Source organism: Cupriavidus sp. FW305-F7 (genome assembly GCF_058782875.1).
This window is the reverse complement of sequence record NZ_JBYSYC010000010.1, coordinates 129,429-184,236: the sequence shown is the minus strand read 5'-3', so window position 1 is coordinate 184,236 and position 54,808 is coordinate 129,429. Positions and strand designations below refer to the sequence as shown.

General features: G+C 67.3%; 53 protein-coding genes and 1 pseudogene (2 of these 54 only partly in view). 35 read left to right on the top strand and 19 right to left on the bottom strand.

Annotated features, from left to right (window positions below; genetic code table 11):
- Both AC3WL8_RS12280 and AC3WL8_RS12275 read left to right on the top strand, forming a co-directional pair.
- Positions 1-864: the 3' portion of a D-2-hydroxyacid dehydrogenase gene (locus AC3WL8_RS12280; protein ID WP_013952252.1), read on the top strand. The gene continues 93 nt to the left of window position 1, outside the view; only the last 864 of its 957 coding nucleotides appear in the window; the start codon falls outside the window, past its left edge; it ends in the stop codon at positions 862-864.
- A gap of 31 nt (positions 865-895) precedes the next feature.
- Positions 896-2,050 carry a glycerate kinase gene (locus AC3WL8_RS12275; protein WP_492378314.1) on the top strand — a complete coding sequence of 385 codons (1,155 nt, stop codon included), beginning with the start codon at positions 896-898 and terminating at the stop codon, positions 2,048-2,050.
- 47 nt (positions 2,051-2,097) lie between these two features.
- Here AC3WL8_RS12275 and AC3WL8_RS12270 read toward each other — a convergent pair whose 3' ends face one another.
- The 4 genes from AC3WL8_RS12270 to AC3WL8_RS12255 are packed head-to-tail and all read right to left on the bottom strand — an operon-like array spanning position 2,098 to position 5,680.
- Positions 2,098-3,066: a Bug family tripartite tricarboxylate transporter substrate binding protein gene (locus AC3WL8_RS12270; protein WP_013952255.1), complete on the bottom strand. Its 969-nt coding sequence runs from the start codon at positions 3,064-3,066 to the stop codon at positions 2,098-2,100.
- 38 nt (positions 3,067-3,104) lie between these two features.
- Positions 3,105-3,491: a VOC family protein gene (locus tag AC3WL8_RS12265; RefSeq protein WP_153953858.1), complete on the bottom strand. Its 387-nt coding sequence runs from the start codon at positions 3,489-3,491 to the stop codon at positions 3,105-3,107.
- 19 nt (positions 3,492-3,510) lie between these two features.
- Positions 3,511-4,464, bottom strand: a complete 954-nt coding sequence (locus AC3WL8_RS12260) for a hydroxymethylglutaryl-CoA lyase (protein ID WP_013952257.1) — start codon at positions 4,462-4,464, stop codon at positions 3,511-3,513.
- Between the two features lie 13 nt (positions 4,465-4,477).
- On the bottom strand, positions 4,478-5,680 hold the full coding sequence (locus tag AC3WL8_RS12255) for a CaiB/BaiF CoA transferase family protein (RefSeq protein WP_013952258.1): 1,203 nt from the start codon (positions 5,678-5,680) through the stop codon (positions 4,478-4,480).
- Between the two features lie 279 nt (positions 5,681-5,959).
- Here AC3WL8_RS12255 and AC3WL8_RS12250 point away from each other — a divergent pair, with 279 nt between their 5' ends.
- Positions 5,960-6,877 carry a LysR family transcriptional regulator gene (locus AC3WL8_RS12250; protein ID WP_013952259.1) on the top strand — a complete coding sequence of 306 codons (918 nt, stop codon included), beginning with the start codon at positions 5,960-5,962 and terminating at the stop codon, positions 6,875-6,877.
- A 98-nt stretch (positions 6,878-6,975) separates the two neighbouring features.
- Here AC3WL8_RS12250 and AC3WL8_RS12245 read toward each other — a convergent pair whose 3' ends face one another.
- Entirely contained in the window at positions 6,976-7,887 is a 912-nt protein-coding gene (locus AC3WL8_RS12245; protein ID WP_013952260.1) for a LysR family transcriptional regulator, read from the bottom strand.
- Between the two features lie 57 nt (positions 7,888-7,944).
- Between AC3WL8_RS12245 and AC3WL8_RS12240 the strand changes: the two genes are divergently transcribed.
- Positions 7,945-9,000, top strand: a complete 1,056-nt coding sequence (locus tag AC3WL8_RS12240; RefSeq protein ID WP_249221171.1) for a Bug family tripartite tricarboxylate transporter substrate binding protein — start codon at positions 7,945-7,947, stop codon at positions 8,998-9,000.
- Positions 9,001-9,007: 7 nt separating this feature from the next.
- Positions 9,008-10,183 carry a M20 aminoacylase family protein gene (locus AC3WL8_RS12235; RefSeq protein WP_013952262.1) on the top strand — a complete coding sequence of 392 codons (1,176 nt, stop codon included), beginning with the start codon at positions 9,008-9,010 and terminating at the stop codon, positions 10,181-10,183.
- 79 nt (positions 10,184-10,262) lie between these two features.
- On the opposite strand, the gene glnA is transcribed toward AC3WL8_RS12235, so the two are convergent.
- A complete protein-coding gene (gene glnA, locus AC3WL8_RS12230; protein WP_492378320.1) occupies positions 10,263-11,738 on the bottom strand; it encodes a type I glutamate--ammonia ligase in 1,476 nt (491 codons plus the stop codon).
- Positions 11,739-11,888: 150 nt separating this feature from the next.
- Positions 11,889-12,368, bottom strand: coding sequence for a PaaI family thioesterase (locus tag AC3WL8_RS12225; protein ID WP_041228554.1), 480 nt, complete (start codon positions 12,366-12,368; stop codon positions 11,889-11,891).
- A gap of 68 nt (positions 12,369-12,436) precedes the next feature.
- Here AC3WL8_RS12225 and AC3WL8_RS12220 point away from each other — a divergent pair, with 68 nt between their 5' ends.
- Together AC3WL8_RS12220 and AC3WL8_RS12215 are read left to right on the top strand one after the other, a co-directional pair.
- Complete coding sequence (locus AC3WL8_RS12220) at positions 12,437-12,895, top strand: MarR family winged helix-turn-helix transcriptional regulator (protein ID WP_013952264.1); 459 nt, start codon at positions 12,437-12,439, stop codon at positions 12,893-12,895.
- A 79-nt stretch (positions 12,896-12,974) separates the two neighbouring features.
- Complete coding sequence (locus tag AC3WL8_RS12215; protein ID WP_041228555.1) at positions 12,975-13,265, top strand: excalibur calcium-binding domain-containing protein; 291 nt, start codon at positions 12,975-12,977, stop codon at positions 13,263-13,265.
- 95 nt (positions 13,266-13,360) lie between these two features.
- On the opposite strand, the gene AC3WL8_RS12210 is transcribed toward AC3WL8_RS12215, so the two are convergent.
- Complete coding sequence (locus AC3WL8_RS12210) at positions 13,361-14,329, bottom strand: bifunctional helix-turn-helix transcriptional regulator/GNAT family N-acetyltransferase (protein ID WP_013952265.1); 969 nt, start codon at positions 14,327-14,329, stop codon at positions 13,361-13,363.
- A 227-nt stretch (positions 14,330-14,556) separates the two neighbouring features.
- Between AC3WL8_RS12210 and AC3WL8_RS12205 the strand changes: the two genes are divergently transcribed.
- Positions 14,557-15,159, top strand: a complete 603-nt coding sequence (locus tag AC3WL8_RS12205) for a cysteine hydrolase family protein (RefSeq protein WP_041228556.1) — start codon at positions 14,557-14,559, stop codon at positions 15,157-15,159.
- A 45-nt stretch (positions 15,160-15,204) separates the two neighbouring features.
- Here the strand turns inward: AC3WL8_RS12205 and AC3WL8_RS12200 are convergent, their stop codons facing one another.
- The 4 genes from AC3WL8_RS12200 to cysD form a co-directional block, all read right to left on the bottom strand.
- On the bottom strand, positions 15,205-15,645 hold the full coding sequence (locus AC3WL8_RS12200; RefSeq protein WP_013952267.1) for a nuclear transport factor 2 family protein: 441 nt from the start codon (positions 15,643-15,645) through the stop codon (positions 15,205-15,207).
- A gap of 78 nt (positions 15,646-15,723) precedes the next feature.
- Positions 15,724-16,863, bottom strand: a complete 1,140-nt coding sequence (locus AC3WL8_RS12195) for a helix-turn-helix transcriptional regulator (protein WP_041228557.1) — start codon at positions 16,861-16,863, stop codon at positions 15,724-15,726.
- Positions 16,864-17,116: 253 nt separating this feature from the next.
- Positions 17,117-19,051 carry a sulfate adenylyltransferase subunit CysN gene (cysN, locus tag AC3WL8_RS12190; protein ID WP_013952269.1) on the bottom strand — a complete coding sequence of 645 codons (1,935 nt, stop codon included), beginning with the start codon at positions 19,049-19,051 and terminating at the stop codon, positions 17,117-17,119.
- On the bottom strand, positions 19,051-19,947 hold the full coding sequence (cysD, locus tag AC3WL8_RS12185; protein WP_010814009.1) for a sulfate adenylyltransferase subunit CysD: 897 nt from the start codon (positions 19,945-19,947) through the stop codon (positions 19,051-19,053). The genes cysN and cysD overlap by 1 nt, the downstream gene beginning before the upstream one ends.
- A 212-nt stretch (positions 19,948-20,159) precedes the next feature.
- Here cysD and AC3WL8_RS12180 point away from each other — a divergent pair, with 212 nt between their 5' ends.
- From AC3WL8_RS12180 to AC3WL8_RS12165, 4 genes are read left to right on the top strand one after another with little or no spacing between them, the layout of a single operon-like run.
- Positions 20,160-21,278, top strand: a complete 1,119-nt coding sequence (locus AC3WL8_RS12180) for a DUF1214 domain-containing protein (protein WP_492378313.1) — start codon at positions 20,160-20,162, stop codon at positions 21,276-21,278.
- Positions 21,275-22,468 (top strand): sulfotransferase family protein, encoded by a 1,194-nt coding sequence (locus AC3WL8_RS12175; RefSeq protein ID WP_492378312.1) that lies wholly within the window; start codon positions 21,275-21,277, stop codon positions 22,466-22,468. Before AC3WL8_RS12180 ends, AC3WL8_RS12175 begins: the two co-directional genes overlap by 4 nt.
- 33 nt (positions 22,469-22,501) lie before the next feature.
- The gene (locus AC3WL8_RS12170; protein ID WP_153953847.1) at positions 22,502-23,293 is read left to right on the top strand and encodes an SDR family oxidoreductase; all 792 of its coding nucleotides are present in this window, start codon (positions 22,502-22,504) and stop codon (positions 23,291-23,293) included.
- 18 nt (positions 23,294-23,311) lie between these two features.
- Entirely contained in the window at positions 23,312-24,277 is a 966-nt protein-coding gene (locus AC3WL8_RS12165; RefSeq protein WP_013952273.1) for a hypothetical protein, read from the top strand.
- Positions 24,278-24,281: 4 nt separating this feature from the next.
- On the opposite strand, the gene AC3WL8_RS12160 is transcribed toward AC3WL8_RS12165, so the two are convergent.
- The 3 genes and pseudogenes from AC3WL8_RS12160 to AC3WL8_RS12150 all read right to left on the bottom strand — a co-directional run bounded on the left by AC3WL8_RS12160 (position 24,282) and on the right by AC3WL8_RS12150 (position 27,173).
- Positions 24,282-25,382 carry a 3,4-dihydroxy-2-butanone-4-phosphate synthase gene (locus tag AC3WL8_RS12160; RefSeq protein ID WP_153953845.1) on the bottom strand — a complete coding sequence of 367 codons (1,101 nt, stop codon included), beginning with the start codon at positions 25,380-25,382 and terminating at the stop codon, positions 24,282-24,284.
- 15 nt (positions 25,383-25,397) lie between these two features.
- Positions 25,398-26,330: pseudogene (gene lipP1 / locus AC3WL8_RS12155) on the bottom strand (LipP1 family hormone-sensitive lipase); the annotation flags it as partial.
- A gap of 33 nt (positions 26,331-26,363) precedes the next feature.
- A complete protein-coding gene (locus tag AC3WL8_RS12150) occupies positions 26,364-27,173 on the bottom strand; it encodes an SDR family NAD(P)-dependent oxidoreductase (protein WP_041228802.1) in 810 nt (269 codons plus the stop codon).
- A 399-nt stretch (positions 27,174-27,572) separates the two neighbouring features.
- On the opposite strand from AC3WL8_RS12150, the gene AC3WL8_RS12145 reads away from it, so the two are divergent.
- Positions 27,573-28,757: a helix-turn-helix transcriptional regulator gene (locus tag AC3WL8_RS12145; protein WP_153953843.1), complete on the top strand. Its 1,185-nt coding sequence runs from the start codon at positions 27,573-27,575 to the stop codon at positions 28,755-28,757.
- A 15-nt stretch (positions 28,758-28,772) separates the two neighbouring features.
- Here the strand turns inward: AC3WL8_RS12145 and AC3WL8_RS12140 are convergent, their stop codons facing one another.
- On the bottom strand, positions 28,773-29,117 hold the full coding sequence (locus tag AC3WL8_RS12140; protein WP_211979688.1) for a VOC family protein: 345 nt from the start codon (positions 29,115-29,117) through the stop codon (positions 28,773-28,775).
- Positions 29,118-29,328: 211 nt separating this feature from the next.
- On the opposite strand from AC3WL8_RS12140, the gene AC3WL8_RS12135 reads away from it, so the two are divergent.
- From AC3WL8_RS12135 to AC3WL8_RS12095, 9 genes are all read left to right on the top strand, one after another.
- Positions 29,329-30,480 carry an LLM class flavin-dependent oxidoreductase gene (locus AC3WL8_RS12135; protein ID WP_013952279.1) on the top strand — a complete coding sequence of 384 codons (1,152 nt, stop codon included), beginning with the start codon at positions 29,329-29,331 and terminating at the stop codon, positions 30,478-30,480.
- A 275-nt stretch (positions 30,481-30,755) separates the two neighbouring features.
- The gene (locus AC3WL8_RS12130; protein WP_211979689.1) at positions 30,756-31,949 is read left to right on the top strand and encodes an acyl-CoA dehydrogenase family protein; all 1,194 of its coding nucleotides are present in this window, start codon (positions 30,756-30,758) and stop codon (positions 31,947-31,949) included.
- A gap of 26 nt (positions 31,950-31,975) precedes the next feature.
- Positions 31,976-33,730, top strand: coding sequence for an FAD-dependent oxidoreductase (locus tag AC3WL8_RS12125; protein ID WP_013952281.1), 1,755 nt, complete (start codon positions 31,976-31,978; stop codon positions 33,728-33,730).
- Positions 33,727-34,251: a flavin reductase family protein gene (locus tag AC3WL8_RS12120; RefSeq protein ID WP_013952282.1), complete on the top strand. Its 525-nt coding sequence runs from the start codon at positions 33,727-33,729 to the stop codon at positions 34,249-34,251. Before AC3WL8_RS12125 ends, AC3WL8_RS12120 begins: the two co-directional genes overlap by 4 nt.
- A gap of 19 nt (positions 34,252-34,270) precedes the next feature.
- Positions 34,271-35,977, top strand: coding sequence for an FAD-binding protein (locus AC3WL8_RS12115; RefSeq protein WP_211979690.1), 1,707 nt, complete (start codon positions 34,271-34,273; stop codon positions 35,975-35,977).
- Positions 35,961-36,725, top strand: coding sequence for an SDR family oxidoreductase (locus AC3WL8_RS12110; RefSeq protein WP_211979691.1), 765 nt, complete (start codon positions 35,961-35,963; stop codon positions 36,723-36,725). The genes AC3WL8_RS12115 and AC3WL8_RS12110 overlap by 17 nt, the downstream gene beginning before the upstream one ends.
- 27 nt (positions 36,726-36,752) lie before the next feature.
- Entirely contained in the window at positions 36,753-37,820 is a 1,068-nt protein-coding gene (locus AC3WL8_RS12105; protein ID WP_211979692.1) for a ferredoxin--NADP reductase, read from the top strand.
- A 1-nt stretch (position 37,821) separates the two neighbouring features.
- Positions 37,822-39,456 (top strand): FadD3 family acyl-CoA ligase, encoded by a 1,635-nt coding sequence (locus tag AC3WL8_RS12100; RefSeq protein WP_211979693.1) that lies wholly within the window; start codon positions 37,822-37,824, stop codon positions 39,454-39,456.
- A complete protein-coding gene (locus AC3WL8_RS12095) occupies positions 39,456-39,920 on the top strand; it encodes a nuclear transport factor 2 family protein (protein WP_013952287.1) in 465 nt (154 codons plus the stop codon). Before AC3WL8_RS12100 ends, AC3WL8_RS12095 begins: the two co-directional genes overlap by 1 nt.
- A gap of 97 nt (positions 39,921-40,017) precedes the next feature.
- Here the strand turns inward: AC3WL8_RS12095 and AC3WL8_RS12090 are convergent, their stop codons facing one another.
- On the bottom strand, positions 40,018-40,884 hold the full coding sequence (locus AC3WL8_RS12090) for an SDR family NAD(P)-dependent oxidoreductase (protein WP_211979694.1): 867 nt from the start codon (positions 40,882-40,884) through the stop codon (positions 40,018-40,020).
- 208 nt (positions 40,885-41,092) lie between these two features.
- On the opposite strand from AC3WL8_RS12090, the gene AC3WL8_RS12085 reads away from it, so the two are divergent.
- The 3 genes from AC3WL8_RS12085 to AC3WL8_RS12075 are packed head-to-tail and all read left to right on the top strand — an operon-like array spanning position 41,093 to position 43,147.
- On the top strand, positions 41,093-41,512 hold the full coding sequence (locus tag AC3WL8_RS12085; RefSeq protein ID WP_013952288.1) for a nuclear transport factor 2 family protein: 420 nt from the start codon (positions 41,093-41,095) through the stop codon (positions 41,510-41,512).
- Positions 41,509-42,363: an SDR family NAD(P)-dependent oxidoreductase gene (locus AC3WL8_RS12080; protein WP_371827368.1), complete on the top strand. Its 855-nt coding sequence runs from the start codon at positions 41,509-41,511 to the stop codon at positions 42,361-42,363. Before AC3WL8_RS12085 ends, AC3WL8_RS12080 begins: the two co-directional genes overlap by 4 nt.
- A 25-nt stretch (positions 42,364-42,388) precedes the next feature.
- A complete protein-coding gene (locus AC3WL8_RS12075) occupies positions 42,389-43,147 on the top strand; it encodes an SDR family oxidoreductase (RefSeq protein WP_153953835.1) in 759 nt (252 codons plus the stop codon).
- Between the two features lie 45 nt (positions 43,148-43,192).
- Here the strand turns inward: AC3WL8_RS12075 and AC3WL8_RS12070 are convergent, their stop codons facing one another.
- On the bottom strand, positions 43,193-44,092 hold the full coding sequence (locus AC3WL8_RS12070; protein ID WP_013952292.1) for an NAD-dependent epimerase/dehydratase family protein: 900 nt from the start codon (positions 44,090-44,092) through the stop codon (positions 43,193-43,195).
- Between the two features lie 43 nt (positions 44,093-44,135).
- Entirely contained in the window at positions 44,136-44,966 is an 831-nt protein-coding gene (locus AC3WL8_RS12065; RefSeq protein WP_492378311.1) for an SDR family NAD(P)-dependent oxidoreductase, read from the bottom strand.
- Between the two features lie 232 nt (positions 44,967-45,198).
- On the opposite strand from AC3WL8_RS12065, the gene AC3WL8_RS12060 reads away from it, so the two are divergent.
- From AC3WL8_RS12060 to AC3WL8_RS12015, 10 genes are all read left to right on the top strand, one after another.
- Positions 45,199-46,386, top strand: a complete 1,188-nt coding sequence (locus AC3WL8_RS12060) for a helix-turn-helix transcriptional regulator (protein ID WP_013952294.1) — start codon at positions 45,199-45,201, stop codon at positions 46,384-46,386.
- 256 nt (positions 46,387-46,642) lie between these two features.
- Positions 46,643-47,359 carry an EthD domain-containing protein gene (locus AC3WL8_RS12055; protein ID WP_013952295.1) on the top strand — a complete coding sequence of 239 codons (717 nt, stop codon included), beginning with the start codon at positions 46,643-46,645 and terminating at the stop codon, positions 47,357-47,359.
- A 105-nt stretch (positions 47,360-47,464) separates the two neighbouring features.
- Positions 47,465-48,361: a VOC family protein gene (locus tag AC3WL8_RS12050; RefSeq protein WP_013952296.1), complete on the top strand. Its 897-nt coding sequence runs from the start codon at positions 47,465-47,467 to the stop codon at positions 48,359-48,361.
- A gap of 7 nt (positions 48,362-48,368) precedes the next feature.
- On the top strand, positions 48,369-49,259 hold the full coding sequence (locus tag AC3WL8_RS12045) for a CoA transferase subunit A (RefSeq protein ID WP_013952297.1): 891 nt from the start codon (positions 48,369-48,371) through the stop codon (positions 49,257-49,259).
- Positions 49,260-49,282: 23 nt separating this feature from the next.
- Complete coding sequence (locus tag AC3WL8_RS12040) at positions 49,283-50,083, top strand: CoA-transferase subunit beta (RefSeq protein ID WP_013952298.1); 801 nt, start codon at positions 49,283-49,285, stop codon at positions 50,081-50,083.
- A 7-nt stretch (positions 50,084-50,090) separates the two neighbouring features.
- A complete protein-coding gene (locus AC3WL8_RS12035) occupies positions 50,091-50,981 on the top strand; it encodes an enoyl-CoA hydratase (RefSeq protein ID WP_013952299.1) in 891 nt (296 codons plus the stop codon).
- A complete protein-coding gene (locus AC3WL8_RS12030) occupies positions 50,978-52,060 on the top strand; it encodes an NAD(P)H-dependent flavin oxidoreductase (protein ID WP_013952300.1) in 1,083 nt (360 codons plus the stop codon). Before AC3WL8_RS12035 ends, AC3WL8_RS12030 begins: the two co-directional genes overlap by 4 nt.
- A gap of 19 nt (positions 52,061-52,079) precedes the next feature.
- Entirely contained in the window at positions 52,080-52,871 is a 792-nt protein-coding gene (locus AC3WL8_RS12025) for an enoyl-CoA hydratase family protein (RefSeq protein WP_013952301.1), read from the top strand.
- On the top strand, positions 52,861-54,027 hold the full coding sequence (locus tag AC3WL8_RS12020) for an acyl-CoA dehydrogenase family protein (protein WP_013952302.1): 1,167 nt from the start codon (positions 52,861-52,863) through the stop codon (positions 54,025-54,027). Before AC3WL8_RS12025 ends, AC3WL8_RS12020 begins: the two co-directional genes overlap by 11 nt.
- 21 nt (positions 54,028-54,048) lie before the next feature.
- Positions 54,049-54,808, top strand: partial view of an acyl-CoA dehydrogenase family protein gene (locus tag AC3WL8_RS12015; protein ID WP_153953829.1) — the 5' portion only. Its footprint extends 308 nt past the window's final position; 760 of the gene's 1,068 nt are visible here — the first part of the coding sequence; the start codon lies at positions 54,049-54,051; its stop codon lies off the right edge, out of view.

Genomic DNA, 54,808 nt, shown 5'->3' with positions numbered 1-54,808 from the left:
ACGGCTGACGAGGACGTCGCCGCGCGCATTGCCGCCGCGGACGTGGTCATCATCAACAAGGTGAAGCTGGATGCCCGGCAGCTTGAGCAGGCACCGAACCTGAAGCTCATCGCCATCGCGGCAACCGGCACCGATGTCGTCGACCTGCAAGCCTGTGCCGCCCGCGGCATCGTCGTCTCCAACATCCGCAACTATGCCGTCCATACGGTGCCGGAACATACCTTTGCCCTGATCTTCGCGCTGCGGCGAAGCCTGGCCGCCTACCACGATGCGGTCCGGCGCGGCCGCTGGCAGGAATCCGGATCCTTCTGCTTCTTTGACTACACGATCAAGGACTTGCACGGGTCGGTGCTTGGCATCATCGGCGACGGCGTGCTCGGCCAATCGGTGGCCAGGATGGCGAGTGCGCTGGGCATGCGACCGCTGTTTGCGGCCCACAAGGGACGCGAGGGCATGGGCCCGCTCTACACGCCTTTCGACGAGGTGCTGCGTCGTAGCGACATCATCACCTTGCATTGCCCGCTGGTGGCGCAGACACGCAACCTGATCGACGCCGCTGAGTTCTCGAAGATGGAACGGCGTCCGTTGCTGATCAACACCGCCCGAGGCGGGCTGGTCAATGAAGCGGCGCTGGTGGAAGCGCTGCAATCCGGAATGGTGGCCGGGGCCGGCTTTGACGTTGCGACGCAGGAGCCGCCCGGCGCGGAACACCCGTTCCATCAGTTGAAGGATGCGCCGAACTTCATCCTGACCCCGCACGTTGCATGGGCCAGCGACGAGGCCGTGCAAGGCCTGGCCGACCAGCTTATCGACAATATCTGTGCCTTCGCGCAAGGAGCGCCCAGGAACGTGGTGGGCGGATGAGGTGCCCCGCCAACGATGGATGGAGCCCAAAATGAAATCAGCAGGACTCAAGGTGCTGGTTGCGCCTGACTCGTTCAAAGGCAGCCTCTGCGCGACTGAGGTGGCGGATTGCATCCGCGCCGGCATCCGGCGCGCGGTGCCTGGTGCGGATGTCACCGTGGCACCGATTGCCGATGGCGGCGAAGGGACCGCCGAAGTCCTGGCGGCCTCGCTTGTGGGCGTGTGGCAGGAGGTGGTTGCCACCGATGCCAATGGCGTGCCAAAGCCGGTGCGGTACTTCCGCGGCCGGACGCAGGAGTTTGGCGAGCTCGCGATCGTCGAGGTGGCTGAGATTGTCGGCCTTCCGCACGCCCTGGTGGCGCCGGGGCAACGCACGACCAGGGGAATCGGTCATGTCATCCGCGCGATCGCTGAGCAGGGTGTCGATACCATCGTGATCGGACTGGGCGGATCTTCCACCAATGACGCAGGGGCCGGCCTGCTGGCGGAAACCGGTTTTTGCTTTACCGATGCGCAGGGCAACGCATTGTGGCCAACCCTGGATACGCTGGACGCGATCTGCGCCGCAACGTATCTGCAGCCTGCGCAGCTTGGCCGAGTCCGGCTGCTGGGCCTGTCCGACGTCAACAATCCGCTCTGCGGGCCAAACGGTGCGACCTTTGTCTTCGGCCCGCAGAAGGGCGTGCAAGACCTGGCCGCTGCGGATGCCCGGCTGGAGCGGTTTGCAAAGCGATGTGCGGCCGTCGTCGGGCAGGATGTTGCCGATGCGCAAGGCAGCGGCGCTGCCGGCGGCATCGGCTTTTCGTTGCGCCTGCTCGGCGCCGAGATCGTTCCCGGCGCGGACTTTGTGCTGGGAGCTGCCGGCCTCGATGCCGGATTCGGCGCCTTCGACTGGGTCATTACCGGCGAGGGACGGTCCGATGCGCAGACCATGATGGGAAAAGGTCCTGCCATGATCGCGCGCATGGCGCGCCAGGCGGGTGTGCCGGTGACGCTGCTCTCGGGGGCCGTCGAGCCCGATGCCGGGCTGGCCGACGCCTTCGACGGGTGCATCTCGATCCAGCAGGGGCCGGTATCGATCCGCTTTGCGATGGAGCATGCGGCGGCATTGCTTGAGGATGCTGCGTGCCAGCTTGCCCGCCTTTACCTCGCGGCCAGCCGCCAGGAAAACCGCCCGGGCGTATAGCAAAAAAGTCTCCCCACCTGGGGAGACCTTCCACGCATCGACGATACTTAGTCCGCGCGAATATTCGATGCCTTGACCACACGCGACCAGGATGCCAGTTCCTGATCGATGAACTTGCCCAGCTCCTGCGGCCCCATGTAGGCAGCGAAGGCGCCTTGTTCCTCGATCTTCTTCCTGTACGTGTCGCTGGCCACGATCTTCTTCACCTCCTGGGACAAGCGCTCGACGATGGCCGGCGGGGTATTCGCCGGCGCAAACAGTGCAAACCAGGACTCCACCTCATACCCTGGCAGGCCAGCCTCCGCGGTGGTCGGCACATTGGGCATGGAGGGATGGCGCTTCGGTCCGGCATAGGCAAGCGCCTTGATCTTGCCCGCTTGCACATGCCCGATCACGCTGGGCGGGGTCGTGATGAACATGTCGACCTGCCCGCTGATCAGGTCGGTGATCACGGGCCCGGCGCCCTTGTACGGTACGTGCGTCATCGGCACCCTGGTCTGCCGCGCCAGCATCTCGCCGGCGATATGCTGGATCGAACCATTGCCGGACGAGGCATAGAACAGGCCTTTGCCATTGCTTTTGCCGTAGGCGACCAGTTCGGCTATCGATGTCACGGGCAGCTTGCCGCTGACGGCGATGACGTGCGGCGCGCGCATGACCAGCGCCACCGGGACGAAGTTGGACGGCTTCCAGCGGATCTGCGGGAACAGCGCCGGATTGCCGACGTGGTAGCCGGAATACTGGAGCAGCAGCGTATAGCCGTCCGGCGCGGCCCGCGCCACGGCTTCGGTGCCGATATTGCCGCTGGCACCGGGCTTGTTGTCCACCACCACGGGTTGGCCAAGTGCGGCCTGCAGTTGTTCGCCAACCAGGCGGGCCACGATATCGGTGGATCCGGCCGGTGCGCTGGGCACCACCAGGGTGACCGGCTTGCTGGGGTAGGCGTTGGCGCTATGGGCCGGGGCGGCCGCAGCCAGGGCTGCCAGGGCGGCCGCGGCGATCGTCATGCGTTTCATGGGGGTCTCCTCCATCGATTTGTCGGGTTGGCCGATCTTCAGTCGACCAGTTCTGATATCTCGATCAGGTTCAGGTCCGGATCGCGCACGTAGACCGAGCGGATCTTCTGCGTGGCGCCGGTGCGCGCCACAGGTCCTTCGACAATGGGCCACTGGCATCGCTGAAGATGGGCGATGACGCCGTCGAGCGGGACCGAAGCGATAAAGCAGAGATCGAGTGCGCCGGGAACGGGCAGGTGTGCCTTGGGCTCGAACTCGGCGCCGCGCTGGTGGAGATTGATCTTCTGGTTGCCGAAGCGGAAAGCCAGGCGACCGTTGCCGAAGGTTTCAGGCTGCATCTGCATGACTTCGGTATAGAAGTGCCGCGTGGCTTCGAGGTCAACACAGGTGAGCACCAGATGGTCAAGATGATCGATCAGGGACATGATGGTTTCCAGGCAGGTGTCAGGGTTGGAAAGCCCGCTGTTCGGGGATCGCGTCGGCGGCAGGCATCGGATGCAGGTCGAGGCGGCGGCCGGCCTTCAGCAGCTGGCTTGGGACGTCATGGCCGATCAGGCCTGGCAAGCGCGCGGCGGCATCGAGGATGGCCGCCAGGTCGACGCCGGTGTCATAGCCGTCCAGTTCAAGCATATGGACGAGTTCTTCGGTGCAGACATTGCCGGTCGCGCCCGGCGCATACGGGCAGCCACCGAGGCCGCCCAGCGAAGCGTCGAAGCGGTCGATGCCCTGGTCCAGCGCGGCGAGCGTGTTGGCCAGCGCCAGGCCCCGGGTATTGTGGAAATGCAGGGTCAGCGCCAGGCTGGGGAACTGCCGCCGCGCGGCTTCGCACAGCCTGGCGACCTGGGACGGAAACGCCATGCCGGTGGTGTCGCACAGCGTCACGCCGTGAGCCCCCAGGTCAGCGAAGCGCTGCATCCAGCCCAGCACGTTTTCCAGCGGCACGTCGCCTTCCATCGGGCAACCCATTGCGGTCGACAGCGAGATGTTGATCGCGGTCGGCGTCTCCCTCACCACGCGGATGACGTCGGCAAGCTGGGCAAACGATTGCTCGCGCGACATGCGCAGGTTGGTGCGGTTGTGGCTTTCGCTGACCGACATCACCAGGTTGACCTCGTCCACCTGGCAGGAAAGCGCGCGCTCGGCGCCGCGCACATTCGGCACCAGCACCGTGTAGACCACACCCTCGCGCCGCGCGATGCGATGCATCACCGCTTCTGCGTCGCGCAGCGCGGGAATCGCCCTAGGCGAGGTGAAGGAAGTCACCTCGATCCTGGCATAGCCGCATGCGCTCAGGGCGTCGATCAGGGCGACCTTGTCATCGGTCTCGACAAAGCGGGCCTCGTTCTGGAAGCCGTCTCGCGTGGCGACTTCATGTATGTAAACCTTTCTGGCAGTCATGCCGGTCTCCTTGTCAGATAATCCCTGCCGCGCGCCATGCCTCGCGCTGCGCCGCGCCGATGCCAAGGCCTTCCAGCACCGCGTCGGTATGCTGGCCAAGCGCGGGGGCGGGGTTGGGCAGTGCGCCGGGGGTGGCGCTCAGCTTCGGTACGATGCCGGGCAACTGGACGGGTGTGCCGTCCGGCAATTGCGCGTCCAGGATCATGTCGCGCGCGCGGTAGTGCGGATCGCTGGCGATATCGGCGATGTCGTAGATCTTGCCCGCGGGGATGCGGGCGCCATTGAGGGCGTCGAGGGCCGCTTCGAGGCTGCGCTGTGCCGCCCATTCGCCAATGGCGGCGTCGAGCATCGCAACCTGGCTGACCCGGCCGTCGTTATGGGCCAGGGCCGGGTCGTCGCGCAGGTCGGGGCGCTCGATCATATCCATCAGCCGCCTGAAGATGCCATCGCCATTGCCGGCGATCAGCACGTACTTGCCGTCGGCACAGCGGTACGCATTGGTGGGCGCGATGCCGGGAAGACTGCTGCCGGCCGCTTGCCGCACGGTGCCGAACACCGAGTATTCCGGCAACAGGCTCTCCATCATGCTGAACACCGACTCGTACAAGGCCACATCCACGACCTGGCCCTGGCCGCCGTTCTGCTCCCGGTGCCGCAACGCCAGCAGGATGCCGATCACACCGTGCAGGGCGGACAGGGAGTCGCCGATCGATACCCCCACGCGCACCGGGGTGCGGCCCGGCTCGCCGCTCAGGTGGCGCAAGCCGCCCATCGCTTCGCCAATGACGCCGAAGCCCGGCCGGTCGCGATAGGGCCCGGTCTGGCCATAGCCGGACACGCGCAGCATCACCAGCCCGGGGTTGGCCGCCCGCAGGCTGTCCCAACCCAGGCCCCAGTTTTCCAGCGTGCCCGGGCGGAAGTTCTCGATCAGCACGTCGCTTTGCGCGGCCAGCTTGCGCACGACTTCCTGGCCTTGCGCCGTGCGCAGGTCCAGCGTGACGGACTGCTTGTCGCGGGACTGTGCCTCCCACCAGACCGAGGTGCCTTCATGCAACAGCCGCCACTTGCGCAGCGGATCGCCCGTGCCGGGCGGCTCGACCTTGATGACTTCCGCGCCGAACGCCGCCAGCATGCGCGCGGCAAACGGCCCGGCGATCAGTTGCCCCAGTTCCAGGACGCGTACGCCGGCAAGGGGCTTTGACTTGCTTGTTTCCATCTCCATAGCTCCTGCTGTGTGCTGGAGATAGTGGGTCAAAAGCCGTTGCCTGGTAATCGATGGATTCTCAACCGTCCTTTCCTTGCAGGAAAAGGTGGCCCGTGTTGCCGCTAGGGAGCCCCGCGACCGGCACAACCCGCCGCTTTGCCAGCTATCCCAGGCGGATCAAGGCTTGCATTGAGATGCCGGGGGGCGGGCGTGCCATTTGACAAGGCGCGATCGGCTTACTAGCCTTTCCTGACTTTCAACCCGGTCAGCGCGCTTCGCCAGTGCAATACGATGATCAATCCTGCGCATTTCGATCTCCAGTCCCTGCGTGTCTTCCAGCTGGTGGCCCAGTGCGGCGGGCTGACGCAGGCGGCGAACAAGTCACACATGACGCTCTCGGCCCTGAGCAAACGGATCGCGGACCTTGAGCGCACGGTGGGATGCGCACTGTTCCTGCGCGTTCGGCGTGGGCTTGAGCTGACGCCCGCTGGCCATGAGCTGGTCCAGCATGCGCGCATGGTGCTCGACAAGGTCAACCAGATGGCGGGCGAGATGAGCGACTTCGCCACCGGCGTGCGCGGACACGTCAAGGTCTGGGCCAATACGTCAGCCGTGATCCAGTTTCTTCCGCACGACCTGGCAAGCTTCCTCGTCTCGCAGCCGCTGATCAGGATCAGCCTGGAGGAGCGCCTGAGCCAGGACGTGGTGGTGGCGCTACTGTCCGGTGAAACCGATATCGGCGTGTTCGCCGACAACGTGCCGGCTTATGACATCAGGAAGTCCGTCTATCGGCGCGACCGCCTGGTCGTCCTGGTGCCTGCCGGACATCCGCTGGCCGGGCGCTCGGAAGTGAGTTTCGACGAAACCCTGGAGTACGACTTTGTCGGCCTCAACCAGGGCAGCTCGCTGCTGCAGCGTCTGACCGCCGCTGCATCGGCACTGGACAAGGTCGTGCGGCTGAGGATCCAGGTCAGCAGCTTCGATGCGATCTGCCGGATGATCGAGGCGGGGTTGGGCATCGGCGTCCTGCCAGATGGCGCGGTCCGGCCCGAACTGCTGGGTGCCGGGCTGCATGCCGTCTACCTGTCCGACGCCTGGGCATCACGCATTCTCTGGCTGGGCGTGAGGGACGAAGCGGGTCTCCTGCCGGAGGCAAGGACGCTCCTGGAGCATCTGCGCGCAGCGGGGTCGGCCAGCGCGAGTTGTTGATGACATGGATGTGCCGTGATGCCGGTCACCGACGGCCCACAGGACGCATTTCACCGTCAGCACGGCCTGCCAGGAGATGACGGTGCGCCTAGCGGCGGCTAGTCACGCAAATGCTCGTCCATGAATTTCCGGAATATTTCCATGCTCGGTGCCTCGGTTCGCCCCGCCAGGGTGAAAAAGGCATAGCGGGGGCCGTCATCGACCGCTGGGGTAGTGTCCAGTTCGCATAGTTTTCCTGCGGCAATCTCCGCACGCACTGCCGCGACGATGCTGAACAGTATCGCGTCGGAATCCAGCACAGCTTCGACCAGGCTCCGGACATTCTCGCACCTGAGGCTCAGGCAATGCTCCGGATCGGCGCGCGGTCCGAAGCGCTTCACGAGGTTGCGCGCGACTTCCGTGCTGAGCGGGGCGGAAGCCAGCGGATAACGCATGACATCGTCAAACGTCACAGCGTCTCCGCCGGCGGCCTGTTGCACAAGCGGATGTCCTGTGCGGCAGATAAAGCGACCCTGCAACGCGTTCAGCAACTCGTGGCGAAGGTCCGTTGCTGGCGCCACGCTGCTCACCTCCACGACGACTGCATCAAGCGATCGCTGACGCAGTTGGATCATCAGCGCATCGGAAGTACCAAGCGACACGCTGACCTGTATGCCGGGATGGTGCCTGGCCATGAATCGCAGAAACGGCGTCGCCAGCACTGCGCCCGGCCCGGCGCCCAGGCCGACGCGGATGGCACCCAGGTGGTGGTGGTGGAACAGTTCGACGCTGCGATGCAGTTCCGCTTCCTCGAACACGATGCGCCGGGCCCGGTTGGCAATCAGCTCCCCCAATGGGGTCAGCACATTGCGCTTGCCGTGCCGGTCGATCAGGCGGCCTCCCAGTTCATCCTCCAACGTCTGGATGCTCCGGCTCAGCGCGGACTGGGTCAGGTGCAGGCGTTGCGCCGCCTGGCTGAAGGATGCCATATCCGCCACCATCAGCAGATGCTTGAGATGCTTGAGATGCATTGCGCACTTTGTAATGAGATTTTTGAATAAATTTTAGACTGATAATGCATTGGACGCATGATGGATGGCACTTTACGATCCGATTCCACAAGAACACGGATTGAGGAGACAGCCATGACCCGATTCAAGAACGTCGGCCGCCGTTGGCTCGGCGGCTTGGTTGCAGCACTGCTTTTTGCCGGCCTGGCGCCGGCACACGGCTTTCCTGACCGGCCGGTAACGCTGATGGTGCCGTTCCCGGCGGGCGGCCTCTCCGACGTTGTTGCCCGGAACCTGAACGGGCCCCTCGCCCGGCAGTTCGGGCAGCCGGTCATCGTCGAAAACCTCGGGGGAGCTGGTGGAGCAATTGCCGCGCAGAAGGTCCTTCACGCACCGGCCGACGGCCATTTGCTATTGCAGGCAGGGCCCGGCGAACTCATCACTACGCCGCTGGCCAATGCCGCAATCAAATTCAGGAGCGAGGATTTCCGGCTGGTGCATATGGTCGGCGCTGTCGATCTTGCCATCCTGGTGCGCAGGGATCTGCCGGTAAAGGATGTCGACGAACTGGCCGCCTATGCCGCGCAGGCAGCCAAGGCCGGCAAACCACTGACGTACGCGAGCGTCGGCATCGGCTCGCTCTATCACCTCCTGGGGGCGCATATGTCCCAAACCATCGGAGCGCCGATGACTCACGTGCCATACAAGGGCGGCGCGCCCGTGATCCAGGACCTCGTTGGCGGAATCGTCGATATCTTTATCTCGCCGTTTGGCAAGCCTGATATCGAACGCATGCGCACCGGCCAGGTCAGGATGCTGGCGGTCCTGTCGCCCACACGCGTGGATGCAGTGAAGTCGGTGCCCAGCGTCAATGAAAGCAAGGCGCTGCGGGGCTTCAACTATTCAACCTGGGCCGGGATCTTCGTGAAGAAGGACACTGCCGAGCCGGTTGTGCAAGCAGTGCACAACGCGATTGTGCATACGCTGGCCGACCCCTCGGTGCGTGCCAGCCTGGATACCGCGAACCTGCCTGCGTCCAAGCCGGTGTCGCTTGCAGAAAGTCAGAAGGCCTATCAGCAGAGCATCGAACAATACCGCGGCATTGCCCGCGCCATCGGCTTGCAGCCGCAATAAGGACGCCATGCATCCCATCCTGGCCGCGCTGCGGGACAGCGCCGAAGAGTTCGTAGCAGTTCGCCGTGACCTGCACCGGCATCCGGAACTCGGCTTCGAGGAACATCGCACCAGCGACATCGTGGCCAGCCTGCTCGCCGAATGGGGCTATGAGGTCGAGCGCGGGCTGGGGACAACGGGTGTCGTCGCCCGCCTTCGACGCGGTACGGGCAACCGCAGCCTTGGCATCCGCGCCGACATGGATGCCTTGCCGATAGAAGAGGCCACAGGGCTCCCCTATGCCAGCTGCCATCCCGGCGTAATGCACGCCTGCGGGCATGATGGGCATACCACCATGATACTTTGCGCAGCAAAGTATCTCGCCCGGCGCGGCGGTTTCAGTGGAACCCTGAACCTTATCTTCCAGCCGGCAGAGGAGGGGTTGGGCGGTGCAAAGAAGATGATGGAGGACGGACTGTTCAGGAAGTACCCTTGCGATGCCGTCTTCGCCATGCACAATGTACCGGGCACCGCATCGGGCCGTCTGCTCTTGCGTGAGGGCGCGGCGCAGGCTTCGGCCGACAACGTGACCATTACGCTGGAAGGCGTCGGTGGCCATGCAGCGATCCCACACCACGCGGCCGATCCTGTCGTGGCCGGCGCCTCCATCGTGATGGCCTTGCAGACCATCGTGGCGCGCAATGTCGATCCGCTGCAAGCGGCGGTCATTACCGTGGGCGCGTTCCAGGCCGGTACCGTCTCCAATATCATTCCCTCGCATGCCGTGCTCAGGCTGAGTGTCCGCGCACTGGACCGCGATGTGCGAGAGCAGATCGAACAGCGTGTCAGGGATCTGGTATCGGCGCAGGCGCAGAGCTATGGCGTCACGGCGCAGGTCGATTATCAGCGCGGGTACCCAGTCCTGGTGAATACGCCGGCTGAAACGGCGTTCGCGAGCCAGGTCGCCCTGGAGTTACTGGGCCCGAGCCACGTCAATTGCCAGGCGTCGCCCATTGCCGCCAGTGAGGACTTTGCCTTCATGCTGGATGCCGTGCCCGGCTGCTACCTGTGGATTGGAAACGGCGAAGGCGGAAAGGTCGGAGGCTGCTCGGTCCACAATCCCGGCTACGACTTCAATGACGGGAACATTGCTGTCGGTGCGGCGTATTGGGCCCTGCTATGCGAACGTTTCCTCGTGGACTAACGATCGGCCGGCGGGATGCACAGTCTTCCATCACCGGCTGGGCCGCCAGCGTTCGTCGTCCCAGCGCCACCTACGGTGATCAAATGTCGAAGTAGAGTTGGAATTCCCACGGGTGCGGCCGCACCTTCAATGTATCGATCTCGCGCGTGCGCTTGTAGTCAATCCAGGTGCTGATCAGGTCTTCAGTGAAAACATCACCTTTTCGCAGGAACGCTGAGTCGGCTTCCAGCGCACAAAGCGACTCTTCGAGGGAGCCTGGTACCTGCCGGATGCGGGCGGCTTCCTCCGGTGGCAGATCATAGATGTTCTTGTCGAGCGGGTCGCCGGGGTCCGTCTGGTTTTCAATGCCGTCCAGGCCGGCGAGCAGCATTGCCGAGAAGGCGAGGTAGGCATTGGCCGACGGGTCAGGACAGCGAAATTCAACGCGCCTGGCGCTCGGGGAATCCGAAACCATTGGAATCCTGGCCGCGGCGGATCGGTTGCGCTGCGACATGGCCAGATTGACAGGCGCCTCGTATCCGGGCACCAGTCGCTTATAGGAGTTTGTGCTCGGTGCGCAGAAAGCCATCAGCGCGGGGGCGTGGCTGAGCAAGCCGCCTATATACCAACGGCACATCTGGGACGTCTGCGCCCAACCGTTCTTGTCATAGAAGAGGTTCTCGGCGTCGCGCCAGAGGCTCTGGTGGCAATGCATGCCGCTCGCGTTGTCGGCAAACAGGGGCTTGGGCATGAAGGTGGCGACCTTGCCGTGGCGGCGCGCAACGTTCTTGCAGATGTACTTGTACATCATCACGTTGTCTGCCATGCGCATCAGTGGCGCAAAGCGCATGTCGATTTCGTTCTGGCCGGCCGTGGCGACCTCATGGTGATGCACCTCGACCTGGATGCCGGCCTGCATCAGCGCGAGCACGATTTCGGAGCGGATGTCCTGCAGCGTATCGCTCGGCGGCACGGGAAAATACCCTCCCTTGTAGCGCTGCTTGTAGCCGAGATTGCCGCCACCATAGGCGCCTTCGTCACGGCCCGAGGTCCATTCGCCTTCGGCGGATTCGACATGGTAGTAGCCAGAGTGCTGGTCCTGTCCGAAGCGGATGGAGTCGAAAATAAAGAATTCCAGTTCGGGGCCAAGGTAGCAAACCGCGGCAAGACCGGTTTGCCGGAGATACAACTCTGCCTTGCGTGCGATGTGGCGCGGATCGCGTGAGTACGGCTGGTGCAGGACAGGGTCCAGCACGTCGCAGATCAGCGCCAGCGTTGGTGCTGCGCAAAACGGATCGATGAATGCCGTGGCCGGGTCAGGCCTGACTAGCATGTCGGACTCATGGATTTCCTGGAACCCGCGAATGGAAGACCCGTCGAAGCCGATGCCGGCCGAGAACAAGTCGTCGTTGACTTCCGGCAGCGTGATCGAGAAGTGCTGCCACACGCCGGGCAAGTCGGTGAACCTGAGGTCAACGACCTGGATTGCGTGCGTCCGGATCAGATCGATGACTTCGCCGGGATTTTGCGGCGGCGCAACGTGATAGCTGCCGGGTTCTATTGAGACCATGCCCATATCCGCCTCCATCGTCCGCCAGCAACATCATTCAACATTAGCCTGTCAGATTCCGAATGGAAAGCGCCTCACCAACCTGCAGCCATTGCCGAATGGCTGTGGTCGCCAGCCTGACTCAAGCCGGCTTCCCCAGACTTTCGTTTGGTTCGCCTATTGTTCCCGCGCAGGCGATAGCACGAGTAGCGTAGACGTGCCATGGGCCAGGACGCGCCCGTCCCTCGCAAGCACGCGAGCTTCCGCGGTAATGATTTGACGGCCGTGGCTGACAACGCGGCCTTCGACACGGACCCTGCCTGTATCAGGCTTGATCGGCCGGGAGAAATTTCCCTTGGTTTCGACAGTGGTGTAACCAGTGCCGGCGGGAAGAAGGGAGTTGGCTGCGCACGCGGCTGCGCTGTCAATCAGCGTCAGAGGCCATCCGCCGTGCACCGAACCCATTGGATTGAGCAGTCTGGACGACGGCTCGCCTTCGAACGCGGCGAATCCGTCGCCGACCTCAACTAACCAGAAGTCGAGGACCTGTGAGATAGGCGGCTGTGGCAGGTGACCGTCCACAATGGCTTGAAGAATTGCCCGGCCGTTCATGTTTGCGACGTCGGCGGGTGAGGCAAGGCCATATCGATATTCCATCTCGTCAGATCTCCTCTTCGTTGGTATTATATGCAGATACAAACAATGCATCTGCATATAGTATCGACATGGAAAAGCGAAGGCAAGGAGCCAGGAGCCTGCGCGCAGACGCCGCTGCGGTTCTCGATGTCGATCTCGGCTGGTGGTCGCGCCTGTTGGCGCGCAGAATTACAGCGGAGCTGGATGAGGCCCTGGCTTCGTCTGGCCTGTCCAGCACGCAATTTGGATTGATGTGCCTGATCGCGTCAGCAACAGACGACACCCTTGGCTCGTTGGCGCAACGAGCCGGACTGAATCAATCGACAATGTCGAGGAATGTGGATCAGCTTGTCAGCACGGGGCTGGTGGAAGTCGTCACGTCCGAAGCGGATCGCCGCCGCCGCGCGGTGTGGTTGACAGAGGCCGGCGCCTTTAAGTTGCAGCAGGCTCTGGCGCTGTGGCAGCCCGCCCACCGCGCGTTGCGGCAAAAGCTGGGCTCAGAGTTGCACGACATGGTAGGCGAGGTCGCGGCAAGGCTGGCAGAGTAGCGGCAGGGCGCCTGACCGACAACGACGCTGTTGTGGCATCCTTCCATTTCCAAAAAGAAAAAGAAGGATAGGGGTCAACATGTATAAGGGCTTGCTGGTAGTTGCGACCGTCGCGGCCGCCTTCATCTATTACAAAACGCACGCGCCTCTGGTAAATCCCGTTGCCCAGGCCGAGCCACAGCAGATCGAGGTTTCAGCCGTGGCAGCCACGGCGGAACCGGCATTTCGCTGCGAGGGCAAACAGCACTGCAGCCAGATGGCATCCTGCGCGGAAGCGCGCTTCTATCTGAAAAACTGCCCGGCGGTAAAGATGGATGGGGATGGCGACGGTATTCCATGTGAGACGCCACCCCTCCAGTGTATGTTTTGACGCGCCGTTGCCGGGCCACGCTCTGCGGCTCACGCCTGCACGGCGACATTACTCATGAAGACAAGGGCAGGTCAGCGGTCGCATCAAGGCTGGGCTCATGCCAGGCAACGGCTAAACCGTTGCTCGGTGACCCGGGTTCCCCATTGCGTCCCCTCGGATTCGTCCACCAATTGAAAACCAAATGACTCGTATAGATGGCGTGCCGCATCCAATCCCTTGAACGTCCATAGGTAGGTCTCGCGATATCGCTCGTCGACAAATTTCATCGCGTGTGACATCAGTTGCCGTCCGACACCGGAACCACGCAATGTGTCATCCACAATGAACCAGCGCAAATGGGCGATGCCCTGTTCATCATCCCCGTCGATTGCGAGCGAGGCGAGCGACCGGCCGTTTTCGGCGTAGAGCCACAGCGCCTTATCATCGGCTGGCATCTTGCCGATAAACTCGGCAAGCTCTGTCGCTACCTTCTTTTCGAAGAACGCGCCGAAGCCCCAATGCTCCGAGTAAAACCGGGCGTGCAAGCTTGCCACGTCACCAATGCAGCCGGGTTGGTAGCCCTCCAGGATCCGTCCGGGCACGGCATCTGCGGGGGCGGTCTTGACCGCGTTGCCTTGCGTAAGTGCGTCGGCGTACAGCGCGAGAGAGCGGACCAGGGCCTGCTGGTCAGCCGGAACCATCCGCCGAAGCGCGTTGGACACCTGATCCGTTGCGAAGCGGTCGATCTTCTTTCTAAGCTTCTGCCCGGCCTCGGTCAGGTACAGCTCGGATGAACGTGCATCTTCGCTTGCGGTCTTGCGCTCCACGAGTCCGCCAGCCTCCAGCCTTGCGACCTGCCTGCTCGTGTTCGATTTGTCCAGGCGCAGGATGTTGCCCAAATCCTTTGCGCTGATCCCTGGCTGCGCCCCGATTTCCATGATCGCGTGAACCGCCGACGGGGCAAGGTCGCTATCGGCCAGGGTGGCTCGCATGAAACCGAGCTCGCGAACCAGTCTTCGGGAAAAGTCGCGAAGTTCGAGAATCGTCGCTTCTCGAGACTTGGCTGGAATATCGACAAGGTCCACCGGCGCCCTCCTATGAGTTGCGTTTCGCAACCAATATAGTTGTGAGTCGCAACTTAATCAAGGTCTTGGCTTGCCCGATCATCGATCACCTGCTGGAGCGCTTCAGGGAGACCCGGAACGGCCAACCGATTGGTCGTGGTAGAGTCGATCATCATTCCTTATCGCGCAGCCATATGTCGCCACCCGTTGAACATGGACCCGTCGGTTCAGCAGGCCATCAACAGGGCATGGAAAGCGCCGCTGATGCGCACAGCGTGACCATGCAGATTCCGGCAATCGTTCCAGCGAAAACTGCGCTGGTGGTCATGCATTACCAGACCGACATCCTGGCGTTATTTCCCTCGGTCGCGCCCGCTTTGCTCTCCAATACGCGCAAGCTGTGTGACGCTGCACGTGCCCGGGGCGTCAGCGTCTATTTCGCCAAGATCCACTTTGCTCCAGGCTATCCGGAAGTCAGTCCGTTGAACAGGAACGGGCAGGGAATCAAGCAGCTTGGTCTTTTCGTCGACGACCAGATCTCGCCGGAACTCGGCCAGCAGGCCACTGAGCCGCTCATCATCGCGCATCGTGCCAGCGTGTTCTTTGGTACCGACCTGCAGGTGCGGCTTTCCGCGCAGGGTATCGATACCCTGCTTATGGTGGGCATTGCGTCGACCGGTGTGGTGCTGTCGTCGGTCGCGTACGCGAGCGATGCGGACTTCCGTTTATTCACGGTCAAGGATTGCTGCTCCGACCCGGATCAGGTCGTGCACGATCATCTCTTTTCAACCGCGTTCGATTCGCGCACAACGGTGCTCTCGCTCGCTGATGCCTTGCGGTTGCTTGCCTAGCATTTGCTGGCATTTCGTCCTGCCCGGAATGCCGCCGTGCATCCCTCAGGCGGACGGCACGAGCAGATGATCGGTCAGGTTACCCCTCAGATCGAGCACCGCATAATTGCGGCGACTGAAGCGCCAGCGTCCCTCGACCTTTTCGAAGGCGTCATGATAGCGACCGGCCGCGATCACCTGCAGCGCGATACGGTCGGTTGCCTGAAGGACCGTATAGTACGATCTGACGGTCGCTGTCAGGCGGTCCGGAGCAATCTCAATGATCGGATTGCTGATGACATGCCTGGTTCTGGGCGTTCCATCTGCGTGCAATTTCACATAGGCTTGCCAGAGCTTCAGCATGGCCGCGGAACCTCGCTGCACGGCATCTCCGGTTTCGATCTCTGCGTGTTCGAACAGTGCAGCGACCCCGGGCAGATCACCGGCGTCCATGCGCTCGGCATAGATGTAGAGGAGATTGGCAAGCTGCACTGCATCGTCGGTCATCGACTTGTCTCCGGTAGATTGGGAGAATTAAAGCAGTCCGGCGATATTCCGGCATCGTCCGCTTGGAGTAAGAAGCCCTCACCCCATCCCCACCACACTGGACAGCAACATCTTCACCAGCACCGCCTGCCGCGTTGCCCCGGTCTTGGCAAAGATGCCCCGCAGGTGTGCCCGCGCCGTGTTCTTCTTGACGCCAAGCCGCATCGCGGCTTCATCCAGCGTTAGCCCGTCGACCATCAGTAAAGCCAGTTCGATCTCGGTCGGGGTCAGGTGGAACAGCTTGCGCAGGTTGGCGTGGGTGTTGCGCGGCGATCCTGCCGGGTCGCGGATGAACACCGCCACTGCGGGTCGGCGTGACTTGTCTTCGCTGCGATAGCTGAGCGGGATCGGCCGCACCAGCACGCTCAGGGGCGTGGGCGCGGCGGGCCGGCTCAGCGTGGTGACTTCGCTGCGCGGTGCGGCCAGCGCGTGGGCCTGGGCAGCGCCTTCCAGGATCTTGCGGAACCTGCGGTTTTCCACCGGGCAGTGCGCGTGCAGCGCGCCGTCTGACAGGTAGAGGCCGTCGCGCGCCTGCAGCAGGCGGCCGGCGACGTCGTTGGTCCGGATGGTCCTGCCGTGCTCGTCCAGGATCACAGTGCCGACCTGCAGCCGGTCGACGGCATCCGCGTACAGGGACCGTTCAGAAGCAAGAACGTCGAGCGCGGCATGCAGGTCCACTGCGCGCTTCAGGTGCGGCAGCAGGCCGTGCAGCAGTGCCTTGTCGGCCTCGCCGAAGTCCTGTCCCGCGTCGGTGCGGCTGATGAACAGCGCGCACTCCACGCCGTCGGGCGTGACCAGGTTGGCCGCCAGGATATAGCGCAGGCCCAGTGGTTGAAGGTATTGAGTGTAGAACGGATGCGCCAGCCAGCCGGCTTCGCCAAACAGTTCGTCGGCGCTGAAGAGCCGGTCCGGGTGCAGGTCCAGGAAGGGGCACAGCGCGTAGTACTGCTCGCTGTATGAGGGCTCGCCCGGCAGGTGCGGGCCGTAGTCGGAGGCATTGACGATCAGGCCCGGCCGGTCGGTGGCCGGGTGGCGCAGCACCAGCGTGACGAAGGTGGCGCCCAGGCGCTGGCGCACGCTTTCCAGGAAGCCGGCCCAGGGCACGGCTTCGGTCGGGCCCTGGTAGAGCTGGGCGAGCAGGGCGCTCAGCTCGGCGGCCGGCAGGGGGTCTGGCAGCATGATGGCGGTGCGACGGTTTGCTCCCCTCTCCCGCATGCGGGAGAGGGGCAGGGGGTGAGGGCCGGCGGTGGCATACCACCAGCCCGATCGTGGACATTCCCGCCCTCACCCCAACCCTCTCCCGCAAACGGGAGAGGGAGCATCCAATCGGTCATGCAAAGGCAATGACTTGCGCCAGACGTGGCGGCAGTCCAGGGCAGGAATCCCTGTCCCATCGTACCGACCCCGTCCGTCGCCTCATCGTCCGTTCGGCCTAGGGTTTCTCCCGCAGCCACGCCACGATCCGCTCCGCCGCCTGCTCCGCCGTGTCGACGGTGGTGTCGATGCGGATCTCGGGCCGCTCGGGCGGCTGGTACGGCGAGTCGATGCCGGTGAAGTTCTTCAGCTCGCCGCGCCGCGCCTTGCGATACAGGCCCTTGGGGTCGCGTTGCTCAGCCACCGCCAGCGGCGTGTCGATGAAGACTTCGACGAAATCGCCGTTGCCGGCGAGCGCGCGCGCCATGTCGCGCTCCGAGCGGAACGGCGAGATGAAGGACACCAGCACGATCAGGCCCGCATCGAGCATCAGCCTTGCCACTTCCGCCACGCGCCGGATATTCTCGACGCGGTCGGCCTCGGCGAAGCCCAGGTCCTTGTTCAGGCCGTGGCGCACGTTGTCGCCGTCGAGCAGGTAGGTGTGGTGGCCCAGCGTGTGCAGGCGCTTTTCCACCAGGTTGGCGATGGTGGACTTGCCTGCGCCGGAGAGCCCGGTGAACCAGACGATGCGCGGCGACTGGTGCTTGAGCGCGGCATGGGCGCGGCGGTCCACGTCGATGGCCTGCCAGTGCACGTTCTGCGCCCTGCGCAGCGCAAAGCGCAGCATGCCGGCGCCGACCGTGTTGTTGCTGAGGCGGTCGATGATGATGAAGCCGCCCAGCTCGCGGTTGCGCGCGTAGGGATCGAAGGCCACCGGCTGGTCCAGATGCAGGTTGCACACGCCGATCTCGTTCAGCTCCAGCGTGCGCGCGGCCAGGTGTTCGAGCGTGTTGACATTGACCTTGTACTTGGGCTGCGCCACGGTCACGCCCACGGTGCGTGTGCCGAGCTTGAGCAGGTAGGGGCGCCCGGGCAGCATGGCGTCCTCGTTCATCCACACCAGCGTGGCCTCGAACTGGTCGGCCACCGCCGGCGGGTCTTCCGGGCAGGCCAGCACGTCGCCGCGGCTGATGTCGATCTCGTCCTCCAGCGTCAGCGTCACCGCCTGGCCGCGCATGGCGTGCTCGCACGCGCCGGCGGCGCCAACGATGCCGGCCACGCGGCTCTCGCGGCCCGAGGGCAGCGCGCGCACGCGGTCGCCGCGGCGGATCTCGCCGGCGCTGACGGTGCCGGCAAAACCGCGGAAGTCCAGGTTGGGCCGGTTGACCCACTGCACCGGCAGCCGGAACGATTCGCCCTGCACGGGCGCATTGTCGATCGGCACGTTCTCCAGGTGGGCCATCAGCGTCGGGCCGTGGTACCACGGGGTATTGGCGCTGGGCTCGGTGATGTTGTCGCCGCGCAGGGCCGACATCGGAATGCAGGTGATATCGGTCAGGCCGATCTGCCGGGCAAACTCCCGGTACTCGTTCTCGATGCGCGTATGGACCTCGCGCGAGTAGTCGACCATGTCCAGCTTGTTGACCGCCAGCACCACGCGGCGGATGCCAAGCGTCGCCACCAGGTAGCTGTGGCGGCGCGTCTGGGTCTGCACTCCGCGGCGCGCATCCACCAGCAGGATGGCCAGGTCGGCGGTGGAAGCGCCGGTGACCATGTTGCGCGTGTACTGTTCGTGCCCCGGCGTGTCGGCCACGATGAACTTGCGCTTGTCGGTGGCGAAGAAGCGGTAGGCCACGTCGATGGTGATGCCTTGTTCGCGCTCCGCGGCCAGGCCGTCCACCAGCAGCGCGAAGTCGAGGTTCTGGCCCTGCGTGCCCATCTTCTTCGAGTCGGCTTCCAGCTGGGCGAGCTGGTCTTCGAACAGCATCTTCGATTCATACAGCAGCCGGCCGATCAGCGTGCTCTTGCCGTCGTCGACGCTGCCGCAGGTGATGAAGCGCAGCAGGCTCTTGCTTTGCTGGGCGCGCAGGTAGTGGGCGATCTCGCCCGAGGTGCCGGTGGCTTGCGCGGCGTCTTGCGCAAGCGCGGGCGCGGTGTCGATCAGGGTTTCCATCAGAAGTATCCCTCCTGCTTCTTCTTTTCCATCGAACCGGCTGAGTCGCTGTCGATCAACCGTCCCTGGCGCTCCGAGGTGGTCGCCAGCAGCATTTCCTGGATGATGCCGCCGAGGGTGTCGGCCTCGCTCTCGATCGCGCCGGTGAGCGGGTAGCAGCCCAGCGTGCGGAAGCGCACCTTGCGCAGCTGCGGCGTTTCTCCGGGGCGCAGCGGCAGGCGCTCATCGTCGACCATGATCAGCGTGCCGTCGCGCTCCACCACCGGGCGCTCCTTGGCGTAGTAGAGCGGCACGATGGGAATGTCGTTCAGGTAGATGTATTGCCAGATGTCCAGCTCGGTCCAGTTGGACAGCGGGAACACGCGCAGGCTTTCGCCCTTGCGCTTGCGGGTGTTGTACTGGCGCCAGAGCTCGGGCCGCTGCATCTTCGGGTCCCAGCGGTGCTGGGCGGTGCGTACCGAGAACACGCGCTCCTTGGCACGCGACTTTTCCTCGTCGCGGCGCGCGCCGCCGAAGGCGGCGTCAAAGCCGTAGTGGTCCAGCGCCTGCTTCAGGCCCTGGGTCTTCCACACGTCGGTATGGACGGCGGAGCCGTGCTCGTGCGGGCTGATATTGCGTGCCAGCCCCTCGGGGTTGACATGCACGCGCAGGTCCAGGCCAAGGCGCGCGGCGGTCTGGTCGCGGAATGCGATCATCTCGCCGAACTTCCACGTGGTATCGACGTGCAGCAGCGGGAACGGCGGCCGCGCGGGGTGGAAGGCCTTCATGGCAAGGTGCAGCATCACGGCGCTGTCCTTGCCGATGGAATAGAGCATGACGGGGTTTTCGCATTCCGCCACCACCTCCCGCATGATGTGGATGCTCTCCGCCTCCAGTTGCTCCAGGTGGGTCAACATCGGGATCTCCTCTTGGTTTGCCGGCGCCGTGCAGGGATGTCGCGGCGGTCAGGCATGGACACAAGGTAGCGAGCCGGGGCCCTTCGCCACTTCGTCCGGGCGGACTAAGAAATGGCGGGACACGGCGCGCATTTCCTAGTCCACCCGGACGAGGCTGGGGCGGCCCCGCGCTGGGTATCGTTGCTTCGCCGACGAACCACGGGAGCAGGCAGATGGCGAACTCCGCCGAAGAACAATTGCTGTGCGGCCAGACCTGGGCCGAGTTTTGCGAGGTCCTTAAGCGCAGCGGGCGGCAGATCCTGCGCCCGGAGGCGCCGGCGGACGCGCTCACGCGCGCCGAGGGCTTCCGCTACCTGAGCCGCCTGCTGCGCATTGCGCTGGAGATGCATGTGGAATTCGCCGATCCGGCGTTTCCCGACTTCTTCTCACCGTCGCACGAAACCGCCAAGATCGGCGCGGACAATCCGGACAATCTCTATCGCTACGCACGCCTGGACGGCGGTGCCGAGTACCGCATCCGCGGCCGGCGCGGCACGGTGGCCTACCTGAGTTTCGGTACGCAGAAGGGCGGCTACGAAACCGACGGGCGCATGGTCCAGACCGGCTTTCTCGACAGCAACAAGCTGGCAGTGGCGGCGGATGGCAGTTTCGAAATCGTCCTCAGCGCGCGCCAGCACGAAGGCAACTGGGTGCGCATGGAGCCGGGCACCAATGCGCTGGTGGTGCGGCAGACCTTTATGGACCGCAAGGCTGAGACCCCGGCCGAACTGCACATCGAGCGCCTCAATGGCAGCGACAAGCCGCCCGTGCTCGATGCCGAGCGCCTGCACGGCGGCCTGCTGCGCGCCGCGGGCTTTGTCGAGGGCACCGCGCGCATCTTCGCCGACTGGGCGCAGGGCTATGGCGGCCATGTCAACGCACTGCCGCCCGCCGATCAGGCCGTATGCCAGGCCGCAGGCGGCGATCCCAACATCTTCTACTACCACTCCTGCTGGGCGCTGGCGGACGACGAAGCGCTGGTGGTCGAGGTGGACCGGGTGCCGGCCTGCGATTTCTGGAATTTCCAGATCAACAACTACTGGATGGAGTCGCTCGACTACCGCTACCACGACATCTGCCTGAACAAGCACAGTGCCCGGCTGGATGCCAGCGGCGGCGTCACCGTCATCCTCAGCGCGCGCGATCCTGGCCTGCCCAACTGGCTGGAGACCGCGGGCCACCGCAACGGCACCATGTGCTGGCGCTGGGTGGGGGCGGCGCAGCCGGTGCATCCACGCACGCGCGTGGTCAAGCTTGAATCGCTCAGGAATGAATGCAGGGAGAACGTATGAACACCATCGCATCCGAACACACCACGGTGCTTGACGTGGAGCGCTTGCTGGCACAGGCCAGCGAACAGGCCGGCGGACTGACTGACTTTGGCCCGGGCGACTACCGCGAGGCGCTGGAGGTGCTGTCCGACTCGCTTGCACGCGAAGCCGGGCTGTCGCCGCAGGGCGCGCAGATGCTGCAAGGCAAGCTGCAGGCGCAACTGGTGAACCGGCTGGTGATCCAGGACTACTGCCGGCGCCATCCCGAGATCCTGGACGAGGGCGTCGACGATCCGCTGGTGATCGTCGGCCTGCCGCGCACCGGCACCACGCTGCTGCAGCGCATGCTGGCCACGGACGCGCGCTTCCACTCGGCGGCGTGGTGGGAAACGCGCTACCCGGCGCCGCTGCCCGGCGAGGACGTGCGCGACGCCGGCCGGCGCATCGGGCTGGCGCGCGAGGAAGTGGCGCAGATGATCCGCTTTATCCCGGACATCCTCGCCATCCATCCGCTCGACGCCATGGCGGCCGACGAGGAATTCATGCTGATGGAGCATTCCTTCCTGTGCGCGATGGATTCCTACGCCAACGTGCCGTCCTATACCGACTGGCTGGCGCGGCAGGACCGCACCCAGGTCTATGCCTACCTGAAGACCATGCTGCAGTTCCTGCAGTGGCAGAAGCGGCAGCGCGGCGAGGCGCCGGCGCAGCGGTGGGTGCTGAAGACGCCGCAGCACCTGCATACGCTGGAAATCCTGTTCCGGGTCTTCCCCGGCGCGCAGGTCGTGCTGACCCATCGCGACCCCGCCCAGACCATTCCGTCGATGGCCAGCATGGCGCATACGCTGTGGAAGCTATACGCCGATGCGCCCGACGCCGTCACGGTGGGGCGGCAGTGGGGCGGGCAGATGCAGCGCGCCACCGCCCATGCCATGACGGTGCGCGACAGTCTGCCTGCCGACCGCTTCCTCGACGTGCGCTTCGAGGATACGGTGAGCGATCCCTTCGGCGTGGCGCAGGCGGTCTACCGCTTTGCCGGCATGCCGCTGACCGAGTCCGCCCGCGCCGGCATCTGGGCATGGATGGAGGGCAACCCGCGCAACCAGCGCGCGGCGCACGCTTATACGCTGGAGCAGTTCGGCCTGAGCCAGGAACAACTGGAACGCGATTTCGCCGGCTACCGCGCGCGGCACATCCTGAAGCAAAACTAAGACAGCGCACTGCGCATCACAGGAGACAACACCATGCTGTTGAAGGACAAGATCGTCATCGTATCCGGCATCGGCCCCGGGCTGGGCGTCAAGCTGGCCGTGGAGGCGGCGCGCGAAGGCGCCCGCGCCGTTGCCATCGCCGCGCGCACCGCGGCGAAACTGGACGACGCCCAGGCCCGCATCGACGCACTGGGCGCCGACTGCGAAGTGCTCAAGGTGGTGACCGACATCACCGACCGGGCCCAGTCCCGGCATCTGGCCGGCGAGACCATGCGCCGCTTCGGCCGCATCGACGCGCTGGTCAACAGCGCCTTCCAGCACGGCAACTTCCCCGAGCCGGTGGAAGCGGCCGACCTGGATGTCTGGCGCCAGGTGTTCGACACCAACGTGTTCGGCACCATGACCCTGACGCAGGAGGTGGCGGCGCTGATGAAGCCGCAGGGCGGCGGCGCCATTGTCATGATCAACACCCAGGCCACGCGCAAGCCGATGCCCGGCGAATCGGGCTACGCGGCGTCCAAGGGCGCGCTGGCAGTGGCGGTCAAGTACCTGGCGCGCGAACTGGGCCCGCATGGCATCCGCGCCAACAGCATCTTCATGGGCTGGATGTGGGGGGAGCCGGTGCAGGGCTATGTGCGCCACGCCGCGGCCGAGCAGGGCGTGAGCGAGGACACCGTGATCGCGCCGGTGGCCGCGCAGATTGCGCTGGGCCGCATGCCGACCGACGACGACTGCGCGCGCGCGGCGCTGTTTCTCGTGTCAGACTACGCTAGGGCCATCACCGGCGCTTCGCTGGATGCCAACGGCGGCGATTTCATGCCCTGAGTCCTGACCACACCTGCCATGACACGCTACTTTGCCTTCAACGGCGATGCCGACGGCCTGTGCGCCCTGCAGCAGCTGCGCCTGGCGGATGCCGGCGACGCCACGCTGGTCACCGGCGTCAAGCGCGATATCCGGCTGCTCGAGCGCATCGACGCCGGGCCGGGCGACACCGTGACCGCGCTGGACATCTCGCTCGAGCAGAACCGCGATGGCCTGATGCGGCTGCTCGGCGCCGGTGCGCGGGTGGACTACTTCGACCACCACCATGCCGGCGAACTGCCCGGGCATGCCGGCCTGCGCGCGCATATCGACGAGGGGCCGGAGGTCTGCACCAGTATCCTGGTCGACCGCCACCTGGACGGCTGCCACCGGCGCTGGGCGATCACCGCCGCGTTCGGCGACAACCTGGGCGGCGTGGCGCGCGCGCTGGCGGCGCAGGCGGGGTTGGGCGAGTGCGAAACCGCGGTGCTGGAACAGCTGGGCACGTGCCTGAACTACAACGCCTATGGCGAGTGCGTGGCGGACCTGCATTTCGATCCCGCCGAGCTGGCGCGGCACATGCTGCCGTTTGCCGACCCGCTGGCGTTCGCCGCGCAATGCGGGGCCTATGCGGTGCTGTGCGAGGGCTATGAGGACGACATGGCCCGCGGGCGCTGCCTGGCGCCCGCGCACGAAGTGCCCGGCGCCGCGCTGCTGGTGCTGCCGGACGCGCCGTGGGCGCGGCGCGCGATCGGCGTGCTGGCCAATGAACTGGTGCGCGGCCGGCCCGGCGACGCCATCGGCCTGCTCTCGCCGAAGTCCGGCGGCGGCTTTGCCGTCAGCGTGCGGGTGCCCGCGCACAGCGCCACCGGGGCGGCCGATTTCTGCCGCGGCTTCGAGACCGGCGGCGGCCGGCGCCTGGCAGGCGGCATCAACCACCTGCCAGACGCCGAAGTGGAGCGCTTCACGCGCAGCTTTGCCGATTGCTTCGGCTGCCGTTCCTGACAGTTCAGCACGGCGGCACGAACTCGGTGACCTCCAGGTCGAAGCCGGTGACGGCGCGATACGGCACCGGATGGCTGAGCAGGCGCAGCTTGTGCGCCCCCACATCGCGCAGGATCTGCGCCCCGACCCCCAGCGCGCGTTGCGCGAAGGCCGGCGCCGGCGAGGCGGCGGCCGGCGCTGCCAGCCGGTCCAGCCGCTGCTGCGGCGATTCACGTTCATCCAGCAGCACCAGCACCCCGCAACCTTCGGCGCCGATGCGCGCGAGCGAGCGCTCCAGGTTCCACGCGGGCTGGGCCGGCGTGCCGAAGCCCAGCACGTCGCGCTGCATTTCCACGGTCTGAACGCGTGTCAGCACCGGCTGCCCAGGATCGGGCTGGCCCAGCACCAGCGCCAGATGGAGCGCATCGACCGGCGTGTCATGGTAGGCGTGCACGGTGAAGCATCCGTAGGGCGTGGCCAGTTCCGTCGAATGCGTGCGGCGCAGTGCGCTTTCGGTCAGCAGCCGGTGGTGGATCAGCCCGCTGATCGAAACCGCCGGCAGGCCATGGTGCCGCGCGAAGGCTAGCAGCGCGGGGCCGCGCAGCAGGTCGCCATCGTCATCGAGCAGCATCGCATAGGCGCCGGCGGCGACGCGCCCGGCCAGCGCCGGCAGGTCGGAGCAGGCCTCGGCAAAGCCCGCGCGGCGCAGCACGCCGTCGGGCTGCGCCACCACCGGGAAGATGTGGCCGGGCTGGACCAGGTCATGCGGCTGCGCGCGCGCTGCCGCCGCCACGCGCAGCGTGAGCGCGCGGTCGGCGGCGGAAATGCCGGTGCTGACGCCGCTGGCCGCTTCGATCGACACCGTGTAGCGCTCGCGCTGGCGGTGGTTTGCGGCCATCGGCGGCAACTGCAGCAGCGCGCGGCGCGCCTCGGTGATCGCCATGCAGACCAGGCCGCGCGCCTCGGCGGCCATGAAGTTGACATCGGCCTCGCTGGCGCGTTCCGCGGCAACCAGGACGCAGCCAGTGGCTTCGTCGGTCTCGTCTTCGATCACCAGCACACGCTGGCCCGCGACCAGCGCCGCGAGCACGTCGGCCATCGGCGGCAGGGGGGTGGCGGGGCTCATGCTGCCTCCTGTCGGGCCACCAAAGGCCTGGCGCAGCGACGTAGCGGCCGCATCCAGCGCATCGCTGGCGGCATCGATCATCCCTTGCATGCTGATAAAACCGTGGAACTGGCCCGGCCAGCGGCGCACGGCGGCGCCGCCGCCCGCGCGCTGCAGGGCCTCGCCATAGGCCTCGCCCTGGTCGCGCAGCGGGTCGTATTCCGCGGTGATGATGGTGGCCGGCGGCAGGCCATGCAGCTCGCGCTGGTGCAGCGGGCTGGCGCGCACATCGGTGGCGTCGGCCGGGTTGGCCAAGTACTGGGCGCGATACCAGTCAAGTTCCGCGGCGCCGAGGAAGTAGCCCTGCGCGCATTCGCGATAGCTGGCGCTGGCGGCCGCGGCGTCGCTGCAGTCCAGGTAGGGGTAGAGCAGCAGCTGGTGCCGCAGCGCGATGCCGCTGCCGCGCAACTGCTGGCAGGCCACGGCGGCAAGGTTGCCGCCGGCACTGTCGCCAGCCACAGCCAGCCGGGCCGGGTCGGCGCCCAGTTGCGCCGCATGCGCGGCGGCCCAGCGCACGGCCGCGACGGCGTCGTCGGCGGCGGCGGGGAAGCGTGCTTCCGGCGCGAGCCGGTAGTCGACCGACAGCACCAGCGCGACGCTGCGGCGCGCCAGGCTGCGGCAGATGTTGTCGTGCGAATCGAGGCCGCAGAGGACAAAGCCGCCGCCATGGAAATAGACCACGAGCGGCAGTGCCGTGCTGTCGTCGGGCCGGTACAGGCGGGCCTGCAGCGGGCCTGCGGCGCCAACGATGGTGAGGTCCTGCTGCGTGGCGACGGTGTCGCCGGGCGCGAACGCGGGCATGGCCGCCAGCGCGGCGCGGTAGTCGGCGGCGCGCAGGGTGGAAAAGTCGGGGCTGGGCATGGCGGCCATGGCTTCAAGCACGGCGCGGGCCTGGGGATCGAGCGGCATGGGGTCTCCTGGATTGCAGTGGGGAAATCGGTGTCAGAGCGCGAACGCCGGCGGGGTGCCGGCGGCAATGCCTTGCGCGCGCGCCAGCGCCGCTTGCACGGCCTGCTCGTGCGGCAGGATCCAGAACCGGCCGGCCGAGACCCCGTCCAGAATGTAGCGCGCGACCGCGTCCGGCGTCATGCCGGCGGCAATGCCGCTGCGCAGCGCGCCGTTCATCTGGTCCACCTCCTGCGGCCCGCCGCCGTCCAGGCCGGCCGCGATGCCGGTGGCCACCGGACCGGGGCAGACCACGGACACGCCCAGCGGCAGGCCCGCAGCCTGCAGCTCCAGCGCGAGCCCTTCGCTGAGCGCCACCACCGCTTGCTTGGACAGCGTGTAGGGGGCCAGCCAAGGCCCCACGGCGAGGCCGGCCATCGAGGCCACGTTGACGATATGGCCGGCGCCTTGCGCCGCCATGCGCGGCACGAAGCAGCGCAGCGCGTGCAGCACGCTCCACAGGTTGACGCGCATCACGTGGTCGAACACCTCCGGCGGCAGCTCCCAGCAGCGGCCGGTGGCGAGCACGCCGGCGTTGTTGACCAGCAGGTCGACACGGCCCAGGCGCAGGAAACTTTCCTCGCACAGGTGCTCGATCTGCCGCACGTCGCAGACATCGGTAGGCACGGCGATGACGTTTGCCCCCTGGCCGGCAAGCGTCTCGCGCACCGCTTCAAGCGCGCGGGCGTCGATATCGGCCAGCGCCAGCGCGTAGCCTTGCGCTGCCAGGGCCTGCGCGAGCGCGCGGCCGATGCCGCTGGCCGCTCCGGTGATCACTGCGGCCTGCTGCCGCGGGTCTGCCGCCATGGTCATGGTTCTCCGTGAAAAGAAGGCGGCGGGGATCGCCGCGCATGGCTGACTTGTAGCGGCAGCGCGGCGGCACGGCATCGTCTGTTTGGGTAGGAGGGCGGCGTCACATGGTGTCTAGGGGTTTGCCCTTGAACGCCCTGGATGGGTCTGTCCTTAGTCTGTTTGGAGTATGTGTTCGGCCCGCCGGCGCGTGAGGATTGGCCTGTCCCGCAAGACTAGTCCGGCCAGCGTTTGTAGCCGGTCTTGACTAGGGCAAACCATGAAGGCGGGGGCAAGCCGCGACCCCTATGCCGTCCCTATAATCAGGGCACAAAAAAGGGCCACAGAGCCCGTAGCAGGCCAGCGCCGACCCGGCAAGTCCGAAGCGCTGAGCACGCCACAATGGAGACAGAGGAAATGCTGATGGAGGTTAGCCAGAACCAGGCGACCGCACACCTGTTCGCACAGGCAACGGTGTCGCTGTCGGAGTTCAGCACATTGCTGGGCAATATCTACCAGGGCCCGATGGAGCAGGTGCCCTGGGGCAAGGCACTGGAACAGATCCGCCGCCAGCTCAACGCCAACTATTGCACCCTGATCCTGCGCTCGCCGGCCACGGACCGGCCCGGGCTGATGGTCAATGCGTCCGAACATGGCTCGACCTTGCCCGGCGAGACCTCCTACAACAACTACTACTACGCGCTCGACCCGTTCATCGGCCTGCCGTCGGACCGGGTGGTGACCATCGATGAACATCTCGGGCCCGGCGCCTGGTGCCAGAGCGAGCTCTACCAGCAGTTCCTCAAGGACATCGGCATCCGCTACATCCTTGGCGCAGACCTGCGTACCGATGACGGCGTCGAATGCCGCTTCCGCGTGTGCCGCGAGCATGACGGGCGTGACTTCTCCGCCGCCGACAAGGCGCTGTGCACCGCGCTGCTGCCGCACCTGAAGCGCGCGGTGGACCTGCACTCGCGCATCGACGTGGTTGAATCGGAACGCACGGTGTATGCCAGCGCCATCGACCGCATGCTGGTCGGGATGGTGATCCTGGACGAGTCCGGCGCCATCATCAAGACCAATGCCGCCGCCGATGAAATCCTTGGCGCCAAGGATGGCATCCGCGTCGCCAAAGGCGGGCTGGACGTGGAATACGGCCAGGAGAACCGCAAGTTCCAGCGCCTGCTGCGCCAGGCCATGATGGGCCACCTCGGCACCACGCCGGCGCTGATGGAGGCGATGTCGATCACGCGCCCGTCCGGCAGCGCCAGGCTGGGCGTGCTGATCCGCACCATCCCGCTCAGCGAGTGGTCCGAGGACAACCGCAAGCGCCCCGCCTGCGTGGTGTTCATCCGCGACCCGGAGCGGCGCTCGCAGGCCTCGCACGAGGTGGTGCGCCAGCTCTTTGACTTCACGCCGGCGGAGACGCAGCTGGCGCTCCAGCTGGCCAACGGGCTCACGCTCGATGAGGCCGCGGACGAGCTCGGCATCAGCAAGAACACGGCGCGCGCGCACCTGCGGGCGATTTTCTCCAAGACCGGCGTGACCCGGCAGGCCACGCTGGTGCGTATGCTGCTGAGCAGCGTGATTTCGCTGGGCTAAGCGACGTAACGCACGTCAAGGCTTTGCGCTGAGCACCAGCGCAAAGCCTTCCGGCGTTTCCAGCACCGCGCGCGTCTCATGCGGCCCCTGCGCCGCGGGCAGCGTCACGCTGGCGCCGGCACCCACCAGCCGCGCCATCGCCGCGGCGATATCGTCACCCTCATCCACCTTGAAGGCCAGCGCGGGCTGGTCCACCAGGCGTTCCTCGCCGGCCACCAGCGCCAGCGTCAGCGCGCCCGCGTCGAGCGCGCAATAGCGGCTTCCGTCGCGAAATTTCACCGGTAGTCCAAGTCCTTCCGTGAAGAACGGCAGCGCGGTGTCGATGTCCGCGACGGGGTAAAGCAGCAGCCTGGCTTGCATGATGTCCTGATCCTCCTGGTGAAAGCGGGCGTGATGCCCGTGGCCAATGATAGGGATGCTCCATGTCCTGCTCATAATCCAATCAGACGATGTTGCAACGCCTTGCGCCGACCACACTGCGATCACACAGGCCGCTTCGGGCCGGTGGCGCGGCAACCGGCGGCGCCCCGGCGGCGGTCCTGAACCATCAATGCCAGAGAAGGGGACTGCAATGCGTTTTTCACTGATCTATGAAGCCCAGACCGTCGATGCCTCGCGTGCCGGCGACCACAAGGTGTTCGATGAAATCATGGAACAGGTGGTGCTGGCCGAGGACATGGGCTTTGACGTGGTCTGGGCGGTCGAGCACACCGCACTGACCAACTATGCGCACATGAGCGCGCCGGAGACCTTCCTGGCCTTCGTTGCCGGGCGCACGCAGCGCATCGGCATCGGCCACGGCGTGGTGTGCCTGCCGCCGGCGATGAACCATCCGGTCAAGGTGGCCGAGCGCATCGCCACGCTGGACATCCTGTCCGGCGGCCGCGTGCACTTCGGCGTGGGCAAGGGCGGCACCCAGCAGGAGGCCGGCACCTTCGGCTACGACCTGAACAGCCTGCACCCGATGATCGACGAATCGATGTACCTGATCCCGAAGATCATGACGCAGGACGAGATCGAGCACGACGGCGAGTTCATCAAGATCCCGCGCCGCCCGATCCACCCCAAGCCGCGCCAGGACCCGCACCCGCTGATGTACCTGGCCTGCACCAATGCCGACACGCTGCAGCGCGCCGGCGCGCGCGGCATGGGCGCGCTGGTGCTCGGCTTTGGCGGCCCCGAGGATGTTGCCAGGAAGAACGAAATCTACCGTACCGCGTGGGAGACCCGCAAGCCGGAGGACCAGGTGGGCTTCCGCCCGCACCAGCACCTGGCCGCGCTGTGCCCGACCATCGTGCTGGAAGACGGCCTGGCCGCGCGCAAGATCGGCATCAAGGGCCAGCGCTATTTCATGGAGTCGCTGTCGTACTGGTATGCCGGCGGCGAGCGGCCGGACCCGTCCACCTGGGACGACGAGCATGTCACCGCCACGGACGCGCAGGGCAAGGCCGTCATCAACACGAAGTTCGCCTCCGAGAAGGTCTCGGTGGATTTCAGCGACCCGTCGATGATGATGCTCAACCCCAACCATGCCTACGGCACCGTCGAGGACTGCATCGGCTACGTGCAGCGCCTGATCGATTCCGGCGCCGACGAGATCCTATTCATCTGCCAGATGGGCACGGTGCCGCAATGGGCGCAGCTGGAAACCATCCGCAATATCGGCGAGCACGTGATCCCGCACTTCCGCAAGCAGGGTCGGAAGCTGCGCGCGCTGGCTTGATCACGGCTACGTCACGCTGCGGTTTTCTCCCCTCTCCCGCTTGCGGGAGAGGGGCAGGGGGTGAGGGTAGGCGGTGGCATACCGCAGGCCTTACTTCGCAGGACACGCCCGCCCTCACCCCAACCCTCTCCCGCAAGCGGGAGAGGGAGCACGCAAGCGGAAGCTGAAGGGCCTGAAGCACATAGCTAGTCCCAACAGACGATGGCACCCCGCCCCGCCGGTGCAAACATCGATGCCAGCCCAAGACAAAGCGACATAGCAACAAGGAGACCGCGGTGCATCACGACAACAATCCCAAGGAACTGGCGGAACGGCTGATCGCGCGTGCCGAACAGATGATTCCGGTGCTGGCCCAGCGCGCCGCGCAGGCCGAGGCCGAAGCGCGCATTCCCGCCGAGACCATTGCCGACATGCAGGCCGCGGGCTTCTTCAAGGTGCTGCAGCCCCGCCGCCACGGCGGCTACGAGCTCGATCCGCAGACCTTCTTCCGCATCCAGATGGCGCTGGCCAAGGGCTGCATGTCGACCGCCTGGGTCTATGGCGTGGTCGGTGTGCACAACTGGCAGCTGGCGCTATTCGACGAGCGCGCGCAGCAGGAAGTGTGGGGCAGCAACCCTGCCACGCTGATCGCCTCGACCTATATGCCGGTGGGCAAGGTCACGCCGGTCGAAGGCGGCTATCGCTTCTCCGGCCACTGGAAGTTCTCCAGCGGCAGCGAGCTGTGCGACTGGATCTTCCTGGGCGGGCTGGTGCCGCCGGCCGAGCCGGGCGGCGCCTATGATTACCGCACCTTCCTGCTGCCGCGCTCCGACTACAAGATCGTGCGCAACTGGGATGTGCTGGGCCTGCGTGCGACCGGCAGCCACGATATCGTGGTCGAGGACGTGTTCGTGCCCGATTACCGCACCCACCGCGCCGTCGATGGCGCCATGGGCACCAGCCCGGGGCTGGCGGTCAATGACGCGCCGCTGTACCGGCTGCCGTTCGCGCAGATCTTTGTGCGCGCGGTGTGCACCGCCTGCATCGGGGCGCTGGAAGGCACGCTCGATGACTTTGTCGCCTATGCCGACGGCCGCGTCAGCAGCAACGGTGGCGGCAAGACTGCGGAAGACGGCGGCGCGCAGATGGCTTGCGCCAACGCGCAGGTGGCCATCGACGAGATGCGAACCATCCTTGAACGCAACTTCGACGAGCTGCTGGCCGTTGCGCGTGAAGGCGGCCAGGTGCAGACCCCGCGCCGCCTGCATTTCCGCTACCAGTCCGCGCAAGTGGCCGAGCGCTGCGCGCAACTGGCCAACGGCCTGCTGCGCTATGCCGGCGGCAACGGCATCTACCGCAGCAACCCGATGGTGCGCCGTTTCCTCGACCTGCATGCGGCCCGCGCCCACTACGCCAACAACCTGGACCGCTTCGGCCAGAACCTGGGCGGCGTGATGATGGGCCGCGCCAACACTGACTTCTTCATCTGAGCCGCGCGCCGGCACGGAGACCCAATATGAGCCAGAGCAGAGCGCGCATGCAGCCCAGCGAGTTTGACGTGGTGGTGGTCGGCTCGGGCGCCGGCGGCATGCTGGCCGCCTGCCGCGCCGCGGACCGCGGACTGTCGGTGGTGGTGCTGGAAAAGAGCAGCCAGTACGGCGGCACCTCGGCGGTGTCCGGCGGCGGCATCTGGATTCCGCTCAACCACCATATCGCGCCGGCAGGTGGGCGCGACGACTACGCCACGGCGCTGGAATACATCCTGGCGTGCGCCGGCGAGCACGGCGATCCGCAGCGCGTGCGCGCCTATCTTGAGCAGGCGCCCCGCATGCTCCAGTACCTGGAGCAGCAGGCCGGCGTGCGCTACTACACGCTGCCGCGCTACGCGGACTACTTCCAGAAGGTTCCGGGTGCGATGCCGGGTTACCGCGCGCTCGACCCGATGCCGTTCGACGGCGCGCAGCTGCGCGAGGAATTCTCGCGGCTGCGGCCGCCGTCGCCAGGCACGCTGGTGGGCGGGCGCGTGGCCGTGACCTCGGCCGAGGCGCATGCGCTGCTGTGCCGCGCGCCCGGCTGGCTGGGCCTGGCGGCGCGCCAGTTTTCCCGCTACTGGCTCGACCTGGGCTGGCGCCGCAAGACCCGGCGCGACCGCCGGCTCACGCTCGGCAACAGCCTGGTCGGTGGCCTGCGGCGGGCCATGATGGACCGCGCGATCCCGCTGTGGCTCGATACCGCGCTGCAGGACCTGATCGTCGAGGACGGCACCGTCCGCGGCGTGCGCGCGGTGCAGGACGGGCGCGTGGTGGAGATCCGCGCGCTGCGCGGCGTGATCCTGGCCGCCGGCGGCTTCGAGCGCAACCAGGCCATGCGCGAACAGTACCTGCCGCAACCGACCCAGGCCGCCTGGAGCGCGACGCCGCCCAACAACACCGGCGACGGCATCCGCGCCGCCCAGGCCGCCGGCGCCGGCGTGGCGCTGATGTCCCACGTCTGGGGCGCACCCACCGTGCATGTGCAGGGCGAGGAAAAGCAGCGCGCGCTCTTTATCGAGCGCGCCATGCCCGGCTGCCTGGTGGTGAACGGGCAGGGCCGGCGCTTCGTCAACGAGGCCGCGCCGTATTCCGAGTTCGTGCCCGCCATGTACCGCGACCACGAGAAGACCGGCAGCAGCGTGCCGGCGTGGATGGTGTTCGACGCCACCTTCCGCCACAAATACCCGTGCGGGCCGATCCTGCCCGGCTCGGTCATGCCGGACCGCAGCATTCCGGCAAGCCTGTCCGGCATCCTGGTGCGCGCCGACTCGCTGGCACAGCTGGCGCAGCGGATCGGTGTCGATGCCGGCGGCCTGGCCGACAGCGTGGCGCGCATGAACCGCTACGCGGCCACCGGCGTGGACGAGGAGTTCGGCAAGGGCGACAACCTGTTCGATACCTACTACAGCGACCCGGCAGTGCAGCCCAACCCGTGCCTGGCGCCGATCGGCAAGGCGCCGTTCTACGCCGTGCGGCTCGATGCCGGCGACATCGGCACCAAGGGCGGCCTGGTGACGGACGCCAGCGCGCGCGTGCTGCGCGACGACGGCACCGCCATTGCCGGGCTCTTCGCCATCGGCAATACCAGTGCCTCGATGATGGGCACCAGCTATCCCGGCGCGGGCTCCACCCTGGGCCCGGCCATGACCTTCGGCTTTATTGCTGCCGACGTGCTCTCCCAGAACGCGCGCCAGCCTGCCGCCGCGCCCCATGCTCAAACCGTACAGGAGGCCTTATGAGCGCCAACCTCGAACCCAGCACCGCGCTGCGCGATGACATGCTGATGGCGATGCGCCGCATGGCGCGCTCGGTGGCGGTGATCAGCTGCCGCCATGGCGAGCGCCGCTATTCGATGTCCGTGACCGCGGTCGATTCGCTGTCCGCGGACCCGCCTTCGCTGCTGATCTGCATCAACCGCAATTCGTCGATCTACCCGCCGCTGGACGCCGGCGCGGACTTCTGCATCAACCTGCTGGCAGCCGACCACCGCGATATCGCGGTGGATTGCAGCGGCCGGCTCAAGGGCGAGGAACGCTTCACCAGTGGCGAGTGGGAGGACGACCTGCTTGGCGTGCCGTGCCTGCGCGACGCGCAGGCGAATCTGGTGTGCCAGCAGGATGGCCGCTTCGACTACGGCACGCACGCAGTCTTCATCGGACGCCTGCGCGAGGTAAAGCTGGCTGGCGAGGTGTCGCCGCTGGTCTATGTCGACGGTGCCTATACCACGTCCGCGCCGCTTGGCGCACTGTGTTCGGCCTAAACCGGGAGCGCAAGCCAGCATGTACCCTCCGACCGATTCCGCCACGCCGGTCCACGCGCCGCTGCGCCTGGACGATCCGGCCGCACACCCGTGGCAGGCCGCCTGCGATGCCGTGGTGGTGGGCTTCGGCGCTGCCGGGGCCTGCGCCGCGCTGGAAGCCGCGCATGGCGGCGCGCGCGTGATCGTTGCGGAACGCTTCGAAGGCGGAGGCGCCAGCGCCAGGAGCGGCGGGGTGGTCTACGCCGGCGGCGGCACGCGCTACCAGTCCGCCGCGGGCTATGCCGATACACCGCAGGCGATGGCGGACTACCTGCGCCAGGAGACGGGCGGGGTCGTCAGCGATGCCACGCTGCAGGCGTTCTGCCAGCGCAGCCGCGAGATGATCGGCTGGCTGGAAGGCCTGGGCGTGCGCTTTGCCGCCACCGTGCCGCCGCGCAAGACCTCGTATCCGGCGCAGCCCTATTACCTCTACTACTCCGGCAACGAAGCGGTTACCGGGTATGCGCAGCATGCCGCGCCCGCGCCGCGCGGCCACCGCGTGAAAGGCCCCGGCATGTCCGGCCGCATGCTGTATGGCGTGCTGCGCGCCGCCGTGCAGGCCCGGCCGGAGGTGACGGTGATGCGCCAGACCGCGGCACGGCGGCTGATTCTCGACCAGGACGGCGCGGTCGTCGGCATCGAGCTGTGGCAGCTGCCGCCGGGCCGCCACCAGAAGCGCCACGCCCGCCTGGCGCGCCTGGCCGAGCGCCTGCACAACGCAGCGCCTGCGCTGGCCGACCTGCTGCGCGAGCGCGTGCTGCAACTGGAACTGCGCCATGCGCGCCCGGTTGCGGTGCGCACCGGCGCGGTGGTGCTGGCCGCCGGGGGCTTTATCTTCAACCGCGCCATGGTGGCGCGCCACGCCGGCAAGTATCTGCAGACCTGGCGCCTTGGCGCGACCGGCTGCGACGGCAGCGGCATCCGCCTCGGCGAGTCGGCGGGCGCGGCCACGCGGCACCTGGAGCGGGTCTCGGCATGGCGCTTCATCAATCCGCCGTTCGACTGGGCGCGCGGCTGCGTGGTCGATGCGCAGGGTGCGCGCATCGGCAACGAGGAAACCTACGGCGCCACCCTTGGTCACGCCATCTGCGAACGGCACGGCGGGCGGGCCTGGCTGGTCCTGAACCGCGAACTGGCGCGCGCCGCTCTGCGCGAATGCCTGGGCGGCCGGCTGTGGGCCTTCCAGGCCTTGCCCGCGGCGCTGCTGATGTTGGCGGGGTCGCGGCGCGCCGCCAGCCTCGAGGCGCTTGCCAGCAAACTGGGCATGCCCGGCGCGGCGCTGCGGGCCACTGTCGATGCCTATAACGCCGCGGCCCGCGGCGAGATCCCCGATCCGGCCGGCAAGTCGGCGCCGATGTGCGCGTCGCTCGAAACCGGGCCGTGGCTTGCCATCGACATCTCGGCCAACAGCCGCGTCTTTCCGTGTCCTGCCATCACGCTGGGCGGCTTGTCAGTGGAAGAGTCCAGCGGCCGTGTATTGGCTGCCGCTGGCGGGGCACCCATTCCAGGGCTTTATGCCGTGGGCCGTACTGCCGTCGGCATCGCATCCAACCATTACGTAAGCGGCCTGTCGCTTGCCGACTGCATCTGGTCGGGGCGCAACGCGGGCCGCCACCTGACACGACAGCCTGCCGGCGACCGGCAGGCACACACCAACGAGGAGACTACCCATGAGCCAACGTACTGAAGGAAAGATCGCCATCATCACCGGGGCCGCCAGCGGCGTCGGCAAGGAAGACGCACTGCTGCTGGCGCGCGAAGGCGCGCGCGTGGTGCTGACCGACCTCAACGAGGAAGCGGGCCATGCCCTGGCGCGCGAGATCGGCGAGACCGCGCTGTTCGTGCCGCATGACATCGCCAGCGAAGCGGGCTGGCAGCAGGTGATGGCGCGCACCGAAAAGCAATTCGGCGCGCCCAGCGTGCTGGTCAACAATGCCGCCATCCTGATGCTGGGTTCGGTCGAGGACGCCACGCTGGAGCAATGGCAGCGCGTGATGCGCATCAATGCCGACGGCTACTTCCTCGGCTGCAAGTACGGCGTGGCCGCGATGAAGGCGGGCGGCGGCAGCATCGTCAATATGTCGTCGGTGGCGGCGCTGGGCGGCATGGGTGCGTTCTGCGCCTACAGCGCCAGCAAGGGCGCGGTAGCCGCGCTGACGCGCGCGGTGGCGGGACACTGCAAGCAGAGCGGCTACCGGATCCGCTGCAACTCGATCCACCCGGACGGCATCCTCACGCCGATGACCGCGGCCTTCCTGCCGGGCGGTGCCACGGCCCTGCCGGAGGAGGTGGGCGGCGCCGAGCCGATGCAGCGCATGTGCCATCCGCGCGACGTGGCCAACCTGGTGCTGTTCCTGGCCTCCGACGAATCGCGCTTTATCAACGGTGCGGAACTGCGCATCGACAACGCGCAGACCATCATGGGCGTGGCCTGACCCCGCCCCGAGCAAGAGAAGGACATCATGGCGCCAGTGCAATTCCACCGGCTGCAGATCGCCGAAGTCGTCACGGAAACGGACCAGGCGCATTCGCTGGTATTCGCGCTGCCGGACGGCCTGCGCGATGCGTTTGCCTACCGTCCCGGGCAGTTCCTGACCCTGCGCGTGCCCGTGGACGGCGTGCCGCTGCAGCGCTGCTATTCGCTGTCGAGCACGCCTGAGGTGGACAACGCCCTGCGCGTGACGATCAAGCGCGTGCAGAGCGGGCGCGTGTCCAACTGGATCTGCGACCATCTGGGCGCGGGCGATACGGTCGAGGTGATGCCGCCCGCCGGGGTGTTCACCCCGCCTGCGCTGCATGGCGATTTCCTGCTGCTGGCCGGCGGCAGCGGCATCACCCCGGTGCTGTCGATCGCCAAGGCGGCGCTGCGCCACGGGCGCGGCGCGGTCACGCTGGTCTATGCCAACCGCGACGAACGCTCCATCATCTTCCGCGAGGCGCTTGCCGAACTGGCGCGCAGCCACCCAGGCCGGATGCTCGTGATCCACTGGCTCGACAGCGTGCAGGGGCCGCCGACGCAGCGCCAGATCGAGGAACTGGTGCGGCCGTGGAGTGTGGCACAGTGCTTTGTCTGCGGACCCGGCCCGTTCATGGACGGCGCCCAGGCCGCGCTGCAAGCACTGGGCGTGCCGCGCGGGCAGCTGCATGTGGAGCGCTTCGTGTCCTTGCCCGATGTGCCGGTGGCAAAGGCGCCGGCAAGCGGGGCCGCCAGCGCGGGGGACACCCCCCCGGCGTCCCCCGCGCCCGCGATGCGCGGTGCCGCACTGACCGTGCAGCTCGACGGCGAGACCCACCATGTCAGCGTGGCGCCGGACGAAACCGTGCTCGACGCGCTGCAGCGCGCCGGCGTGGCCGCGCCCAACTCCTGCCGCGCCGGGCTGTGCGGCGCCTGCATGTGCCAGGTGACGCAGGGCGACGTGACGCTCGGCGAGAACCATGTGCTCGACCGCGCCGACCTGGAGGCGGGCTGGACCCTGGCTTGCCAGGCCCGCCCGTCCAGCGGCGAAATCCACCTGAAGTTCCCGGATTGACATGACCCCATCTGACATCATCGACGCCATTGCGGCACCGGCCGGCCTCGACCTCGCCGCCGCCAACGACGACATTGCCGCGACCATTCCCGAGCTGGTGCGGCGCGCGGCCAGGCGCCACGGCGAGCGCATCGCCATCCAGGAAGACGGGCTGCGCCTCACCTACGCCGCGCTCGACGCCAGCCGGATACAGGCGGCCAGGGCGCTGATGGCGCTGGGCGTGCAGCCCTGCGACCGCGTTGCCGTCTGGGCGCCAAACTTCTCCGAATGGATCATCGCTGCGCTGGCCACGCACAGCATAGGCGCGGCGCTGGTGCCGCTCAACACGCGCATGAAGGGGGCCGAAGCCGGTGCCGTGCTGGCCGACAGCGGCGCGCGCCTGCTGTTCTGCGTCGACGGTTTCCTCGGCGAAAGCTATCCGCAGATGCTGGCGCCGCACCGCCCCGCCACGCTGGAACGGCTGGTGATCCTGCGCCCCGGGCAGGGCCGGGCGCCGGGCCCCGACGAGCTGGCATGGGAGGCCTTCCTCGCGCTGGCGCCACAGGCGGACATGGCGGCGTTCGCCAAGCGCGAGGAAGGCGTGCGCGGCGACACGCTGATGGACATCATGTTCACCTCGGGCACCACCGGGCGCCCCAAGGGCGTGATGACCGCCCACGCGCAGAACCTGCGCGCCGTCGACGGCTGGGCCGCCATCACCGGGGTGCGGCCGGGCGACCGCTACCTGATCGTCAATCCGTTCTTCCATACCTTCGGCTACAAGGCCGGATGGCTCGCCGCGCTGTCGCGCGGGGCCACGGTGCTGCCCCACCTGGTGTTCGACGCCGAGGCCGTGATGACGCGCGTGGAGAACGAACGCATCACGGTGCTGCCCGGGCCGCCGACGCTCTACCAGACCCTGCTCAACGCGCCGCGCCTGCGTGAGTTCGACCTGTCATCACTGCGTGTCGCGGTGACCGGCGCCTCGGCGATTGCGCCCGCGCTGATCCAGCGCATGCGCGACGAACTGGGCTTCGACACCATCATCACCGGCTACGGCCTGACCGAGTCGTGCGGCTTTGCCACGCTGACCCGCGCCGGCGACGACGCCGAAACCGTCGCTGCCACCTCCGGCCGCGCCATGCGGGGCATCGAGATCCGCTGCATTGACGGGCAGGGGCAGCCGGTCGCCACCGGCGAGCCGGGCGAGGTGCTGGTGCGGGGCTACAACGTGATGCAGGGCTACTTCGGCCTGCCCGAAGCCACCGCCGAAGCTATCGACAGCGACGGCTGGCTGCATACCGGCGATGTCGGCACGCTCGATGCGCGCGGCTACCTGCGCATCACCGACCGCATCAAGGACATGTTTATCGTGGGCGGCTTCAACTGCTACCCGGCGGAGGTGGAGAAGCTGCTGGTGGCGCATCCGGCCGTGGCCCAGGTGGCGGTGGTGGGCATGCCGCACGAGCGGCTGGGTGAAGTGGGGCGTGCCTACGTGGTGCTGCGCCACGGCGCGCGCGTGGACGCCGAAACCCTGATCGCCTGGGCGCGCCGGCACATGGCCAACTACAAGGTGCCGCGCGAGGTGCTGTTCGTGACGTCGCTGCCGGTCAGCGCGGCAGGCAAGGTGCTGAAGTACCAGTTGCGCGAAGCCTGATGAACAAGGAACCGATCATGACCGACATTGCTGCCATTGCCGACCGCGTCGCGCGGCTTGAAGCCGCGGAGGCGATCCGCGCGCTCAAGCTACGCTACCTGCGCGCTTGCGATGACAAGGACCCGGACGCGATGCGTGCCTGCTTCGTGCCGGACAACGCGCATATCCACTATGACCGGATCGGCAGCTTTGCCGGCCGCGAGGCGCTGGTGCAGTGCTTTGCGGAGCTGGCGTGCCGGCCGACGTTGCGGGAGATGCATTTTGCGGGGCAGGCGGATATCCGTGTGCTGGATGACAACACGGCGCAGGGTAGCTGGGATCTGGCCTACCTGGCGCTGGATGATGCCAGTGGTTCGCGTACCTTCCTGACCGGGCGCTATGCGGATGAGTATGTGCGGGTTGATGGTGCCTGGCTGATCCGGTCGACGGGGTTCACGACGGGGTTGTTGTCGCAGGGAGGGTAGGAGGGCCGCGCTTGTTTGCTCCCCTCTCCCGCTTGCGGGAGAGGGGAGCGCATGCAAGAGGTGGTGGCAAGTTCCAACGCTCGCGCGCGCCCAATTCCTATTCCACAATCGCCGGATGCACCGGTGGCGGCCCGCCCAGTGCCTGCCGGTACGACGGCGGCTGCACCCCTTCGGCATCGACGATGCCATAGGCCAGCGCCGCCTCGGCGCCGATCAGCACGCGGCCGGATTTGTCCATCAACGCGGGATCGCGATACAGCGCATCGATAATGCGGCCCGTGAACTCCGGCGTCTCCGCCACCGGCGCGAAGCCCGCGTACTTGTCCGGATGCTTCTCCCATACCCGCAGCGTGCGGGCCGTGCGCAGTGGCCCCATCCACAGCGACACCGCCGCGACGCCGCAGGGCCGCAGGTCGACCGCCATGTCGTGCGCGAACTTGTCGATGCCCGCTTTTTGCGCCCCATAGGCCGGACCGTGCATATAGCAGTTGGCGCCGAATGACGAGGTGAACACGATCAGCCCGCGGCCCTGCGCGGCCATGATGGGCGCGGCATGCCAGCTGGCGACGTAGCCTGAGCGCAGGCCCACGTCGAGGATGCCGGCCATCTCCAGCGGCTTCTGCCAGAACGGCCCCGGCATGATGAGCTCGTCGTGCAGGAAGGTCGCATTGTTGACCAGGATGTCGATCCGACCGGATTCCTCGCCCACACGCCCGAACAGGCGCGCCACCTGCGCATCGTCGCGATGGTCGCACGCGACCGCGATGCCGCGCCCGCCCAGCGCATCGATCTCGCGCGCCGTGGCGTGGATGGTGCCGGGCAGCGGCGCGCTGCCTTCCTGCTCGGTGCGTCCGGTCACGTACACCGTAGCGCCTGCCGCGCCGAGCGCCAGCGCGATGCCCTTGCCGGCACCGCGCGAGCCGCCCGTGATGACGGCGACGATGGCCTGTTCCGCCTGCTTCATGTGTGTCTCCTGTGTCATTGATGTCATCGAAGCTTGGGGCGGGCGCGGCGTCGTTACATCCTTCGTTCGGACTACTCGGTACCCGGTCCGGATACTCCACGCGGACGATGGCCCCCGGCCCGGCAAGACCGACGATAGTCCCCATCCCAACGACTGCCCGCGCGGCGTATCGCGGCGCTGGCGGTCACAACAAGGAGTGAGACTGGCCATGTCCGAACTGGAGTGCAAAGAAGCCATCCATGCCCTGACCTGCCGCTATGCGCAGGCGGTGGACCGGCGCGATTTCCCGAAACTAGCAGCGCTGTTCACGGCGGACGCATGGCTGAGCGGGCCGGGCTTCCGCATGGACGGACCGCAGGCGATTGCTGACGGCATGGCATCGCTCGGGCAGTACAGCGCCACGCAGCATCACGTGCACCAGCAACTGGTCGAAGTCGATGGCGATACCGCGACCGGCGAGACCTATTGCGTGGCCAACCACCTGTACGAGCAGGACTGCGTGCCGCGCAAGCTGGACTGGGGCATCCGCTACCAGGACCGCTTCGTGCGGCGCGACGGCCAGTGGCGCATTGCCGCGCGCGAGCTGTTGGTGGACTGGACGCAGGACCTGCCGCTGCGGGGGGCATGATGACGACCCGTGTACTGGAAGGCAAGACGGCCCTCGTCACCGGCGGCGCCGGCGGCATCGGCGCGGCCAGCGCGCTGGCGCTGCTGCGCGACGGCGCGGCGGTGGTCCTCATGGGGCGGCGGCGCGAAGCGCTGGAGGCGGCACGGCGCAGCCTGCGCGCGCAGGTGGCCGGCGCCACCGTGGCAATCAGCGTCGGCGACGCTTGCCGCGAGGATGACGTGCAGGCCGCGCTGCAGCAGGCCTGGGAGCTGGAGCGGTGCCTCGACATCGTGGTCGCGACCGTTGGCGGCGGCGGTTTCCGTCCGCTGCTGATGCATGACGCGGCCTCGCTGATGGCGGAGCTGGAGCTGAACATCGCCAGCGCGTTCCTGGCGGTGCGCCACGCGTCGCCGCTGATGGCACCGCGTGGCGGCGCGATCGTCTGTATCTCGTCGAACGCGGCGCGCATGACCTGCCGCTGGCTGTCGGCATACTGCGCCGCCAAGGCGGGGCTGGAAGCGTTCGTGCGCGCCGCGGCCGAGGAGCTGGCGGGATGCGGCATCCGCGTCAATGCGGTGCGGCCGGGGCTCACCCGCTCCGGCGCGACCGGACCGATGTTCGACAACCCGGCCATCCTCGACAAGTTCGTCGCGCAGATGCCGCTGGGCCGCGCCGGCGAACCGGACGACATTGCCAGCGCGGTGCGCTACCTGGCGGGGCCGGAATCGGGCTGGGTGACCGGACAGAGCATCGCCGTGGACGGCGGCAGCGAGCTGCGCGGCAATCCCATCCTCGATGAAACCGTGGCGGCGGTGTATGGCGAAGCCGCGCTGCAGGCCGTGCTAGCCGGCAGGATTCCCGAAGCCGGCTGAAGCCGGCAACCCAAGGAGATAAGCAATGAATCAAGTCAGGGACAAGGTTGCGCTGGTCACCGGCGCGGCCAGCGGGGTAGGGCGCGCCGACGCGCTGCTGCTGGCGGCCGAAGGCGCGCGCGTGGTCATCAGCGATGTCAACCAGGAGGCCGGGCAGGCACTGGCCCGCGAGATCGGGGATGCGGCCATGTTCGTGCGCCACGACATTGCCAGCGAAGAGGACTGGCGCAAGGCCATGGCCGCCACACAGGACCGCTTCGGCCGGCTCGACGTGCTGGTCAACAATGCGGCCATCTGTCCGCTCGGGTCGATCGAGGAAACCTCGCTCGACAGCTGGCGGCAGGTCATGCGCGTCAATGCCGACGGCTATTTCCTGGGCTGCAGGTTCGGTGTGCAGGCAATGAAGGGCAACCCCGCCGGGGGCTCCATCGTGGTGATGTCGTCGGTGGCGGCGCTGGGCGGGCTGCCGATGATGTGCGCATACAGCGGCGCCAAGGGCGCCGTTACCGCGCTGACGCGCAGCGTCGCCGTGCACTGCAAGCAAAGCGGCTACCGGATCCGCTGCAACTCGATCCATCCCGATGGCGTCTGGACGCCGATGACGCAGGCGCTGGTGCCGGACCTGGATCCGGCCGCGCTCGGCATCGGCACCGACCCGATGGCACGCATGTGCCAGCCGGAGGATGTGGCCAACCTAGTCCTGTTCCTGGCTTCGGACGCGTCGCGCTTTATCAATGGCGCCGAATTGCGCATCGATAACGCGCAGTTGATCTCGGGGCTGTAAGAGCCGCTGCGGCGGCCGGCGCAAGCAGGCCGCCGCAGCGCCGAGCTAGCTGTACTGCGCCACGATCTCGCCGACCGTGCGCAGGATGTCGCGGCGCCGATAGCCGAGCAGGGCGGTCTCGGCCGCATCCGGCTCGTAGTAGAGGGTGTTGCCCCTGCCGAAGCAGATGGCCGAGTCCGGCAGCAACGGGTGCTCCTGGTCGATGACAGGCGGCACCGGGCGGCCCGCGTCGCGGAAGAAGGCGCCGAAATAATCCTGGAACGACAGGTTCTCGTCACCTACCAGGTAAGCCTTGCCGTTTTCACCGCGCAACAGCGCGCCTTCGATCGCTTCCGAGAGCGAAGTGGCCGAGATGAAATTGACGCCGCCGGGCGGCGCGAAATCCGGCATCGGCGCAAAGTTGCCGCGGGCGTAGTCGGTATAGGCCTTGAACATCGGGACCATCAGGCCCGGCACCGTGCCCACGACGAATGGCGCGTTCACGCTGCTCACGCGGAAGGCATCGGTGGCCAGCGCGCGCACGCCTTCATCGGCCAGCTTGCGCGAGCGGATATAGGCGTTGTCCTCGGCCAGCTGCGGCTGCGCCTGCGGGTAGAAGCTGCCGACGTAGACGGCGACCCGGATCCCGGCAGCGCGCGCCGCGCGCAGGAAACGCGGCACGCCCTCGATGTTGGCGCGTTCCCAGTGTGCGGCTTCGTCGCCGCCAGGCGGCACGTGGCGCACGTCGTTGCCGGCGGCGAAGACCAGCGCGTCGAAGGCGCCGAGCTGCGCGGCCGGCACGTCGTTGGCGATGTAGTCGCAGCGCAGGAAGTCCAGCCCGCCCAGCGCCGTGCCAGCCGCGGGGCGGTTGCGCCCCGCGATGGTGACCTCGTGCCCGCGGCTGCGCAGGTGCAGGGCCGCGTGGCCCCCGATCATGCCGGTGCCGCCGACGATCAGTATCTTCATGCTTGTCTCCTTGGTGGGGTGGTGTGGCCGCGGTGCGCGGCCATCAGAGGTTCATGCCGTTGCCGGCGATGACCGGCATGTTGGTCCACGCGCCCTTGGGGTCGCGATACCAGCCGGCCGCGGCCAGCGCGCCGCCATTGACATGCAGCGCCGTGCCGGTGATCCAGGCCGCGCGCGGGCTGGCCAGGAACAGGATGCCGTCGGCAATGTCGCGCGGCGTGCCGAAGCGGCCCAGCGGAATCCAGCGCGGGATATGGTGCTGGTGTTCCGCCGCGACCATCTGCGACACCGGAACCTGCGGCGTTTCGGTGGTCTCGGGGGCGATCAGGTTGACGCGGATGCCCGCCGGCGCCAGCTCCAACGCCAGGCTCTGCGTGAAGCCGGTGATGGCAGCCTTGAAGGCGCCGTAGACGCTGCAGTACGGAATGCCGCGGAAGGCCTCGATCGACGACACCGTGACGATGCTGCCGGCAGCACTGCGCCGCAGCAGTGGCAGCATGGCGCGCGTGACGGTGAAGACGTGGCCCAGGTTGGCGGCGTAGAGGCTGGCGATCTCGTCGTCGGCATAGAGCTCGAACGGCTTGGCGATGCGCAGGAAATCGCCGACGTTGTTGACCAGCACGTCCAGCACTCCGAAACGCTGTTCGACCTGCGCAGCCAGTTCGCGCACGATGCCGGCATCGGTGGCATCGCCCTGTACCACCAGCATTTCCGTGCCGGGCTTGTTCAGCAACTCCCGGGCCTGCTCGGCGCGCTGTTCGTCGATCTCGATCAGCGCCACGCGCGCACCCTGTTCCAGGAAGGCTTGCGCGGCGGCGAGCCCGATGCCGGCGCCGCCGCCGGTGACCAGCACGGTCTTGTCGGTGAAATCCATCTGAGTCGTTCTCCTTCGGTTGCACTGTGGTGTGCGGCCATTTGATCGGCGGCAGGCGCGATGGGCATCGTCCGATTGCAGGTCAGGGAAAACACTTAGATGGCGCGAACCAGGGCAAACAAGAGCGCCGCGTGACGGACATCGGCAGGCAGCCTCCCTATAATCTGCGCTGCCCAGGTGCCGCAGAGCACCGGTCAGTCCACGCATGGGGTGTGGAAACAGGAGACAGACAATGTTGATGGCGACCGTTGAGGCGCAAGGGGTGGCGTCGCCCTGGTTTGCGCAGTCCGGACTGAGCCTGCCGCATTTCAGCGCGCTGCTGGCGGCGGTCTATGAAGGGCCGATGGAACCCGTGCCCTGGGGCCGCGCGCTGGAAATGCTGCGCAAGCAACTTGGTGCCAGCTATGTGAGCTTCATCCTGCGCTCGCCCGCGAGCGACCGCAGTGGCATCGCGGTGCACGCGTCGCAGCACGGCACTTCGCTGGAGGCCGAGGCGTCGTACAACACCTACTACTACGCCATCGATCCCTTTATCAACCTGCCTACCGACCGGGCCGTGACGGTCGACGAAGCGATGGGCCCCGGCAACTGGTGCCGCAGCGAGATCTACCGGCAGTTCCTGCAGCCGCTTGGCGTGCGCTACCTGCTGGGCGCGGACATCCGCACCGAAGACGGGGTCGAGTGCCGGCTGCGCGTCTGCCGCCAGCACGACGCGCAGGACTTCTCCGAGGTGGACAAGGCGGCCTGCGCCACCATCCTGCCGCACCTGAGGCGCGCGGTCCGGCTGCATTCCAGGCTGGATGTGGTCGAATCGGAGCGCAGCCTCTATGCGGGCGCGATCGACCGCATGCTGGTGGGCATGGTCATCCTCGACGCAGCCGGCGCAATCCTGAAGAAAAATGCGGAGGCCGATGAGATCCTGGCGGAGAACGACGGCATCCGCCTCAATGGCGGCAACTTCGAGATCGCCTACGCACAGGAAAGCCGCAAGTTCCAGTACCTGCTGCGCCGCGCCCAGATGGGGCACCACGGCAGCGCGCCGGCGCTGGCCGAAGCCATGTCGATCACCCGCCCCTCGGGGCGCGGCAAGCTGGGCGTGCTGATCCGCACCATTCCGCTCAGCGAATGGTCGGAAGACCACCGGCATCGCCCGGCCTGCGCTGTCTTTATCCGCGATCCCGAGCGCAAGTCGCGCGCCTCGCACGAGGTGGTGCGCAAGCTGTTCGACCTCACGCCCGCCGAGACCGCACTGGCACTGGTGCTTGCCGACGGCATGACGCTTGACGAAGCCGCCGAGGCGCTGGGCACCAGCAAGAACACGGCGCGCGCCCACCTGCGCGCGATTTTCTCCAAGACCGGGGTCACGCGGCAGGCCACGCTGGTGCGCATGCTGCTGAGCAGCGTCGTGACGCTCGGCTGAGCGCCATGGCTTGATCCACGCACGCGTGTTCCAGGACGCGCGTAATGCCCTTATGGCCCGATGATCGGTCCTCCTAGTCCGAATGGAGGATGAGACCCGCCATCCGCGCCCCTAGCATGCATCCGACAAGCGGGCGCGGCACACGGACGGCACCTCAGACGGACGCAGCGGCGCGTGCTGTCCACGCCCGGTCCTGTTCTGCGCACGCATCAACCTGTCCGGCCCCGGCCGGCACCAGTACCAGGGAGCGTGGAGCATGGAAAAAGTCATCTATATCGTCTGGCGCGAATCTCAGACCGAGCCGGGGGAGTTCGCGCGCCGGCTGCGCACGACGCTTGCGGACAAGCTATTGGCGCTGGGCGCGCGCGGACTGCAGGTGAACGTGGCCGATGACGCGGTGTTGCCGGCCGCGGGCCTGCGCCAGGCGAATACCCGCCCGCAGATGGATGGGCTGGTCTCGGTCTGGATGGACAGCGCCATCGACTGCCTGCGGCAGCCGTTCGACCAGGCGATCGAGGCCGCCGTGGGCCGCATGGCCGGCTACCTTGTGACGGAGTCCCAGCCCATCCGCAATACACGTTTCCCGGCCGCGCCGGGCGAACGCACGCCCGGCTTCGCGCAGCTTGCCTTCCTTACCCGGCCGCCCCGGCTTACGCCGCAGGCCTGGCTGGACATCTGGCACAACCACCACACGCCAGTGGCGGTCGAGACCCAGGACAACTTCCTCTACGTGCAGAACGTGGTGGTGCGGCCGGTCACCTACGCCGCGCCGCACTACGACGCCATTGTCGAAGAGGGCTTCCCCGATGCGGCGATGACCGACCCGCAGGCGTTCTTCGACGCGGCCGGCGACGAAGGCAAGTTCCAGCGCAACCTGCAGGCCATGATGGAAAGCTGCCAGCGCTTCATCGACTTCGACAAGATCGACGTGATTCCCACCAGCCAGTACCTCGTGCGCCCGGCGGCGGCCTGACGCCCGCGCCGGACCGGCTAGTCCCACTGGACGATGTGCCGGGCCGCAGCGCACGGAAGAATGGTCCCATCAGCCAACAGTGGCAACGAACCTGAGGAGACCGGCATGTTGGATATCCGTGCGCTAGGCTACATCGTGGTCGAGTCCACCGACCTGGGGCAATGGCGGCACTATGCCGAACAGGTGCTGGGCATGGCCTGTTCCGGCGCCCCCGGCGGTGCGCTGTACGTGAAGATGGACGAGCGCGACTACCGCTACCTGGTGGTGCCGGGCGCGCGTGACCGCTACCTGGCATCGGGCTGGGAGCTGGCCGACGAGTCGGCCTACCGCCATGCGCTCGACACGCTGCGCCAGGCCAAGGTGGAGGTCGTGCACGCCAGCGCCGCGGAACTGGCACAGCGCCGCGTGCAGGCCATGGCCTGGTTTTCCGATCCCTCGGGCAACCGCCATGAGATCTCCTGGGGCATGCGCTCGGACTTCCTGCGCTTTGTCTCGCCGCTGGGCGTGCCGCGCTTCATCACGGACCCGATGGGGGCGGGCCATGCGGTCCTGCCCGCGCCGGCCTTCGACGAGACCTATGCCTTCCTGTGCGAGGTGATGGGTTTCGGCCTGTCCGACATCTTCCGCGTGCGCTTTACCAACGACCCGGCCGAACCGGAAAAGCGCATCCACTTCCTGCATTGCGGCAACGCCCGCCACCACAGTCTGGCGATCTTCGAGATGCCGTCGGAATCCGGCTGCATCCACGTGATGGCCGAGGTCCCCGACATGGCCGAGGTGGGCCGCGCGCTGGACCGCGTGCAGCAGCACGGCGTGACGCTCTCGGCCACGCTGGGCCAGCACTGCAATGACCGCATGACTTCCTTCTACATGAAGACCCCCGGCGGCTTCGACCTCGAATTCGGCCACGGCGGCCTGGTGGTGGACTGGAGCCACCACGCGGCCTACGAGGCCACGCGCGTCAGCCTGTGGGGACACGACTTCAGCATCGGATACCGCTAAACACACCATGACCAAGACAATCGACAAGACCATGAGCGCGGCCGACGTGGTCGGCCGGCTCGCCGATGGCATGACCATCGGCATCGGCGGCTGGGGCCCGCGCCGCAAGCCGATGGCGCTGGTGCGCGAGATCCTGCGCTCGCCGCTGAAGGACCTGAGCGTGGTCGCCTACGGCGGCCCCGAGGTGGGCATGCTGTGCGCGGCCGGCAAGGTGCGCCGGCTGGTGTTCGGCTTCGTCTCGCTCGACGTGATTCCGCTCGAGCCCTACTTCCGCCAGGCGCGCGAGCGCGGCGTGCTGGAAGTGACGGAGCTGGATGAAGGCATGCTGCAGTTGGGCCTGCGCGCGGCGGCCGCGCGCCTGCCGTTCCTGCCGACGCGCGCCGCGCTGGGCACCGACGTGCTGGACATGAACCCCCAGCTGAAGACGGTGCGCTCGCCCTATGCCGACGGCGAAGTGCTGGTGGCGATGCCGGCAATCAAGCTCGATGCCGCGCTGTTGCACGTGAACGACAGCGATGTGCTCGGCAACACCCGCATCGACGGGCCCGATCCGTTCTTCGATGAATGGTTCGCACGCGCCGCGCACCGCTGCTATGTGAGCTGCGAAACGCTGCACCCGCGCCTTGAGGATGAAGACCTGGCGCGCGCGCGCAACAACGCCTTCGAGCGCTCGCTGGTAAGCGGCGTGGTGCACGTGCCCGGCGGCGCCCATCCCACTTCCTGTGCGCCGGCCTACGGCTGGGACCTGCCCGCGCTGAAGGCGTACTGCGCCAGCGCCGAGGCCGAGGACGGCTTCCGCGCCTACCGCGACGAGGTGGTGGGCGCGAGCGAAGCGGCCTACCTGGAGCGCATCGGCGGCCTTGGCCATGTGCACGACCTGCCGCTGCCGGTACTTTGAACCCGCCAACCCAAGGAGCGACCGTGAGCGCCACTTATGAATTCACCCGCGCCGAGCTGATGATTGCCGCCGCCGCCCGCGAATGGCGCGACGACGGCGAGGTGCTGGCCACCGGCATCGGCACCGGCCCGCGCATCGCCGCCGGCCTGGCGCGGCTTGCGCACAATCCGGGCCTGCTGCTGACCGACGGCGAGGCCTACCTGGTGGAAACGCCGGTGCCGCTGGGCCCGCGCGAGCCGGGCTACAAGGTGCGCGCCAGCGGCTGGATGGGCTACTCGCGCGTGTTCGACTGCCTGTGGGGCGGGCGGCGCCACGCGCTGGTGATGCCGACGCAGATCGACCGCTTCGGCCAAACCAATATTTCCTGCTTGGGCGGCACGCATGCGCAGCCCAAGACCCAGCTGCTGGGCGCACGCGGCTTTCCCGGCAACAGCATCCACCACGCCAATTCCTTCTTCGTGCCGGCCCACGGCACGCGCGCGTTCGTCGCCGGTGAAGTCGACATGGTCTGCAGTGCCGGCTACAACCCGGCCCGCCAGTTGGAGGGCATGCGCAGCTTCGTTGACCTGCGCGTGATCGTCACCGACCTGTGCGTGATGGATTTCGGGGGGGCTGACCATGCCATCCGCGTGCGCTCGCTGCACCCGGGCGCGAGCTTTGACCAGGTGCAGGCGGCCACGGGCTTTGCGCTGGCGAATACACCCGGCGAGGCCCTGCCGGAGACGGCGCCGCCGACACCGGAAGAGCTGCGGCTGATCGCCCAGCTTGATCCGCACAACCTGCGCGCGGCAATCGTGCGCGGCAATCCTTCCGGACGCGTGTGAGGCCGACATGACAACGCCAGCTTTCGAAGCCATCAGTCTTGGCCCCAATGCCGAGGTGCTCTACCAGGTCGCGGACGGCATTGCCACCGTGACCATGAACCGGCCGCAGTTCCACAACGCGCAGAACTCCAAGATGACCTACGCGCTGGACGAGGCCTACCGGCGCGCCGCCGCGGACGACGCGGTCAAGGTGATCGTGCTGCGCGGGGCCGGCAAGCATTTTTCGGCCGGGCACGACATCGGCACGCCGGGACGCGACATCAATGTGTCGTTCGAGCGTGCCTCGCTCTGGTATGACCATGTCAACAAGCCGGGCGGCGAGTTCCTCTATGCCCGCGAGCAGGAGGTCTACCTGGGCATGTGCCGGCGCTGGCGCGAACTGCCCAAGCCGACCATCGCCATGGTGCATGGCGCCTGCATTGCCGGCGGGTTGATGCTGGCGTGGGTGTGCGACCTGATCGTGGCGTCGGACGATGCCTTCTTTGCCGATCCGGTGGTGCGCATGGGCATTCCCGGCGTGGAATACTTCGCGCATCCCTACGAGCTGCATCCGCGCATCGCCAAGGAGTTCCTGTTCCTGGGCGAGCGCATGGGCGCCGAACGCGCCGAGCGCATGGGCATGGTCAACCGCGTGGTGCCGCGTGACGCGCTGGAAGACACCGTCTACGGCATGGCCGCCAAGGTCGCGCAGATGCCGCGGCTGGGCCTGACGCTGACCAAGCAGGCGGTCAACCATGTGGAAGACCTGCAGGGCAAGCGCACCGCGATGGATGCCGTCTTTGCCTGGCACCACTTCGCCCATGCGCACAATGAACTGGTCAGCGGCGACAAGCTCGGCGGCTATGACGCGCGCGCCATGGCCGCTTCGCAACGCACCGGCGGCGAGGACAAGGCATGAGCACCGCGAGCCTGCACACCGTGCTGTGCGACCTGCTGGGCTGCCGCTACCCCATCGTGCAGACGGCGATGGGCTGGGTGGCGGATGCGAAGCTGGTGGCGGCCAGCGGCAATGCCGGGGCCTTCGGCTTCCTGGCCGGCGCCACCATTCCGCCCGGCGAAGTCGAGCGCGAGATCCTGCGCGTGAAGGCGCTCAGCGACCGGCCCTTCGGCATCAACTTCCACATGTTCCAGCCCAACGCGGATGAAGTGATCGAGATGGCGATCCGCCATCGCTTGCGCGCCGTCAGCTACGGGCGCGGCCCGGACGCGAAGATGATCGGCAAGCTCAAGGCGGCTGGGGTGGTCTGCATGCCGACCGTCGGCGCGGCCAAGCATGCGGCCAAGGCCGTGGCACTGGGCGCGGACGTGGTCACCGTGCAGGGCGGCGAGGGCGGCGGCCATACCGGCGGCACGCCGACGACGCTGCTGCTGCCGCAGGTGCTGGACAGCGTGAGCGTGCCGGTGGTGGCCGCCGGCGGCTTCTTCGACGGCCGCGGACTGGCTGCGGCACTGGCCTACGGCGCGGCCGGCGTGGCCATGGGCACGCGCTTCCTGATGTCGGCCGAATCGCCGGTGCCGGCGCCAACGCTGGAGCGCTACGTCAAGGTGCGCGACCCGGCCAGCATCCGCGTATCGCTGGCCATTGACGGCCTGCCGCAGCGAATGATCGACAACGACCTGCTGCTGGCGCTGGAGAAGGCCGGTCCGCTGCGGCGCACCTGGCTGGCGCTGGCGGCCGCGCGCAAATGGCAGGCGCGTACCGGCATGCGCAGCGCGCAGATGCTGGCCACCGCCTGGCGCGCGATGCGCGAGCAGGACTACAGCGCCGCCCAGACCCTGATGGCCGCCAACGCGCCGGTGCTGATCCAGCGCGCCATGGTGGAGGGATGCCCCGATGAAGGCGTGCTGCCCAGCGGCCAGGCAGCCGCGGCGATCCGGGCCATCGAATCCTGCGAGCAGATCGTGGCCGGCATGGCCGCGCAGGCGCAGGCGCGCCTTGCGGCGCTGGCTGGCGCCGCACTGGCTGCAGCGGCCTGACCCACAGACAGAGGAAACCATGCAAACGAACAAAAAGACCGGGCCGTTCCGCATCGACACCGCCGACGGCATCGCCGAACTGGTGATCGACCATGCGCCCGTCAATGCGCTCGACAGCGCCGGCTGGCATGCGCTGGCCGCCGCGATCGACCAACTCGGCACCGATCCCGCCGTGCGCGTGATCGTGCTGCGCGGCGAAGGCCGCGGCTTCTGCGCCGGCGTCGACATCAAGGAGCTGGCCGCGCACCCGCAGCGCATCGTCGATGTCAACGCCGGCAACTACGCCACCTTCCGCGCCGTGCACCGCAATCCCAAGCCGGTCATCGTGGCCGTGCACGGCTTCGTGCTGGGCGGCGGCATCGGCATCTGCGGCGCGGCCGACATCATCGTGGCCGCGGATTGCGCGCGCTTTGGCGTGCCGGAGATCGACCGCGGTGCCATGGGTGGCGGCGCCCACCTGCAGCGCATGTTCGGCGTGCAGAAGGTCAGGGCGATGTACTTCACGGGCGAGATGATCGATGCCGCCGAGGCGTACCGGCTGGGCGCGGTCGAGCGCGTGGTGCCGCGCAGCGAGTTGCGCGACGCCGCCATGACGCTGGCCCGCCAGATCGCCGCCAAGAGCCCGGCCATGCTGCAGCTGGCCAAGGAAGCGCTCAATGGCGTGGAAGACGGCAACCTGGAGGACAAGTACCGCTGGGAACAGGGTTTCACGCTGCAGGCCTATATGAGCGCCGATTCCGGCGAGGCGCGTGCCGCCTTCGTCGAAGGCCGCGAAGCCCGCTTTGCGCAGGGGGAGCGCGATGCAGCTTGAATACACCGACGCCCAGCGCGCCTTCCGCGCCGAGGTGCGCGACTGGATGGCCGCGCACGTGCCGCGCACGCCGCTGGCGAGCTTCGATACCGAAGCGGGCTTCGCCCAGCACCGCGCCTGGGAAGCCACGCTCAACCAGGGCCGCTGGAGCATGGTCACGTGGCCGGCCGAACTGGGCGGGCGCGGCTGCGACCTGATCGAGTGGCTGATCTTCGAGGAAGAGTACTGGCGTGCCGGCGCGCCGATGCGCGTCAACCAGAACGGCATCTTCCTGCTCGGGCCCACGCTGATGGAATTCGGCACCGAGGCGCAGAAGGCGCGCTTCCTGCCGCGCATGGCCTCGGGCGAGCATGTCTGGGCGCAGGGCTGGTCCGAGCCGAACGCAGGCTCGGACATGGCCGCGATCCGCTGCAGCGCGATCCGGCAGGGCGATGACTATGTGATCAACGGCCAGAAGATCTGGTCGACGCGGGCGGTGTGGGCGGACTGGCTGTTCGGCCTGTTCCGCACCGACCCGGCCTCGACGCGACACCATGGCCTGACCTTCATCCTGATGCCGCTGGACACGCCCGGCATCACCGTGCGCCCGATCCGCCAGCTCAACGGCCAGACCGGCTTTGCCGAGATCTTCTTCGACGACGTGCGCGTGCCGGTGGAAAACCGCCTGGCCGCCGAAGGCGCCGGCTGGCAGGTGGCCATGGCCACCGCCGGCTTCGAGCGCGGCCTGATGCTGCGCTCGCCGGCGCGCTTCCAGGAAACCGCACGCGCGCTGGTCAGGCTGTACCAGGCCAACCGCGAGGCGGCGGACCGCGACCCCTCGCTGCGCGAGGCAGTGCTGCGCGCCTGGATGGACGCCGAGGCCTACACGCTGTCCACCTACGCCACCGCGAGCCGCCTGGTGCGCGGCGGCCATATCGGCGCGGAGTCGAGCACGAACAAGGTGTTCTGGTCCGAGCTGGACATCCATATGCACGATACCGCGCTGGCCATCCTGGGGCAGGCGGCAGAGGTCGCGCCCGACGGCCAGCCGCCGGGTTCGCTCGGCCACTGGCTGGACGGCTTCCTGTTCTCGCAGGCCGGCCCGATCTATGCCGGCACCAACGAGATCCAGCGCAACATCGTCGCCGAGCGCCTGCTCGGCATGCCGCGCGCATGACGGCACCCCGGGGAAAACACCATGGATTTCGCATTGACCGAAGAACAAGAACAGTTTGCCGAGGCGATCCGGCGCTTCCTGATGACCGAGATGACGCCCGAGCTGACGCGCGAGCTGTGGGCCACCGAGTCCGGCCGCTCCGACGCGCTGTGGCGCCAGCTTGCCAACCAGGGCCTGACCGCGGTGATGGTGCCGCAGGAGCAGGGCGGACTGGGGCTGGGGGACGTCGAATGGGCGCCGCTGGCGCAGGCCTGCGGCTACTTTGCGCTGCCCGAGCCTTTGCTCGACACTGCGCTGGTGGCGGCGGGGCTGCTGCGTGACGCGCTTGCGGCGGCGCCGAACGCCTCGGCGCGCGAGCGCTGCGCCACGCTGCTGGAGCGCATCGCCGCCGGCGATGCCCGCGTGGCGGTGGCGCATCCGCAAGAGCGGCTGGTCGCTGACGCCCATGTGGCCGACGCCATCCTGTGCGCGCACGAAGGTGCCGTGCACCTGCTGCGGCCCGACCAGGCCGTGCTGACGGCGCGCACCGGGCTCGATCCTTCGCGCCGTCTGTTCGAGCTGGCCTGGACGCCGGCCGCGGATACCGGGCTGATTTCGTCCGGCAGTGGCCTGTGGGACAGCGCGCTGAACCGCGGCGCGCTCGGCGTGGCCGCGCAGCAGCTGGGCCTGACCCAGCGCATGCTGGACCTGGCGATCGACTACAGCGCGCAACGCAAGCAGTTCGGCAAGGCCATCGGCGCCTACCAGGCGGTCAAGCACCTGCTGGCCGACGTGGCGATCC

Bases quoted from the DNA above. Each gene is read 5' to 3' on its own strand.
- AC3WL8_RS12075 (WP_153953835.1), top strand. From the start codon at position 42,389: ATGAATCAAGTCAGGGACAAGGTTGCGCTGGTCACCGGCGCGGCCAGC.
- AC3WL8_RS12270 (WP_013952255.1), bottom strand. From the start codon at position 3,066: ATGAAACGCATGACGATCGCCGCGGCCGCCCTGGCAGCCCTGGCTGCG.
- AC3WL8_RS12125 (WP_013952281.1), top strand. From the start codon at position 31,976: ATGAGCCAGAGCAGAGCGCGCATGCAGCCCAGCGAGTTTGACGTGGTG.
- AC3WL8_RS12150 (WP_041228802.1), bottom strand. From the start codon at position 27,173: ATGGCGGCAGACCCGCGGCAGCAGGCCGCAGTGATCACCGGAGCGGCC.
- AC3WL8_RS12035 (WP_013952299.1), top strand. From the start codon at position 50,091: ATGACAACGCCAGCTTTCGAAGCCATCAGTCTTGGCCCCAATGCCGAG.
- AC3WL8_RS12260 (WP_013952257.1), bottom strand. From the start codon at position 4,464: ATGACTGCCAGAAAGGTTTACATACATGAAGTCGCCACGCGAGACGGC.
- AC3WL8_RS12110 (WP_211979691.1), top strand. From the start codon at position 35,961: ATGAGCCAACGTACTGAAGGAAAGATCGCCATCATCACCGGGGCCGCC.
- AC3WL8_RS12080 (WP_371827368.1), top strand. From the start codon at position 41,509: ATGATGACGACCCGTGTACTGGAAGGCAAGACGGCCCTCGTCACCGGC.
- AC3WL8_RS12170 (WP_153953847.1), top strand. From the start codon at position 22,502: ATGCTGTTGAAGGACAAGATCGTCATCGTATCCGGCATCGGCCCCGGG.
- AC3WL8_RS12105 (WP_211979692.1), top strand. From the start codon at position 36,753: ATGGCGCCAGTGCAATTCCACCGGCTGCAGATCGCCGAAGTCGTCACG.
- AC3WL8_RS12275 (WP_492378314.1), top strand. From the start codon at position 896: ATGAAATCAGCAGGACTCAAGGTGCTGGTTGCGCCTGACTCGTTCAAA.
- AC3WL8_RS12085 (WP_013952288.1), top strand. From the start codon at position 41,093: ATGTCCGAACTGGAGTGCAAAGAAGCCATCCATGCCCTGACCTGCCGC.
- AC3WL8_RS12135 (WP_013952279.1), top strand. From the start codon at position 29,329: ATGCGTTTTTCACTGATCTATGAAGCCCAGACCGTCGATGCCTCGCGT.
- AC3WL8_RS12120 (WP_013952282.1), top strand. From the start codon at position 33,727: ATGAGCGCCAACCTCGAACCCAGCACCGCGCTGCGCGATGACATGCTG.
- AC3WL8_RS12140 (WP_211979688.1), bottom strand. From the start codon at position 29,117: ATGCAAGCCAGGCTGCTGCTTTACCCCGTCGCGGACATCGACACCGCG.
- AC3WL8_RS12100 (WP_211979693.1), top strand. From the start codon at position 37,822: ATGACCCCATCTGACATCATCGACGCCATTGCGGCACCGGCCGGCCTC.
- AC3WL8_RS12060 (WP_013952294.1), top strand. From the start codon at position 45,199: ATGTTGATGGCGACCGTTGAGGCGCAAGGGGTGGCGTCGCCCTGGTTT.
- AC3WL8_RS12030 (WP_013952300.1), top strand. From the start codon at position 50,978: ATGAGCACCGCGAGCCTGCACACCGTGCTGTGCGACCTGCTGGGCTGC.
- AC3WL8_RS12145 (WP_153953843.1), top strand. From the start codon at position 27,573: ATGCTGATGGAGGTTAGCCAGAACCAGGCGACCGCACACCTGTTCGCA.
- AC3WL8_RS12255 (WP_013952258.1), bottom strand. From the start codon at position 5,680: ATGGAAACAAGCAAGTCAAAGCCCCTTGCCGGCGTACGCGTCCTGGAA.
- AC3WL8_RS12180 (WP_492378313.1), top strand. From the start codon at position 20,160: ATGGCGAACTCCGCCGAAGAACAATTGCTGTGCGGCCAGACCTGGGCC.
- AC3WL8_RS12250 (WP_013952259.1), top strand. From the start codon at position 5,960: ATGATCAATCCTGCGCATTTCGATCTCCAGTCCCTGCGTGTCTTCCAG.
- AC3WL8_RS12160 (WP_153953845.1), bottom strand. From the start codon at position 25,382: ATGAGCCCCGCCACCCCCCTGCCGCCGATGGCCGACGTGCTCGCGGCG.
- AC3WL8_RS12095 (WP_013952287.1), top strand. From the start codon at position 39,456: ATGAACAAGGAACCGATCATGACCGACATTGCTGCCATTGCCGACCGC.
- AC3WL8_RS12235 (WP_013952262.1), top strand. From the start codon at position 9,008: ATGCATCCCATCCTGGCCGCGCTGCGGGACAGCGCCGAAGAGTTCGTA.
- AC3WL8_RS12215 (WP_041228555.1), top strand. From the start codon at position 12,975: ATGTATAAGGGCTTGCTGGTAGTTGCGACCGTCGCGGCCGCCTTCATC.
- AC3WL8_RS12195 (WP_041228557.1), bottom strand. From the start codon at position 16,863: ATGCTGCCAGACCCCCTGCCGGCCGCCGAGCTGAGCGCCCTGCTCGCC.
- AC3WL8_RS12225 (WP_041228554.1), bottom strand. From the start codon at position 12,368: ATGGAATATCGATATGGCCTTGCCTCACCCGCCGACGTCGCAAACATG.
- AC3WL8_RS12115 (WP_211979690.1), top strand. From the start codon at position 34,271: ATGTACCCTCCGACCGATTCCGCCACGCCGGTCCACGCGCCGCTGCGC.
- AC3WL8_RS12090 (WP_211979694.1), bottom strand. From the start codon at position 40,884: ATGAAGCAGGCGGAACAGGCCATCGTCGCCGTCATCACGGGCGGCTCG.
- AC3WL8_RS12020 (WP_013952302.1), top strand. From the start codon at position 52,861: ATGCAGCTTGAATACACCGACGCCCAGCGCGCCTTCCGCGCCGAGGTG.
- AC3WL8_RS12175 (WP_492378312.1), top strand. From the start codon at position 21,275: ATGAACACCATCGCATCCGAACACACCACGGTGCTTGACGTGGAGCGC.
- AC3WL8_RS12065 (WP_492378311.1), bottom strand. From the start codon at position 44,966: ATGGATTTCACCGACAAGACCGTGCTGGTCACCGGCGGCGGCGCCGGC.
- AC3WL8_RS12245 (WP_013952260.1), bottom strand. From the start codon at position 7,887: ATGCATCTCAAGCATCTCAAGCATCTGCTGATGGTGGCGGATATGGCA.
- glnA (WP_492378320.1), bottom strand. From the start codon at position 11,738: ATGGGCATGGTCTCAATAGAACCCGGCAGCTATCACGTTGCGCCGCCG.
- cysD (WP_010814009.1), bottom strand. From the start codon at position 19,947: ATGTTGACCCACCTGGAGCAACTGGAGGCGGAGAGCATCCACATCATG.
- AC3WL8_RS12050 (WP_013952296.1), top strand. From the start codon at position 47,465: ATGTTGGATATCCGTGCGCTAGGCTACATCGTGGTCGAGTCCACCGAC.
- AC3WL8_RS12200 (WP_013952267.1), bottom strand. From the start codon at position 15,645: ATGACCGACGATGCAGTGCAGCTTGCCAATCTCCTCTACATCTATGCC.
- AC3WL8_RS12240 (WP_249221171.1), top strand. From the start codon at position 7,945: ATGATGGATGGCACTTTACGATCCGATTCCACAAGAACACGGATTGAG.
- AC3WL8_RS12025 (WP_013952301.1), top strand. From the start codon at position 52,080: ATGCAAACGAACAAAAAGACCGGGCCGTTCCGCATCGACACCGCCGAC.
- AC3WL8_RS12205 (WP_041228556.1), top strand. From the start codon at position 14,557: ATGGAAAGCGCCGCTGATGCGCACAGCGTGACCATGCAGATTCCGGCA.
- AC3WL8_RS12165 (WP_013952273.1), top strand. From the start codon at position 23,312: ATGACACGCTACTTTGCCTTCAACGGCGATGCCGACGGCCTGTGCGCC.
- AC3WL8_RS12220 (WP_013952264.1), top strand. From the start codon at position 12,437: ATGGAAAAGCGAAGGCAAGGAGCCAGGAGCCTGCGCGCAGACGCCGCT.
- AC3WL8_RS12045 (WP_013952297.1), top strand. From the start codon at position 48,369: ATGACCAAGACAATCGACAAGACCATGAGCGCGGCCGACGTGGTCGGC.
- AC3WL8_RS12055 (WP_013952295.1), top strand. From the start codon at position 46,643: ATGGAAAAAGTCATCTATATCGTCTGGCGCGAATCTCAGACCGAGCCG.
- AC3WL8_RS12265 (WP_153953858.1), bottom strand. From the start codon at position 3,491: ATGTCCCTGATCGATCATCTTGACCATCTGGTGCTCACCTGTGTTGAC.
- AC3WL8_RS12070 (WP_013952292.1), bottom strand. From the start codon at position 44,092: ATGAAGATACTGATCGTCGGCGGCACCGGCATGATCGGGGGCCACGCG.
- cysN (WP_013952269.1), bottom strand. From the start codon at position 19,051: ATGGAAACCCTGATCGACACCGCGCCCGCGCTTGCGCAAGACGCCGCG.